Source organism: Cryobacterium sp. TMT2-15-1 (assembly GCF_004402345.1).
GTDB classification, from domain to species: domain Bacteria; phylum Actinomycetota; class Actinomycetes; order Actinomycetales; family Microbacteriaceae; genus Cryobacterium; species Cryobacterium sandaracinum.
This window is the reverse complement of the sequence record NZ_SOGD01000007.1, coordinates 1-57,671: the sequence shown is the minus strand read 5'-3', so window position 1 is coordinate 57,671 and position 57,671 is coordinate 1. Positions and strand designations below refer to the sequence as shown.

Here is a 57,671-nt window from a genome sequence, read left to right as displayed (position 1 = left end):
CTCAGCAACACCGAAGACACCGACGGTCTCGGCGTTGCCAACGACTTCTCGCCCATCGGTTTTGTGCTGGCCGGCGGCGACCCCGTGCACCTGATGCAGGACAGCGGCGGACGCCTCCGCGTGCAGGACGAGGGATCCCAGTTGGCGGCCCTCACGCTCAGTCGCGCCCGCCCGGTCGCGCCGGGGGAGCGTTGGCTCGACCTGTGCGCGGGCCCCGGCGGCAAGGCCTCCCTGCTTGCCGCCGAGGCGCTGGCCGGCGGGGCCAGCCTCGTCGCCAACGAGCTCGTCCCGGCCCGGGCCACCCTCGTGCGTAAGGCGCTGGCCGCCGTGCCCGGCGAGGTGCCCGTCTGGGAGGAGGACGGCACCCGGTTCGGAGACGAACATCCGAAGGAATTCGACCGGATCCTGCTGGATGCTCCCTGCACCGGGCTCGGCGCGCTACGTCGGCGCCCGGAGGCCCGTTGGCGCAAGCAGCCCAAGGACGTTGCCGAACTCTCCGACCTGCAGTCCGGGCTGATCCACGCGGCCCTCGGCGCGCTCAAGCCGGGTGGGGTGCTGGCCTACGTCACCTGCTCACCGCACATCGCGGAGACTCGCGGGATCGTGGCCACCGCGCTCAAGAAATGGGAGGGCCATGTGCGCACTCTCGACACGGCATCCGTGCTGCAGGGGCTGAGCAGCTCCGAGCTCGACCTGCCCGGCGACGGGGGCAGTGTGCAACTGTGGCCGCATCGGCACGGCACCGACGCTATGTTCATCACCCTGCTCGAGCGCACGGAGTAGTCCGCGACCCGGGCCCGCGCTTTCGTGTCCCTGCGCATTCGGGTCCCTGCCTTCGGGCCCGCGTATTCGGGCCCCTGCCTCGACCCGATCTGACGGAGATTCTGGCTCCCCCGGGTTTTTCCGGGGGCATGGCCCGGCCGAGCCCGCGCGTCGCGCGGCCAACTCAGGACATCCGTCGGCCGGGCTGCCCAGCCGCCGCGAATCAGAGCGGAACCGGGATAGATATCCGACCCGGCCGGCGGGATCTCCTGAGTTGACCACGACACTCGCGAATGCGCAGCGTGACTTGTGCGGGCGGGGCGGCGTCGCGTGGCCAACTCAGGACATCCGTCGGCCGGGCTGCCCAGCCGCCGCGCACCAGTCCGGGACCACTGCGGATGCCGCTGCAGCCGGCCGGATCTCCTGAGTAAGCCACAACGCGCACCCGATCCGCGGCAGGGCTTGCGAGCTCCAGGCACCCAAGTCCCTTTCCGTCGCAGCCCGAATGAAGTCGACGGAAATTCTGGTTGAAAACAACTTTTTGTGAAAGGTCTAGACCCATTTCGGCGAAATCTCCGTCGCCTTCGTTCGGGACGGCATCGCTCCAGGGCCGTGGACTCGACCGGCATGGGACTTTCGAGCCGCCGGGGCTCGCCGCAGTAGGGTGAAGGCATGGTCACCCGGATTAACCCCAGCATCCTCGCCGCCGACTTCGCCAATCTCGAACGGGACCTGGGGCGCATCCGCACCGCCGACCTGGTGCACGTCGACATCATGGACAACCATTTCGTACCGAATCTGACGTTCGGACCGCCCGTCGTCGACCGCCTCGCCCAGGTCTCCCCGTTGCCCTTCGACCTGCACCTGATGATCGAGAATCCGGAGCGTTGGGCGCTCGGCTACGCCGAAGCCGGCGCGTTCTCGGTCACCTTCCACGCGGAGGCCACGACCAACCCGGTCGGCCTGGCCCGCAAGCTGCGCTCGATCGGCGCCCGGGCCGGCATCGCGCTCAAGCCCGGCACGGCCATCGAGCCCTACCTCGAGCTACTGCCCGAATTCGACCAGGTGCTCGTGATGACCGTTGAACCCGGCTTCGGGGGGCAGAGCTTCATGCCCTCCACCATGCGCAAACTTCGCACCCTGTCGGAGGCCGTGAAGAAGTCCGGCCTGGACGTCTGGCTGCAGGTCGACGGCGGCATCACCGAGGACACCATCGTCATCGCCGCCGAGGCCGGGGCGAACACGTTCGTCGCCGGCTCCAGCGTGTTCAACGCTGCGGACCCGGCGAAGCAGATCGCCCTGTTGCGCGCCGCAGCGACCGAACACCAGCATGCGCACTAGTACCCTAGTCAGGTGAAGACTTTTGACAACCTGTTCGCTGAACTGAGCGACAAGGCACGGACCCGCCCCGACGGCTCGGGAACCGTGCGCGAACTCGACGCCGGCGTACATGCCATCGGCAAGAAGATCGTCGAAGAGGCCGCCGAGGTCTGGATGGCCGCCGAGTTCCAGAGCGACGACGAAACCGCCGCCGAGATGAGCCAGCTGCTGTACCACGTGCAGGTGATGATGCTGGCGAAGGGGCTGACCCCCGCCGATCTGTATCGCCATCTGTGACGCGCCATCAGAGAGACTCCACCCGGTTGACCCCGTGAGACCTGTTCGCCAGAACGTGAAGACGCAGAGAGTGCCCAAATGCTGAGAATTGCCGTGCCCAATAAGGGCTCCTTGTCCGAAACCGCCGCGCAGATGCTGTTCGAGGCCGGCTACACGGGCCGCCGCGACCCGCGCGACCTCGTCGTGGCCGACCCCCGCAACGACGTGGAGTTCTTCTACTTGCGTCCCCGCGACATCGCCACCTATGTGGGCTCCGGAGCCCTCGACGTGGGAATCACCGGGCGCGACCTGCTGCTCGACTCGGGCTCCACCGCCCAGGAGATCGCCAGCCTCGACTTCGGCGACTCCACCTTCCGCTTCGCCGGCCCCGCAGGCCGCTTCACCGACCTGGCCGACCTATCCGGCCTTCGCGTCGCCACCAGCTACCCCGGACTGGTCGAGGCCTTCCTCGCCGAGCACGACGTCAGCGTGACTCTGGTCACCCTCGACGGCGCGGTCGAGTCCGCCGTCCAGCTCGGCGTGGCGGATGCCGTCGCCGACGTCGTCTCCACCGGCTCCACTCTGCGCAAGGCCGGCCTCGAGATCTTCGGCCCGGTCATCCTGCAGTCCACAGCCGTGCTGATCAGCTCCGAAAACGACAAGCCCGGCATCGCGACCCTCCTGCGCCGCTTGCAGGGCGTGCTCGTGGCCCGCCAGTACGTGCTGATGGACTACGACATCCCGCAGACGCTCCTCGACGACGCCTGCCTGCTGGCGCCCGGCATCGAGTCGCCCACCGTATCGTCCCTGCACGACCCGGAATGGGTTGCCGTGCGTGTGATGATCCCGCGCCTGAACACGAACCACGTCATGGACGCCCTCTACGAGCTCGGGGCGCGCGCCATCCTGATCAGCTCTATTCACAACGCCCGCTTGTAACGGGCTGACCGGCGGTACCCAGATGCGGCGACACACAATGGAGGCACAATCGTGAGTCTTTCGGTGCGGGTCATACCCTGCCTCGACGTGGCCGACGGCCGCGTGGTCAAGGGAGTGAACTTCCAGAATCTGCGAGACGCGGGCGATCCGGTCGAACTCGCCCGCCGGTACTACGAGCAGGGAGCCGACGAACTCACCTTCCTCGATGTGACCGCCACGGTGGACAACCGTGCCACCACCTATGACGTCGTGCGCGCCACCGCAGAGCAGGTCTTCATCCCGCTTACGGTGGGCGGCGGCATCCGCACGGTCGAGGACGTGTCCCGGCTGCAGGCCAGTGGTGCCGACAAGGTCGGAGTCAACAGCGCCGCCATCACGCGGCCCGCCCTGATCGGCGAGATCGCCGACCGGTTCGGCTCCCAGGTTCTCGTGCTTTCTCTTGACGTGAAGCGCAGCGGGCGCACCGAGTCTGGCTTCGTCGTCACTACCCACGGTGGCCGCACCGAAACCGACCTGGACGCTCTCGCCTGGGCGCAGACGGCCATCGGGCTGGGGGTCGGCGAGCTGCTCGTCAACTCCATCGACGCCGACGGAACGAAGGCGGGCTTCGACGTCGAACTCATCACGCTGATGCGCGCCCTGAGTACCGTTCCGGTGATCGCCTCCGGCGGCGCCGGCCGGGTCGAGGATTTTCCCCCGGCCATCGCCGCGGGGGCGGATGCCGTGCTTGCGGCATCCGTGTTCCACAGCGGCCAGCTGACCGTCGGCGACGTCAAGGCGGAGCTCAGGCGCGCCGGAATGCCCGTGCGCTGATGATGCTGTGCCTTACCCGACCCGAAACGGCTCCGTAAATGACCGATGTGCTCTCCACCCTCGACGACGCCCTGGCCAGGGCCGTCTTCAACTCCGACGGCCTGTTACCGGCGGTGATCCAGCAGTGGGACACCGGTGAGGTGCTCATGCTCGGCTGGATGAACCGGGAAGCGCTGCGCCGCACGCTCACCGAGGGGCGCGTGACGTTTTGGTCGCGCAGTCGCCAGGAATTCTGGCGCAAGGGCGACACCTCCGGCCACGGCCAGTATGTGAAGTCCGCCGCGCTCGACTGTGACGCGGACACCCTCCTGGTGCAGGCGGACCAGATCGGAGCAGCCTGCCACACCGGCTCCCGCACCTGCTTCGACGGGCGCGGCATCGAGGTCGTGACCGGCGCCCGCCCCGCGGCACCCGACGTGGCAGCAGACCGGGCAACCACCCAAAAACCGAGGGACTGACCATGGCACCGAACAGCTCCGGCACAGCCCCGTCGACCACCGCCGGGCAGTTCGCGCGTCAGATCGACGACCACCGGGTGTTCCCCGTGGTGCGCGAACTCTTCGCCGACGGCGAAACCCCGGTGGGCATCTACCGCAAGCTCGCTGCCGGCCAGCCCGGTAGCTTCCTGCTCGAGTCCGCCGAGCAGGGCGGCATTTGGTCGCGGTTCTCGTTCGTGGGCGTGTCCTCGTTCGGCGTGTTGACCCAGCAGGGCGACGAGACCCGCTGGCTCGACTACGGCCTCTCGGCCGAGCGCGCCCTCGGCGACGCCGCCGGCCTAGGCCCGCTGGCGGCTCTCGCGGCCCTCCACGAACGCTGGGAAACCCCGCGCATGCCCGGCCACCCACCCCTGACCGGCGGCCTCGTCGGATTCATCGGCTGGGAGGCGATCCGCCAGATCGAGCGCCTGCCGAATCGCCCGCCGGCGGACTACGACGTGCCGGGCCAGGCCTTCAGCTTCGTGGCCGACCTCGTCGTGATTGACCACAAATACGGCACCGTGCAGCTCATCGCCAACGTTCTCAACGACGGCCACGACGAACCGGGCGCCCTCTGGGAGGCCGCCCAGGACCGGCTCGACGCCCTGCAGGCTCGCCTGGCCGAGCCGTCCGAGACCTGGCTCGCCGAGGTCGACCTCGCCACGCCCGCCTCCCCGACGAACCGCACCCGGCGTGAGGACTTCCTCGCCGCGGTCGACATCGCCAAGGAGCACATCGTCGACGGCGACGTTTTCCAGGTGGTCGTCTCCCAGCGGTTCGACCAGGAGTGCACGGCGGACCCCATCGACGTCTACCGGGTGCTGCGCAGCCTCAACCCGTCGCCCTACATGTACCTGCTGAGCCTGGAATCGCCGGAGAAGGAGACCTACTGGATCGTGGGCTCCTCCCCGGAGGCCTTGGTGAAGGTGCAGAACGACCGCGTGTTCACGCATCCGATCGCGGGCTCGAAGCCGCGCGGCACGACCCCGGAGGCCGACGCCGACTTCGAAGCCGAGCTCGCGGGCGACGCCAAGGAACGCGCCGAGCATCTGATGCTCGTGGACCTGGCCCGCAACGACCTGCTCAAGGTGTGTGCACCCGGCTCGGTCGAGGTGACCGAGTTCATGCGCATCGAGCGGTTCAGCCACATCATGCACCTCGTCTCGTCGGTGGAGGGGAACCTGCTGCCGGGCCGGTCCGCTATCGACGTCTTCCGCGCCACGTTCCCGGCCGGCACTCTCTCCGGGGCCCCGAAACCGCGCGCCCTCGAGATAATCGACGCGCTCGAGCCCGCGCAGCGCGGCGTGTACGGGGGAGTGGTCGGCTACTTCGGGTTCGCCGGGGACGCGGACCTGGCCATCGCCATCCGGACCGCCACGATTATGAATGGCGTCGCCCGCGTGCAAGCAGGCGGCGGCCTCGTCGCGGACTCCGACCCGGCGTCGGAATACCTGGAGTCACAGAACAAGGCCGCGGCGCCCCTCCGCGCGGTCGCGGTCGCGAACGCCATGAAACGGGTGCGCTAGGTGGCATCCGCACGGCGCCTCAAGCTCGGGCACATCCTCGTGGTGCTGGCGGCCAGCGGTCTGGCCCTGCTGGCCTGGATCCAGGTCTGGGTGAACGTCATCGTGGGGCAGTCCGGCTCGGCCGTGCACAGACTCGAGGTGGCCGGCTCCACGGCCGCCCCCGGGGTGACAGCCCTCGCCCTCGCCGGACTGGCCCTCGCCGGTGCCCTGAGCATCGCCGGTCCCGTCATCCGGGTGGTCCTCGGCCTGCTGGAGGTTCTGCTCGGCTTCTCCGTATGCCTCTCGGCTTTTTTGGCCGTCACCGATCCGGCGGCAGCCAGTGCCGGCGCGGTCACCGATGCCACCGGGATCTCTGGCGCAGGCTCGGTCGTCGACGCCGTCGCCTCGGCGGCCGTGACGCCATGGCCGTTCATCGCGCTGTTCGCCGGCGTGGTCATGGGCGGCGCCGGGGTCGGGGTGCTCGTCACCTCCAGGCGTTGGCCCGGACCGACGTCCCGCTACCAGGCCGTGCGATTCGAAGCGGCCGAGTCGGCCGAGGCGACGGATGCCGACGGTCCCGACGCCGCGGACGTTTCCGCACCCGAACGTGACGCCGTCGACGACTGGGACGGGCTGAGCCGCGGCGAAGACCCCACCACCCCGCACTGAATCGAGACCAGATTCCCGGTTGCACCTGGTGCGCTGGGGAGGCCGGGGAACCGTGGGGCCGCTAGACTTGGCTAGTCCGTCAACGCACAAAAGGAGAACCATGAGCTTCGAATCGGTAGACCCAGGTGAAGGCCATTCGATCGCGGCCTGGACCGCCGTCACCATCATGCTTCTCGCCGTCGCGATCGGCACCGTCGCCTTCTTTCTGGTGATCCCATGGCTCGTCTGGGCATCCGTCGGCCTGCTGGTGGTTGGCCTGCTGGTCGGCTGGATCCTCGCCAAAATCGGCTACGGCGTAGCCGATACGGCTCACCTGGACCACTAGTCGAGTGCTGTCTGATCTTCTAGCCGGGGCCGTCGCTGACGCTGAACTTCGTCGGGCCGCCCGTCCGTTCTCCATCGTCGAGGCAACCGCTCTCGATCAAACTCCGGCGATCGATGCCCTGGCGGTGCTCGCACCCGCGGATCAGGTCAAGATCATCGCGGAGGTCAAGCGCGCCAGCCCGTCTCGGGGCACCCTGGCCGAGATCTCGGACCCTGCCGCCCTCGCCGTCTCCTACGAGTTCGGCGGCGCCAGCGCGATCAGCGTGCTCACCGAAGGCCGCAAGTTCCTCGGCTCCCTGTCAGACCTCGAGCAGGTTCGATCCGCCGTGCGCATCCCGGTGCTGCGTAAAGACTTTATCGGTCTGCCGTACCAGGTCTTCGAGGCCAGGGCGGCAGGTGCCGACATGGTTCTGCTCATCGTCGCCGCACTTGACCAGACCACCCTGGTCTCCCTGCACGACCTCGTGCGCCAGCTCGGCATGACCGCGCTGGTCGAGACCCACAGCGCCGAGGAGGTCGACCGTGCCCTGGCCATCGGCGCAAGCCTCGTCGGGGTGAACGCCCGCGACCTGTCCACGTTTCAACTCGATCAGGACCTGTTCGGCCGGCTCGCGGACCGGATCCCCTCGGGTGTCGTCCGCGTCGCCGAGTCGGCGGTCAAGACCGCCGCCGACGTGGCGCACTACCGCGCCGCCGGCGCCGACATCGTGCTCGTCGGCGAGGCCCTCGTCACAAGCGATCCCATCCGAACCCTCTCCGAATTCCTGGCGGTTTAAATGTCAACGTCCCTCAGAACAGAAGCAGGCCCGTACTTCGGCGACTTCGGCGGGAGGTTCGTGCCGGAGTCCCTCGTTGCTGCCCTCGACGAGCTGACCGACGAGTACGCGCTGGCACGGCAGGACCCCGCCTTCGCGGCCGAGTTGATGGAATTGCACCGGAGTTACACCGGGCGCCCGTCCATCATTACCGAGGTGCCCCGGTTCGCCGCGCACGCCGGCGGTGCCCGCATCATCCTCAAGCGGGAAGACCTCAACCACACCGGCTCGCACAAAATCAACAATGTGCTCGGCCAGGCACTTCTCACCAAGCGCATCGGCAAGTCTCGCGTCATCGCCGAGACGGGCGCCGGGCAGCACGGCGTGGCGGCCGCGACGGCGGCCGCCCTGTTCGGGCTCGACTGCGTCGTCTACATGGGCGAGGTCGACACGGAGCGCCAGGCCCTGAACGTGGCCCGGATGCGACTGCTCGGCGCCGAGGTCGTGCCGGTCAAGACCGGCTCCCGCACCCTGAAAGACGCCATCAACGACGCCATGCGTGACTGGGTCACCAACGTCGAGACCACCAACTACATCTTCGGTACCGTCGCCGGGCCGCATCCGTTTCCGGCCATGGTGCGCGACTTCCAGAAAATAATCGGCGAGGAGGCCCGCCAGCAGGTTCTGGACCTCACCGGCCGCCTCCCCGACGCGGTCACCGCCTGCGTCGGCGGTGGTTCGAACGCCATGGGTATCTTCCACGCGTTCCTCGACGACCCGGAGGTGGCTCTGGTCGGCTACGAGGCCGGCGGTGACGGCGCGGAGACCCTGCGCCATGCGGCGACGATCACCAAGGGGCGCCCCGGCATCCTGCACGGCGCCCGCAGCTTCCTGCTGCAGGACGAAGACGGTCAGACCGTGGAGTCGCACTCCATCTCTGCGGGTCTGGACTACCCGGGGGTGGGCCCGGAACATGCGTGGCTCGCCAGTATCGGCCGGGCCACCTACCTGCCGGTCACCGATGACGAGGCGATGAGCGCCCTCCGGCTGCTCAGTCGCACGGAGGGCATCATCCCCGCCATCGAGTCGGCGCACGCCCTCGCCGGCACCTTGGACCTCGGCAAGAAGCTCGGACGCGACGCCACCATCCTGGTAAACCTCAGCGGACGCGGCGACAAGGACATGGAAACCGCGGGTCGGTACTTCGACCTGCTCGACAAGGGTGCGGAACAGTCATGAGCACGGAAACAGGTACGGGCCCCAGGACCGGAACGACGAGCACGGTCGAGGCGACAATCGCCCGGCGCCGCTCCGAGGGCGGCGGGGCTCTGATCGGCTACCTGCCCGTCGGGTTCCCCACCCTGACCGAGAGCATCGACGCGGCCGTGGCACTCGCGCAGAACGGTGTCGACGTCATCGAGCTGGGCCTGCCGTACACCGATCCCGTCATGGACGGGCCAGTGATCCAGGCGGCCACCCAGCAGGCTCTGGCCAACGGCTTCCGGCTGCGGCACGGGATCGAGGCCGTCGCGGCGATCACCGCCCAGGTGAACTTGCCCGTTCTGGTCATGACCTACTGGAACCCGATCATGCAGTACGGCGTGGACCGGTTCGCCGACGACCTGCTCGCGGCGGGAGGCGCCGGTCTGATCACGCCCGACCTCATCCCCGACGACGCGGCCGCCTGGGTGGGAGCCAGCACGCGAACCGGACTCGACCGTGTCTTCCTCGCCGCCCCGTCGTCGTCCGACGCCCGGCTGCGTCAGGCAGTGGACGCCAGCCGCGGTTTCGTCTACGCGGTCTCCACCATGGGAATCACCGGCGCCCGCGCCGACGTGGACTCCGCCGCGCGGGTGCTCATCGACCGCCTCCGCGCCGTCGGGTCCACCAGCGCGTGCGTCGGACTCGGCATCTCCACCCCGGAGCAGGTGCGGGAGATCCTCGCCTACGCCGATGGTGCCATCGTCGGTTCCGCCCTGGTCAAGGCACTGTCCGACGGGGGAGTGCCGGCCCTGGCCGCCCTCACCCGTGACCTCGCGGCCGGTGCCCGGGATCTGCGCCCCGCCGTCTGATACCCGCCATCGCAGCACCCAAAAGCTAAGGTAAGTTGTCCGAGGCGGTCACGGGGCCTCCCCGGCGCCACGATGAAAGGTAGTCCCCAGGTGTCTTTTCTTCTGAGCATCCCGAGCCCGAGCCCCGAATGGAGCTCCTTCACCCTCGGCCCGTTCACCATCCACGCCTACGCCCTCTGCATTCTGGCAGGGATCATCGCCGCCACCGTCATGACGAGCCGCCGACTGTCTGCGCGCGGAGGCGAGCCGGGCGTGGTGCTGGACATCATCCTGTGGGCCGTTCCGCTCGGCATCGTCGGCGCGCGCTTCTACCATGTGTTCACTCACCCGTCCGACTACTTCTTCGAGGGTGCCAACCCTCTCGAGGTGTTCGCCATTTGGAACGGCGGCAACGCCATCTTCGGAGCACTTCTGGGCGGGGCCGTCGGCGCGTACATCGGCTGCCGCATCTCGGGCATCCGGTTCTGGGCCTTCGCGGACGCCCTGGCACCGGGAATGCTGGTGGCGCAGGCCATGGGCCGTCTCGGCAACTGGTTCAACGAGGAGCTCTTCGGTCTGCCGACCGACCTGCCCTGGGGCCTCGAGGTTTCCGCGGCGAACCCGGCCCTCCCGATCGGACTTCCCCCCGAAACACTGTTTCACCCCACCTTCCTCTACGAGATGATCTGGAACGTGGTCGGCGTCGTCCTGATCCTCGCGATCGAACGCAAGGTTGCGCTCCGCTGGGGCAAGGCCTTCGGCGTCTACCTGATCTGGTATGGCCTCGGCCGCAGCTTCTTCGAGTCGATCCGGGTCGACCCGAGCGAGATGTTCTTCGGCCTCCGCACCAATGTGTGGGCCGCCTTCGCCGCCATCCTGCTGGGCATCATCCTGATCGTCGTGCAGAGCAAGCGCCACACGGGCCTGCCCGCGAGCGTGTACGTTCCCGGCCGCGAGTGGAAGGGGCCCGACGCTGAGGTAGAATCTGATGAGTTTGATTCGGACCCCGAGGATCACGGTGATGAGGCCGTCGGTCCCGCCGGATCAGTCGACGTTGCAGCCACAAGCACCAGCAACTCGCGCCTCTAGGCTCAGGTTGACATCAACCTGTTCCACGGCTTGTGACCCGGTATGACGGGCCGCCGCGCACATGTCTACCTGAGCGGGCCAGCGTCGTCCCCACTCGCCAGTTACTTTCGTGAGGACGGTCCAATGCCGCAAACACCCCTCTTCTCGCGCTTCAGCGCAGTGCCGAAGCCGCAGGGCCTGTACAACCCGGCCGATGAGCGCGATGCCTGCGGCCTCGCCATGGTCGCCACGCTTCGGGGCACCGCCGGGCACGACATCATCACCCTCGCCCTCGACGCGCTCCGCAACCTCGAGCACCGCGGTGCGGTCGGATCGGATGCCGGAACCGGAGACGGCGCGGGCATCATCACTCAGGTTCCCGACGAGTTCCTGCGGGCGGTCGCCGATTTCGCCCTGCCCGCGGCGGGGCGCTACGCCGTCGGCAATGTGTTCCTGCCGGTCGATCCCACCAAGCGCAGCGGCATCAAGCGCCAAATCAACCGGATCGCCCTCGAAGAGGGACTGGTGATCCTCGGCTGGCGCGAAGTTCCCGTGCGCCCCGACGAGGTCGGCACCCTGGCGCGCGCAGCCATGCCCGCCATCCAACAACTGTTCGTGCAGAGCGTCCGCACGACTGAGGCCGGCGACACGCTCGGCGACATCGCGCTGGACCGCCAGGCCGTCAGGCTGCGGAAGCGCGCCGAACGCGAGCTGGAGATCTACTTCGCCTCACTGTCCTGTCGCACCGTGGTCTACAAGGGAATGGTCACGACGCTTCAGCTGGAGCCGTTCTACCCGGACCTGTCCGATCCGCGCTTCGTCTCCAAGCTCGCCCTTGTGCACTCCCGCTACTCCACCAACACGTTCCCGTCCTGGCCGCTCGCGCAGCCGTTCCGCATGATCGCGCACAACGGCGAGATCAACACGGTTCAGGGCAACCGCAACTGGATGCAGGCGCGCCAGTCCCAGCTCGAATCCGACCTGCTCGGCGATCTGGCGCCGCTGCTCCCGATCGTCACCCCCGGTGGCAGCGATTCGGCCTCGTTCGATGAGGTCGTTGAGCTGCTCAGCCTGTCGGGGCGTTCGCTCCCGCACGCCGTCATGATGATGGTGCCGGAGGCCTGGGAAAACCAGACCGACCTCGACGCCGAACGCCGCGCGTTCTACGAGTACCATTCAATGCTGATGGAGCCGTGGGACGGCCCGGCCGCAATCGTGTTCACCGACGGATCCCTCGTCGGCGCCACCCTCGACCGCAACGGGCTGCGCCCCGGCCGCTACCTCATCACCGACGACGGCCTCGTCGTGCTCGCCAGCGAGATCGGAGTGCTCGACATCGACCCCAACCGGGTGGTGCGCAAGGGCCGCCTGCGTCCCGGCAAGATGTTTCTGGTCGACACGGTCGCCGGACGCCTGATCGAAGACGACGAGATCAAGGCCGACCTCGCGGCGAGCGAGCCGTGGGGAACCTGGCTGGACGCCGGGCGCATCAACCTCAAGGATCTGCCCGAGCGGGAGCACATCGTGCACCCGCCGGCATCCGTCGTGCGCCGCCAGCGCACCTTCGGCTACACCGAGGAGGAGGTGCGCATCCTGCTCGCGCCGATGGCTCGCCTCGGCGGGGAACCGCTCGGCGCGATGGGCTCCGACACCCCTATCGCCGTGCTCAGCGACCGACCCCGGCTGCTCTTCGACTACTTCACGCAGCAGTTCGCCCAGGTGACCAACCCACCGCTCGACTCGATCCGCGAGGAAGTTGTCACTTCCCTCAAACTCGGGCTCGGTCCGGAACGCAACCTCCTCTCGGTGGGCCCCGAGCACGCCCGGCAGGTCGTGCTCGACTTCCCCGTGATCGACAACGACGAGTTGGCGAAGATCCAGCACATCGACACCGCGCCGGGCAGCCGCACCACCAGGACCATTCGCGGGCTCTACCGGTTCGAAGACGGGCCGGACGCCCTCGAGGCCCGCATCAAGGAGATGTGCGCCGAGGCCGACGCCGCCATCGACGACGGCGCGATGTTCCTCGTTCTCTCCGACCGGGATTCCAACAAGGACCTGGCACCGATCCCGTCGCTGCTGATGATTGCCGCGGTTCACCACCACCTGATCCGCACCGAGAACCGCATGAAGGTCGGCATCGTGGTCGAGACCGGCGATGTGCGCGAGGTGCACCACGTCGCCCTCCTGATCGGCTACGGCGCATCCGCCGTGAACCCGTACCTTGCGATGGAAACGTGCGAGGATTTGGTGCGCAGCGGCTACATCACGACCGGCACGCCCGAACAGGCCGTGCGCAACGTGATCAAGGCCCTCGGCAAGGGCGTGCTCAAGATCATGTCCAAGATGGGGATCTCGACCGTCTCCTCCTACGCCGGTGCGCAGACCTTCGAGGCCGTGGGACTGAGCCAGGAATTCATCGACCAGTACTTCACCGGCACCACGAGCAAGCTCGGCGGCATCGGCATCGAGGTGGTTGCGGCCGAGAATGAGGCCCGGCACCGGGCCGCCTACCCCGAGGATGCCGCCGTCACCGCGCACGAACGCCTCGCGACCGGAGGTGAGTACCAGTGGCGCCGCGACGGGTCTCCGCACCTGTTCAACCCGGACACCATTTTCCGGCTCCAGCACTCCACCCGCACGCGCAGCTACGACATCTTCCGCGAGTACACGAAACTCGTCGACGACCAGGCGTCGAGCCTGATGACGCTGCGCGGCATGTTCACCTTCACCACCGGCAAGCGCCACCCCGTACCGCTGGACGAGGTGGAACCGATCTCCTCGATCGTGAAGCGCTTCGCGACGGGGGCGATGAGCTACGGCTCGATCTCCGCCGAGGCGCACGAGACCCTCGCCATCGCAATGAACCGCCTCGGCGGCAAGTCGAACACCGGTGAGGGTGGAGAAGACCTTGACCGTCTGCTCGACCCGGAGCGACGCAGCGCCGTCAAGCAGGTGGCTTCCGGCCGGTTCGGTGTGACCAGCATGTACTTGTCCCACGCCGACGACATCCAGATCAAGCTGGCGCAGGGAGCCAAGCCCGGCGAGGGCGGCCAGCTGCCGCCCACGAAGGTCTACCCGTGGATCGCCCGCACCCGGCACGCGACCGCCGGCGTCGGCCTGATCTCGCCGCCCCCGCACCACGATATCTACTCGATCGAAGACCTCAAACAGTTGATCTTCGACCTGAAGCGGGCGAATCCGACCGCGCGCATCCACACCAAGCTGGTCAGCCAGTCCGGTATCGGTGCGGTCGCCGCCGGAGTGGCCAAGGCACTGTCCGACGTCATTCTCATCTCCGGTCACGACGGCGGAACCGGCGCGAGCCCGCTCAACTCCCTCAAGCACGCGGGGACTCCCTGGGAACTCGGCCTGGCCGAAACGCAGCAGACCCTGATGCTCAACGGGATGCGCGACCGGGTCGTGCTGCAGGTCGACGGCCAGTTGAAGACCGGCCGTGACGTCATCATCGGAGCGTTGCTCGGCGCCGAGGAGTTCGGCTTCGCGACCGCCCCGCTGATCGTGGAGGGCTGCGTCATGATGCGTGTCTGCCACCTGGACACCTGCCCCGTCGGGGTGGCCACCCAGAATCCCGAGCTGCGCAAACGTTTCACCGGCAAGGCCGAGCACGTGATCAACTTCTTTGAGTTCATCGCTCAGGAGGTGCGCGAGTACCTCGCCGAGCTCGGATTCCGCAGCCTCGACGAGGCCATCGGCCACCGGGAGATGCTCGACGTCAACGGGGCGCTGACGCACTGGAAGGCCTCCGGACTCGATCTGTCGCCCGTCCTCGTCGGTCCGGACTTCTCCGCGGGGGAGCCCCGGCAGTCCGGTCGCCCTCAGGAGCACGAGCTCGAGCTCCACTTCGACAACGAACTGATCCGGCAGAGCGCCAGTGTGCTTGAACACGGTGGGCAGGTCTCGATCTCCCTGCCCATCCGCAACACCGAGCGGGCCGTGGGCACCATGCTCGGTCACGAGGTCACCGTGCGTCACGGCGAGAACGGGCTGCCGTCCGGTTCCATCGACGTCACCCTCACCGGCAGCGCCGGACAGTCCTTCGGCGCGTTCCTGCCGAGCGGCATCATCCTGCGGCTCGAGGGTGACTCCAACGACTACGTCGGCAAGGGTCTCTCCGGTGGGCAGATCACCGTGCGACCCGACCGGGGCAGCCTGTTCCCGGCCGAGCAGAACGTGATCGCCGGTAACGTCATCGGCTACGGCGCGACCCAGGGCAGCATGTTCATCCGCGGCATCGTGGGCGAACGTTTCCTGGTGCGCAACTCCGGCGCCACCGCCGTCGTCGAGGGCGTCGGTGATCACGCCCTCGAGTACATGACCGGGGGACTGGCGGTCATCCTGGGCGAAACGGGGCGCAACCTGGGTGCCGGCATGTCTGGCGGAACCGCCTACGTCTACGGTCTCCGTACCGAGGATGTCAACCGGCAGGCCCTCGACTCCGGCGAACTCACACTTCTGCCGCTCGGCGGCGCGGACCGCGAGATCGTGCGTGACTTGCTCGAACAGCATCATGACCAAACCGAATCCGCCCTGGCGGCCCGGCTGCTGGCCGATTTCGAGACCACCATGTCCACATTCGTCAAGGTGCTACCGCGCGACTACGCGGCCGTCCTGGCAACCAGGCAGACCGCCGTCACCGAGGGCCTCGACCCCGATGGCGTCGTCGTTTGGAACCGCATTCTGGAGGCAACCAATGGCTGATCCGAAGGGATTCCTGAAGACCACGGACCGGGAGCTTCCGGCCCGCCGTCCCGTATCCGTTCGTCTGATGGACTGGAAAGAGGTCTACGAGCAGGGCGACGCGACGCAACTGAAACGCCAAGCCGGCCGCTGTATGGACTGCGGTGTGCCGTTCTGCCAGCAGGGCTGCCCGCTCGGCAACATCATCCCGGAGTGGAACGACCTCACCTGGCGGGACGAGGGCCGTCAGGCCATCGAACGTCTCCATGTCACCAACAACTTCCCGGAGTTCACCGGGCGTCTCTGCCCGGCACCCTGTGAGTCGGCCTGCGTTCTCGGAATCAGTCAGCCGCCGGTCACGATCAAGCAGGTTGAGGTCTCCATCATCGACCAGGCCTTCGCCAACGGATGGGTTCAGCCCCAGCCGCCCGGACGCCTCACCGGCAAGACGGTCGCGGTCGTCGGCTCGGGCCCGGCCGGCCTCGCGGCCGCGCAGCAGCTCACGCGGGCCGGTCACACGGTGGCGGTCTTCGAGCGCGACGACCGGATCGGTGGGCTTCTGCGTTACGGCATCCCGGACTTCAAGATGGAGAAGAAGCACCTCGAGACCCGACTCGGCCAGATGACGGCCGAGGGCACCCGCTTCCGCGCAGGCGTCACCATCGGCGTCGACATCACCTGGGATGACCTCCGGGCCCGCTATGACGCTGTGGTGGTCGCCACGGGTGCCCTGGTACCCCGCGACCTGCCGATCCCCGGGCGCGACCTGCCCGGAGTGCACTTCGCCATGGAATACCTTGTGCAGCAGAACAGGGTCGGCGCCGGCGACACGATCGACCAGCAGATCACCGCCGAGGGCAAGCACGTGGTTGTACTCGGCGGCGGCGACACCGGCGCCGACTGCATCGGTACCGCTCACCGCCAGGCCGCGGCATCCGTCACGAATCTCGCCATCGGCCGCCAACCGGGCACGGAACGGGCGGAACACCAGCCGTGGCCGCTGTCTCCGACGCTGTTCGAGGTGTCGAGCGCCCACGAAGAGGGCGGCAACCGCGAGTACCTGGTGTCGACGGTGGAGTTCCTGGCCAACGAGGTGGGCGAGGTGCGCGCCATCCGCGTGGCCGAGACCGAATTCCGGGGCGGACGCCGGGTGCCCAAGGCCGGAACGGAGCGCGAGATCCCTGCGGATCTGGTTCTCCTGGCCATGGGCTTCACCGGACCTGAATCGCGCGAGCTGACGGACCAGCTGCACGTGCCGGTCGATGGGCGGAGTAATGTCGAGCGTGACGTTAATTACCAGACCAGCCATGAAGGCGTGTTCGTTGCTGGTGATGCCGGCCGTGGCCAGTCGCTCATCGTCTGGGCGATCGCCGAAGGTCGGGCTGCTGCGGCAGCCGTCGACAAATTCCTCGAAGGCGAGACGCAACTGCCTGCACCGGTCAAACCGACCGATCATGCCTTCGCAATCTGATTGGTCACTGATCCAGTGATTCGATTCCAAGAGATCCACCACCCCGTGGTCTCCCGACCATCAACAGAGAATATGCGCCGAAACAGCGCGGAAACCGGAGTTTTTTCAGTATGAGACGCGCCAAAATTGTCGCCACACTCGGGCCGGCAGCAGCCAGCTACGATCAAATTCGTGCCCTTATCGATGCCGGTGTCGACGTCTGCCGGATGAACCTGAGCCACGGGGACTACCAGGTCCACGAGGGTGTTTATGCGAATGTACGCAAAGCAGCGAACGACTCCGGCCGTGCCGTCGCCGTCATGGTCGACCTGCAGGGACCGAAGATCCGTCTCGGAAAATTCGAAGGTGGCCCTTACGAACTGGCCTTCGGAGACATTTTTAAGATCACCACAGAAGAAATCCTGGGTACCAAGGAACTCTCCGGCACCACCTACAAAGGTCTGCCTCAGGACGTCAAGCCCGGCGACTTCCTGCTGATCGACGACGGCAAGGTCAAGGTCGAGGTGGTGGCCACGAACGACACCGTCGTGACGACCAAGGTGATCGTCGCCGGCCCCGTGTCGAACAACAAGGGCATCAACCTGCCCGGTGTCGCCGTGAACGTGCCGGCCCTGTCCGAAAAGGACGAGGCCGACCTGCGCTGGGGTCTCCGCCTCGGCACGGACCTGATCGCGCTGTCGTTCGTTCGGGATGCCGCCGACATCACCCGCGTGCACGAGATCATGGCCGAAGAAGGACGCCGCGTTCCCGTGATCGCGAAGATCGAGAAGCCGCAGGCCGTGGAGAACCTCGAGGGCATCGTCGACGCGTTCGACGCCATCATGGTGGCCCGTGGCGACCTGGGCGTGGAGCTGCCGCTCGAGGCCGTTCCGATCGTGCAGAAGCATGCGGTCGAGCTCGCTCGTCGCATGGCCAAGCCGGTCATCGTGGCGACCCAGATGCTCGAGTCCATGATCCACAGCCCTGTGCCGACCCGCGCGGAGACGTCTGACGTCGCCAACGCCGTGCTCGACGGCGCGGATGCGGTCATGCTCAGTGGCGAGACCAGCGTCGGCGAGTACCCCGTCGTCACGGTCCAGACGATGGCGCGGATTGTCGCGTCGACCGAGGACCACGGCCTGGAGCGTATCGTTCCGCTGACGAACAAGCCGCGTACCCAGGGCGGTGCCATCACCCTGGCCGCCATCGAGGTCGCCGAGTTCGTCGAAGCGAAGTTCCTGTGCATCTTCACGGAGTCAGGTGACTCGGCCCGACGGATGTCCCGGCTGCGGTCGAAGATCCCCATGCTGGCCTTCACCCCGGAGCCCGGTATCCGTCGCCGACTGGCCCTCACCTGGGGAATCCAGACCTACCTGGTCGACCGGGTCACCCACACGGACGCCATGTTCGGACAGGTGGATGACATCCTGCTGGGCCAGGGTCTGGCCCAGCTCGGAGACAAGGTCGTCGTTATCAGCGGTTCCCCTCCCGGAATCGCGGGTTCCACGAACGACATCCGTGTGCACCGCGTCGGCGACGCCCACAATGAAGTTCACCCGGCGTACGCGAAGAAGTAGCGCCGCGACGAAGAAAGCCCCGCCGCCCGGCTTCGGGTGGCGGGGCTTTCTCGAGCTGTCCAGATCTGCGCGGCACAGCCCAGCACCGGGAATCTGTGACCCACCGCCTCCGGGCGACACCCTGTTCCCCTTCAGTGTCGCCCATGAGGCTGCGCGCGTGAACACTCCGAGCCGGAGCACGACTGGACGGTCCGTGGCGTGCGCGGGTCCCCCGACCCGGTAGCGTGGACATGTCCAACCATATTTCAGGCTAGCACCTGTTGGACATGTCTAATGTCACGGTCCGGCACCTCGGGGCAGCGGCGCACAGGGGGGAGCGGGACGTGAACTACGGAGCACGCACGGAGCGGGCGCGCGAACTGGTGGCCACCCTCAACCTCCCGCGTCCGCTGACCTCCGCGACGCTGCACCGGTACATGGAAGGTCTGCGCGGCAAGGCGATCCTGATTCGTACGGCGAGTCCGCGGCTCGTGGAATTCGGAGTCTGCGGGCTGTGGATCGAGGTCGCCGGAGAGAATTTCGAGCGCATCCACCATGCACCGACGACCTCCGCCGTGCACCGCCAGCAGTTCATCAACCATGAGTTTGGCCACATGATCCTGCGGCATGAGAAGCAGCTGATTCCGGCCGAGCGGGTCGCGTTGCTCGCACCCCTGATCCCGCTCGACTCGATCGCGTACGCGCTGTCCCGCAGCAACTTCACCGACGAGCAGGAAGCCCTCGCCGAGGCGATCGGCGACCGGCTGGCCCTGATCATGCTCGGAGACAGCGCCGACACGGCCAACGGCCCCCGAACCGGTTTCGGCCGGGTGCTGTAGTGCAGATCATCCTGCTATCGGTGTCGGCGTTGATCTGGATCGCCACAATATTGTGCGTGCCGTCAGTCCTTCGCGGTCGTCGTCGCCGTCTCTTCTGGGTTCTCGTTGCGTTCGGGACGACAATGAGCCTGCAGCCTTACGTCGTGTACAACGCCGTCGACGGACTGCTGGGTGGGGACAACGTCGCCTACTTCAGCTTTCATGCAACGGCGATCGTTACCATTGGTCTCCTGGACGGCATCGTGCAGGAGGCCGTGTCCGTGGGCGGTCTCACGCGGCGTAGGAATCAGGTGACCGCACTCGTCACGGGCGCAATTGTCACCGCCCAAGCTGTCCTATTCTTCGGCGGCGACTGGCGTTTTCGAGACCAGATCCACGAGGCTTTTCCGAATCGTTGGGATTTCGCCGCCTACTCGTCAACCACGTGGATTGCGATGGCCCTCTTCTCCGTGTCGGTCGGTGCGGCATGCGTGTCCGATCTGCGCCATCAGCATCGGTTGATCACTCGGGCGTCTCTCGCTCTCGTTGTGCTCGGTTGCCTCGGGGCGCTGGTCTACACGATCGTCAGCTTCGCGAGCGTGACCGCAGCCCTTCTCAGTCCGGACTTCTCCTTCGACGGGTGGCCCTACACCGCTTACCACATCGCCCTCGCCACCGCTCCCGTCTGCCTCGGCCTGGGTTTGGGTCTGACTGCCATGGAAGCGGGTATCCAGGCCCTGGCGAAGACCAGCCGCGACCGGGTGCTGCTGTGGCGGATCACTCCGTTGTGGGAGCGCCTGCTGGCCGGGTCTCCGGAGCTCAGCATCGAGCGCGACCTCTCGCGCGCCGGGCTACTCCTCGTGCGGGCTCCCGGCGCTCACCTGTACCGGCGTTACGTCGAGGTGCGGGATAGCCTGTTCCTCGACCCAGACCAGAGCCTGACGGTATCCGAACGGGTACTGATCGACGCCACCGAGGACCACGTGCGGGCCATCCCCGCCGCAGCTTCGATCGTCACCACCCTTGCCCGCCCCGTGACACCCCGACAGGACCACACATCGTGATTGACCCGCGAGCAGCCGACGACAGGCGCAGCATCCCCGGCGAACCGATCAGTCCGCAGCGGGAACTGGCACGCAAGCTCAATCTCCTGCTTGACGTGGTCGTCGCCGAGGGCAACACGCCGCATACTTACAAGCAGATCGCCGCTGGACTGCAGGCGCGGGGCCTGTCGCTGTCCCGAGCACGGTGGGCCTACATGATCACCGGGGACGGACCTCTCGTGACAGATGTCGACCTGCTCACGGGCATCGGCGAGTTCTTCCGTATCCCGTCGGAGTACCTGCTGGGCTCTGACGGCGACCTACCGGACCGCGTCGACTCCCAGCTCGCGTTCGTGAAAAGCCTGCGCGCTCAGCGCGTGGTGAACTTCGCGGCACGCACGCTCGGGGATGTGTCCCCGGAGACGCTGCGGTCGATCACCGCGCTCCTTGAAGAGGACATGCAGCGCGGCGAAGCCGCGCGACCCGCTGAGGGCTGACGGACTGACGGGCTGGCCGACGCGCCGACGGGCGCTGACGCCCCGGCAGAGCCGAAGCGGCCCGTCGCGGCGGGAATTTCTGCCTGGGGGTGTTGGTACCGGTGGTGGGACTCGAACCCACACGTCCTTGCGAACAAAGCATTTTGAGTGCTCCGCGTCTGCCATTCCGCCACACCGGCTCACAACACCTGCATCAGAATACCGTAGGCTTTCCCCCGTGACCGACCAAGACTCCACCCCAGTACCTCCTCGCCGCGTTGTCGTTGCCGAGGATGAGTCCCTCATCCGCCTCGACATCGTCGAAATCCTTCGTGACGCCGGATTCGAGGTGGTCGGTGAAGCCGGCGACGGAGAAACCGCTGTCGCCCTGGCCACCGAGCTGCGGCCCGACCTGGTCATCATGGACGTGAAGATGCCACACCTCGACGGAATTTCCGCGGCCGAGCGCATCACCAAGGCGCACATCGCCCCCGTCGTTCTGCTGACCGCGTTCAGCCAGAAAGAACTCGTCGAGCGCGCCACGGAAGCCGGCGCGCTGGCCTACGTGGTCAAGCCGTTCACCCCGAACGACCTGCTGCCCGCGATCGAGATCGCCCTCTCGCGCTACAGCCAGATCATCACCCTCGAAGCCGAGGTGGCCGACCTCGTCGAGCGCTTCGAGACCCGCAAACTCGTCGACCGCGCCAAGGGCCTGCTCAACGAGAAGATGGGCCTCACCGAGCCGGAGGCGTTCCGTTGGATCCAGAAAGCGTCCATGGACCGCCGGCTCACCATGCACGACGTCGCCCAGGCGATCATCGAGCAACTCAGCGCCAAAAAATAACCGTCGGCGGCCGGGCAGATCACCCTTCGGGGTTGATGCCCGGCCGTTTTTCGCGCTGGGGTCTTACGCCTCGGGCCGGTTCGGCAGTTCCTTGATCAGATTGGTGATCCGGATCGTCGAGCAGCGACGACCCTGATCATCCGTGACCGCGATCTCGTGCGTCGTGAGCGTACGACCCAGGTGCACCGGCGTGCAGACGCCCGTGACGAAGCCCGACGTCGCCGACCGGGTATGCGTGGCATTGATCTCGATCCCCACCGCCAGGCGGCCGGGACCGGCATGCAGATTGGCGGCCATCGAGCCCAGCGACTCGCCGAGGACCACGTAGGCCCCGCCGTGCAGGAGCATCGCGGGCTGCGTGTTGCCCTCGACCGGCATCCGAGCTACGGCCCGCTCAATCGTGAACTCCACGAACTCGATGCCCATCTTTTCGGCCAGGGAGCCGGCTCCGCGCTGCTGGACCCACTCGAGGGCATCCGTGGTCTGCTGGATCATAGTCACCTTCGGTCGCTGCACCTGCCCGCGCCGGATGACGCTTGTAGGCTGTCTCTGTGTCAGATTCCGAAAAGCCTACCCTGATGATCATCGACGGCCATTCCCTCGCCTACCGGGCGTTCCACGCCCTCCCCGTGGACAGTTTCCAGACCCACGACGGGCAGCACACCAACGCCATCCACGGGTTCCTGTCCATGCTGCTCAGTCTGCTGCGCAACGAGAAGCCCACGCACATCGCCGTGGCGTTCGACATCTCGCGGTTCTCCTTTCGCACTCGCGAATACGCCGACTACAAGGGCACGCGGGCCAGCACGCCGAGCGAATTCATCGGGCAGGTGCCGTTGCTGCAGGAGGCCCTGGCCGCGATGAACATCACGACGCTGACCAAGGAAGACTTCGAGGCCGACGACATCCTCGCCACCCTGTCCGTGCGCGGCAACCAGGAAGGCTTCCATGTCCTGGTGGTCTCGGGGGACCGGGACACGATCCAACTCGTCAACGAAAACGTCACCCTGCTCTACCCAGCCAGCCAGGGCGTCTCGGCGCTCACCCGCTACGACCCGGCCCGGGTGCGCGAGAAATACGGCATCGAGCCGGCACAATACCCGGATGTCGCGGCCCTGGTCGGCGAGACCAGCGACAACCTGATCGGGATCTCCAAGGTGGGGGAGAAGACCGCCGTGAAGTGGCTCGGCCTCTACGGCAGCCTCGCCGGCATCCTGGATCACGCCGAGGAGATCAAGGGCGTCGTCGGCAACAACCTGCGCGAGCAGAAAGAGAACGCGATCCGCAATCGGCGGCTCAACCACCTCGTCACCGACCTCGACCTCCCGGTGGAGCTCCCCGACCTCGTGCGGTGCCCCATCGACGAACCGGCCGTGCGCGCCGTGTTCGGCCGGCTCGAGTTCCGCACCCTGCTTGACCGCGTGATCAAGCTTGAGGGCGCCGGCGCGACCGAAGGCGTCGCCGTGGTCGTGCCGGAGGAAGTGCTGGTCGCCGCGCCTCAGGCCCCCGCCGCCCAGGACCTGCTCGACGAGGAGCTGGCCGCGTGGATCGCCCGGGCCGCGGTCGCCTCCCCGCAGGGCCTCGCTCTCTCCGTAGAAGTACACGAGGGCAAGGCCATTGGCTTCGGAGTGTCCGGGCCGACCGAGTCGGTCAACCTGCCCTGGCAGCCCGGACGCGCGGACTACCTCGCATTCGAGGCCTGGCTGGCCAGCGACTCGCCCAAGATCATGCACGACGCCAAGAGCCAGATCAAGGCGCTCCGCCGCAGCAACCTGGACTTTTCGGGGCTGGTGTTCGACAGCCTGATCGCGGGCTGGCTACTGCGCCCCGGGGTACCGGACAAAACCCTCGCCACCCTCGTCTTGCGATACCTGGGCGAAACCCTGCCGCTGACCGACCCCAACCAGCTGATCCCGGCCGAGAACGAGGCCGGGGGCGTGCCGGTGGAGTCCTGGTACACGTTCCGGGTGGCCGCGGCCATCGACGCACTGCTCGACGACGGGTCCCGCGAAGTGCTCACCACCATCGAGATGCCCACCCTGCTGGCCCTCTCCGACATGGAACTGGCCGGCGTGGCCGTCTCCCATGACCAGTTGTCGGCACTGTCCGGCCAGCTGGGCGAGCGCGCCGCCGGGTTGGCCGCCGGCGCCTACGCCGAGATCGGCCGCGAGGTGAACCTCGGTTCACCCAAGCAGTTGCAGGAGGTACTGTTCGATCAACTCGGCATGCCTAAGACCCGGGCGAACAAGACCGGGTTCTCCACGGATGCCGGGGCTCTGGCTGACCTGCAGACCAGCAACCCACATCCGTTCCTTGACATGCTGTTGCAGCACCGCGACGCCACCAAGCTGCGCCAGATCGTGGAGACCCTGGACAAGGCCATCGACGAGACGGGCCGCATCCACACCACGTACGTGCAGATCGGCACGGCCACCGGTCGGATCTCCTCCACCGACCCCAACCTGCAGAACATCCCGGTGCGCACCGAAGAGGGCCGCCGCATCCGGGCCGCATTCCACGCGGCCAACGGGGCCGAATGCCTACTCACCGCCGACTACTCGCAGATCGAGATGCGCATCATGGCGCACCTGTCCGGCGACGCGGGACTGATCGAGGCCTTCAACGCCGGCGAGGACCTGCACCGGTTCGTCGGCGCCAGCGTGTTCGGCGTGGCGCCGGAAGACGTCACGAACGAGATGCGCTCCAAGGTCAAGGCCATGTCCTACGGCCTGGCCTACGGGCTGAGCGCCTTCGGGCTGTCCCGGCAGCTGCGCATCGAGACGAAGGAGGCCAAGCAGCTCATCACAGACTACTTCGCCCGGTTCGGCGCGGTGCGGGACTACCTGCGCAATGTCGTCGAGCAGGCCAAAATGGATGGCTACACGGCCACCATATTCGGCCGCCGCCGCCCGTTCCCCGAGCTGCACAGCGCCAACCGGGTCGTGCGCGAGAACGCGGAGCGCGCGGCCCTCAACGCACCGATCCAGGGGTCGGCCGCCGACATCATGAAGATCGCGATGAACGGGATCGCCGTGGACCTGGTCGACGGCAATTTGGAGTCGCGCATGCTGCTTCAGGTACACGACGAACTGATCTTTGAGGTCGCCCCGGCGGAGTGGGATGCGCTCCGCCAGATCGTGACGCACCGGATGGAGACCGCAGCGGACCTGTTGGTGCCGCTTGACGTGCAGGTCGGCCGCGGCGACAACTGGGATGCCGCCGCCCACTAGGCAGCGACTGCCAGCCGCCCGAATGCGAGGTCCGGCGCTCCGCCCACGGTCGAGCGCGTGTTCTAGGCTCGGGTCATGACATCCGACAAGCAGCGCACCCCCACGGCGATCGACCGGATCGCCGAGGACTGGGTGGACACCCTCGTCGACATCGACCCGACCGTGGGCACGTACATCGGCCGCACCGAGGTTGACGGCCGCTTCGGCGACTACTCCCCGGACGGCCTGGACCGCAGGGTCGACGCGGCCCGATCCTTCATCACCCGCCTCGACGCGGCCACGGCCGTCGACGACGTCGACGTCGTCACCCGCACCGACCTGCGCAGCTCGCTCGCCCTCGACGTCGAGAGCGCCGAAGCCGGACTGCCGCTGCGCGACCTGAACGTGATCGCGTCGCCGGCCCAGGGCATCCGGGAGGTCTTCGACCTGATGCCCACCGCCACCGTCGGCGACTGGGACACCGTTTCCGCCCGCCTGCGCGCCCTGCCCGGGGCCATCGACGGCTACATCCAGACCCTGCGTCTCGGCATCGAGCACGGCAGTATGCCTGCCCGGCGTCAGGTGCAGGAAGTCATCCTGCAGGCGCGGCGCCACGCGGCGAAGGACGGCTTCTTCGCCGAGTTCGCCGCCAACGCCGGCCATGGCACGGGATCCCTCCCGGCCTCGCTGGCCAAGGATCTCGACATCCGGGCGCGCGCCGCGGCCGCGGCCTACGGAACGCTGGCGGATTTCCTCGGCACCGAGCTCGAGGGCAGGGCCCCCACCCGCGACGCCATCGGTCGCGACCTCTACCTCCTGCAGTCCCGCCGTTTCCTCGGCGCGACCATCGACCTCGACGAAACCTATGAGTGGGGCGTGGAGGAGCTGGCTCGGATGGTCGCCGAGCAGGAGAGCATCGCCGACCTGATCAAGCCGGGCGCGAGCGTGCCCGAGGCCATTGCGTTCCTCGACACCGAACCCAGCCGCAAGCTGCACGGAACCGACGCCTTGCAGAAATGGATGCAGGAGACCAGCGACCGAGCCGTCGCCGAGCTTTCCGAGACCCAGTTCGACATCCCCGACGAGATCAAACGCCTCGAGTGCCTGATCGCCCCCACCCAGGAAGGCGGCATCTACTACACCGGGCCTACGGACGATTTCTCCCGCCCGGGCCGGATGTGGTGGTCGGTGCCGGCCGGGATCACCGAATTCGACACCTGGCGCGAATTGACCACCGTCTACCACGAGGGCGTGCCCGGCCACCATCTGCAGATCGGCCAGGCCGTCTACAACCGGGCCAAGCTGAACACCTGGCGCCGCCAGCTGGCCGGCACCTCGGGTCACGCCGAGGGCTGGGCGCTCTACGCGGAACGTCTGATGGAGCAGCTGGGCTACCTCGACGACCCGGCCGACCGTCTCGGAATGCTGGACGGGCAGCGGATGCGCGCCGCCCGCGTCGTCCTCGACATCGGCGTGCACCTCGAGAAGCAGCTGCCCGACGGTTCGGGCCCCTGGACCGCCGACTACGCCCTGGAGTTCCTGGGTCGGAACGTGAACATGAACGCGAGCTTCGTCAAGTTCGAGGTGAACCGGTACCTCGGCTGGCCGGGGCAGGCCCCGTCCTACAAGGTCGGCCAGCGCATTTGGGAGCAGCTGCGGGACAGGTACAGGGAGCGCGAGGGCGACGCCTTCTCGATCAAGGAGTTTCACCGCAAGGCCCTCGATCTCGGCGGGGTCGGCCTGGACACCCTCCAGGCGGCGATGCTCGGCTAACGTTCGGGGTCGATCGGGGTAGTTTCGGTGGGGGGACGGGCAAGTTGCCGGCCTCTCCCGCAAACAGCTAAGCTTAGCTGTCACGTTTGTGACGAACTGTCCACCGCCATACATGGTGCACGAGAACGAGTTTTTTCCCGTGTGTGGCCCGAACTATGTCCATCCTGGAGCAACTACTACATGACAAACGCAACGACCGAACGGGCACCCAAGCAGGTCGCCATCAACGACATTGGATCTGCTGAAGACTTTCTTGCCGCGGTCGAAAAGACTCTGAAATTCTTCAACGACGGAGATCTCATCGAGGGCACCGTGGTGAAGATCGACCGCGACGAGGTTCTCCTCGACGTGGGTTACAAGACCGAGGGCGTCATTCCCTCCCGCGAACTTTCCATCAAGCACGACGTCGACCCCTCTGAGGTCGTCAAGGTCGGCGACCTGGTTGAGGCCCTCGTTCTTCAGAAGGAAGACAAAGAAGGCCGTCTCATCCTGTCCAAGAAGCGCGCTCAGTATGAGCGTGCATGGGGCGACGTTGAGAAGATCAAGGAGTCGGATGGCGTTGTCACCGGTTCGGTCATCGAGGTTGTCAAGGGTGGCCTCATCGTGGACATCGGACTCCGCGGGTTCCTCCCGGCCTCGCTCATCGAGTTGCGACGTGTTCGCGACCTGACCCCGTACCTGGGCCAGGAGATCGAGGCCAAGATCCTCGAACTCGACAAGAACCGCAACAACGTCGTGCTGTCCCGTCGTGCGCTGCTCGAGCAGACCCAGTCCGAGAGCCGCACCACGTTCCTCAACAACCTTCAGAAGGGACAGGTCCGCAAGGGCGTTGTCTCGTCGATCGTCAACTTCGGTGCGTTCGTCGACCTGGGTGGCGTTGACGGTCTGGTTCACGTCTCCGAGCTCAGCTGGAAGCACATCGAACACGCCAGCGAGGTCGTCGAGGTTGGCCAGGAAGTCACCGTCGAGATCCTCGAGGTCGACCTCGAGCGCGAGCGCGTGTCGCTTTCCCTCAAGGCCACGCAGGAAGACCCGTGGCAGGTCTTTGCTCGCACCCACGCCATCGGCCAGGTTGCACCGGGTAAGGTCACCAAGCTCGTTCCGTTCGGCGCGTTCGTTCGCGTTGCCGAGGGCATCGAGGGACTCGTTCACATCTCCGAGCTCTCCGGCAAGCACGTCGAGCTCGCCGAGCAGGTCGTGTCGGTCGGCGACGAGGTCTTCGTCAAGGTCATCGACATCGACCTCGAGCGTCGCCGCATCTCGCTGAGCCTCAAGCAGGCCAACGACGGTGTCGACCCCGAGGGCACCGAGTTCGACCCGGCGCTCTACGGAATGCTCACCGAGTACGACGACCAGGGCAACTACAAGTACCCCGAAGGCTTCGACCCGGAGACCAACGAGTGGCGCGAAGGCTTCGAAACCCAGCGCGAGAAGTGGGAGCAGGACTACGCTGCAGCCCAGGCTCGTTGGGAAGCCCACAAGAAGCAGGTTGCCTCCGCGAACGACGAGATCACCGCCGTCGGCGATGTCCCGTCCGCCGCAGGCAACACCTTCTCGAGCGAGACGGCCGGCGCCGGCACGCTCGCGGACGACGAGGCCCTCGCAGCACTGCGCGAGAAGCTCTCCAGCTCCAACTAGCAACGAGCTGACTGAAGGCCGCACCCTCCGGGGTGCGGCCTTTTTTCGCTTCGCCGGCGGATCCGGTTCGCCCATCGAGGGCCGTTAGCATGGCACGTGTGTACTTGATTGGACTGACCGGCGGGATCGCATCCGGAAAAAGCACCGTCGCGCGGCGGCTCGTGCAGCACGGGGCCGTGCACATCGACGCCGACCAACTCGCGCGGGTCGTGGTCGCGCCCGCCACCCCGGGGTTGGCCAAGATCGCGGATGCTTTCGGTGACGGGATGCTGCTGCCCGACGGCAGCCTGAACCGGATGGCGCTCGGCGCAGTCGTGTTCCGCGATCCGGAGGCATTGGACCGCCTCAACGCGATCGTGCACCCCGAGGTGCGTGCGCGCTCGAACGCACTGATCCGCGAGGCGGAAGATGCCGACCGCGACGCGATCGTCGTGTACGACGTGCCCCTGCTGGTGGAGGCCCGCGTCGACCATCCTTTCGACCTCGTGGTCGTCACCCAGGCCGACGAGCCGACCCGGGTGCGCCGCATGGTGGAGCTGCGGGCGATGGATGCCGGCGAAGCGGAGCGCCGGATCCGCGCCCAGGCGAGTGACGCCGACCGTCACAGGATCGCCGACGTCGTCATCGACACGGGCGGCACTCTTGAGCAGACCCTGGAGCAGGTCGACGTGCTGTGGGACCAGGTGCGGGGTCAAGGCCAGCAGCGCATTGTCAGAGGCGCTCCGTAGACTGACGAGCATGGAACCCACGCGCTCTGTAAATCCGTTCGAGGTGGTGAGCGAGTACACGCCGAGCGGCGACCAACCCACAGCGATCGCCGAGCTGACCGGCCGCATCAACGCCGGAGAGACCGATATCGTGCTGCTCGGCGCCACCGGTACGGGCAAATCGGCGACCACGGCCTGGCTGATCGAACAGGTGCAGCGGCCGACCCTGGTGCTCGCCCATAACAAGACCCTCGCCGCGCAGCTCGTGAACGAATTCCGTGAGCTGATGCCCAACAATGCCGTCGAGTACTTCGTGTCATATTACGACTACTACCAGCCCGAGGCCTATGTGCCCCAGACCGACACCTTCATCGAGAAGGACTCCTCGATCAACGCGGAGGTCGAGCGCCTACGGCACTCCACCACGAACTCCCTGCTCAGCCGGCGCGACGTCATCGTGGTCTCCACGGTCTCCTGCATTTACGGCCTCGGCACGCCAGAAGGCTACCTCGAGGCCATGGTCGCTCTACAGGTCGGTCAACAGGTCAACCGGGACTGGCTGATCCGGAAGTTCGTTGCCATGCAGTACCAGCGCAACGACATCGACTTCTCCCGCGGCCACTTTCGGGTGCGCGGCGACACCATCGAGATCATCCCGATGTACGAAGAACTCGCCATCCGCATCGAGATGTTCGGAGACGAGATCGAGGCGCTCTACAGCCTGCATCCGCTCACTGGCGACATTGTGAGGAAGCTCGACTCCGTCGCCGTCTTCCCCGGCTCGCACTACGTGGCCAGCACGGACGTGATGCAGCGCGCCATCGGCACCATTCAGGAGGAGCTCGCCGAACGGCTTGAGCAGCTGGAGCGCGAGGGCAAACTGCTCGAGGCCCAGCGCCTGCGCATGCGCACGCAGTTTGACCTGGAGATGATGGAGCAGATCGGTTTCTGCTCCGGCATCGAGAACTATTCCCGGCACATCGACCAGCGTCAACCGGGTGAGGCGCCGCATTGCCTGCTCGACTATTTTCCCGACGACTTCCTGATGGTCATCGACGAGTCCCACGTCACGGTGCCGCAGATCGGCGCCATGTATGAGGGCGATTCCTCGCGCAAGCGCACACTCGTCGACCACGGCTTCCGGCTCCCGAGCGCCCTCGACAACCGACCGCTCAAATTCGGAGAGTTCAAGGGGCGCGTCGGCCAGACCGTCTACCTCTCCGCCACCCCCGGCAAATACGAGTTGGGCATCGCCGACGGCATCGTTGAACAGATCATCCGTCCCACCGGGCTGATCGACCCGCAAATCATCGTCAAGCCCAGTAAGGGCCAGATCGACGACCTTCTCGAGGAGATCCACAAGCGCGTCGACCGCAACGAGCGCGTCCTGGTCACCACGCTCACCAAGAAGATGGCCGAGGAACTCACTGACTTCCTCACCGAGGCCGGCGTGCGGGTGCGCTACCTGCACTCGGATGTCGACACGCTGCGTCGCGTCGAACTCCTCACTGAGTTGCGGGCCGGCGTTTACGACGTACTCGTGGGCATCAACCTGCTCCGCGAGGGGCTTGACCTGCCCGAGGTGTCGCTCGTCGCCATCCTCGACGCCGACAAGGAGGGCTTTCTCCGTTCGGCGACCTCGCTGATCCAGACCATCGGCCGCGCGGCCCGCAACGTCTCCGGCGAGGTGCATATGTACGCCGACCGGCTCACGGCCTCGATGGAGCGCGCGATCGACGAGACCGACCGCCGCCGCGAGAAGCAGGTGGCCTACAACACCCTTCACGGCATCGATCCCACCCCGCTGCGCAAACGAATCGCTGACATCACCGAGGTTCTCGCCCGGGAAGAGGCGGACACCGCCGAGCTCCTGGCCGGCCGCGACACCCGCCGCAAGGGCGTCGCGGCGACTCCGCGCCGCCAGGGACTGGCCGCGAACGGCGCGAACGACCTCGAGTCGATCATCGCCGACCTCAACGGCCAGATGCTCGAGGCGGCAGGGGAGCTCAAGTTCGAGCTCGCGGCCCGGCTCCGCGACGAGGTGTCCGAGCTGAAGCGGGAGCTGCGCCAGATGGAGAAGGCCGGCCACATCTGATCGGATGATCGGACGCGGCTGGGTAAACTTCGAACATTTGTTCGCTTAGGGCGTGCTGATTCGCAGGCTTGAGCGCGTGGCGCTGCATAGAATCAGATGGTGTCAATTTCCAAGGTAGAGACCGGATCAAAACTCAACGTTCGTGGCGCCCGTGTGCACAACCTGCACAACGTGGACCTCGAGATCCCGCGCGATTCACTCGTCGTCTTCACGGGACTGTCCGGCTCGGGCAAATCGTCGCTCGCGTTCGACACCATCTTCGCGGAGGGCCAGCGGCGCTACGTAGAATCGCTGTCCGCGTACGCGAGGCAGTTTCTGGGCCAGGTCGACCGACCCGACGTCGACTTCATCGAGGGCCTGAGCCCTGCCGTCTCCATCGACCAGAGGTCGACCAACCGCAACCCGCGGTCGACCGTGGGCACCATCACCGAGGTCTACGACTACATGCGGCTGCTCTGGGCGCGCATCGGTGTGCCGCACTGCGCCGTCTGCGGCGAAGTCATCCAGGCACAGACCGTGCAGCAGATCGCCGACCAGCTGATGGGACTCGATGAGGGCGTCCGCTACCAAGTGCTCAGCCCGGTCGTATCCCAGAAAAAGGGCGAGTTCGTCGACCTGTTCAAGGAACTGGCAGCCGGCGGCTATTCCCGCGCCATCGTCGACGGCACCCCGATCCAGCTCAACGAGCCGCCCGTTCTGAAGAAGCAGCTCAAGCACGACATCTCCGTGGTCATCGACCGTCTGGTCGCCGGCCCCGACCTGCTGAGCCGGCTCACCGACTCCCTTGAGACGGCGCTCAAGCTGACCGACGGCATCGTGCAGATCAACTACGTCGACCGGGAGGGCGACGAGGCCTGGCAAAGCTACTCGGAGAAGCTCTCCTGTCCCAACAACCACCCCGTGCAGCTCACCGAGATCGAGCCGCGCACGTTCTCCTTCAACGCGCCCTTCGGCTCCTGCCCTGAGTGCTCCGGGCTCGGCACGCGCATGTCGGTCGACGCAGACCTGCTGCTCGGCGACCCCGAGCTCAGCATCGCGGACGGCGTCGTGCTGCCCTGGACCACGCAGGGCAAGGGACTATTCCAGTACTACGAGAAGCTCCTCGACGGGCTCGCCCGCGACCTGGACTTCTCCCTCGACACCCCGTGGGGCGAACTGCCCGCCGAGGTGCAGGACGCCGTTCTGCGCGGCGACAACTTCGAGGTCAAGGTGAAGTGGAAAAACCGCTACGGCCGGGAGATGAGCTACACCTCCGGTTTCGAGGGCGTCGTGCCCTACATTGAACGTCAGTACCTGCAGGCGGAGTCCGACACCCAGCGCGCCCGCTGGGGAGAATACCTGCGCGAAGTGGACTGCCCCGTCTGCTCCGGAACCCGGCTCAAGCCCGAGGTCCTCGCCGTGCTCGTGCACGGGGCCAGCATCGCGGATGTCTGCACCCTCAGTCTCACCGACGCCCGCGATTTCATGAACAAGCTCGAGCTGACCGACCGGGAGGCCGTCATCGCCGCGCAGGTGCTGCGAGAGATCAAGGCGCGCCTGGACTTCCTGATCCGCGTCGGCCTGAACTACCTCAACCTGGCCCGGGCCGCGGCGACCCTGTCCGGCGGCGAGGCGCAGCGCATCCGTCTGGCCACCCAGATCGGGTCCGGCCTGACCGGGGTACTGTATGTGCTCGACGAACCGAGCATCGGCCTGCACCAGCGCGACAACCGGCGACTGATCGAGACCCTGGTTACCCTGCGCGACCTCGGGAACACCCTGATCGTGGTCGAGCACGACGAAGACACCATCAAGACGGCCGACTGGGTCGTCGACATCGGCCCGGGCGCCGGCGTCAACGGCGGCCATGTCGTGCACTCCGGCTCCTACGCCGACCTGCTCACCAACACGGAGTCGCTGACCGGGGACTACCTCGCCGGCCGCAGGTCCATCCCGACCCCGGCCACTCGGCGCGAAATCGACCCGGCGCGCGAAATCTCGGTTATCGGCGCGGAGGCCAACAATCTCAAGAAGGTGTCGGTCAGTTTCCCGCTCGGCACGTTCACGGCCGTGACCGGCGTCAGCGGATCGGGCAAGTCGTCTCTCGTCAACGACATCCTGTACCGGGTACTGGCCAACCGGCTCAACGGCGCCCGCAAACTCCCCGGCCGGCACACCCGCGTCACCGGGCTCGAGCAGCTCGACAAGGTCATCCACGTCGACCAGGCCCCGATCGGGCGCACGCCGCGCTCCAACCCTGCCACCTACACCGGCGTCTTCGACAAGATCCGCACCCTTTTCTCCGAGACGATCGAGGCTAAGGCGCGCGGCTACCTGCCCGGTCGGTTCAGCTTCAACGTCAAGGGCGGCCGCTGCGAAGCCTGCTCCGGCGACGGCACGATCAAAATCGAGATGAACTTCCTGCCCGACGTCTACGTTGCCTGCGAGGTCTGCGGGGGAGCGCGCTACAACCGCGACACCCTGACCGTGCACTACAAGGGCAAAAGCATCGCCGAGGTGCTGGACATGCCGATCAGCGAGGCCGCCGATTTCTTCGAGGCGATCTCGTCCATCCACCGGTTCCTGAACACCCTCGTCGAGGTCGGCCTCGGCTACGTGCGCCTCGGCCAGAGCGCCACGACGCTGTCCGGCGGCGAGGCCCAGCGCGTCAAACTGGCCACCGAGCTGCAGCGCCGGTCCAATGGCCGCAGCGTGTACGTGCTCGACGAGCCCACGACCGGCCTGCACTTCGAAGACGTGCGCAAACTGCTGCTCGTGCTGAACAGCCTGGTCGACAAGGGCAACACCGTGATCGTGATCGAGCACAACCTCGACGTGATAAAGTCCGCCGACTGGGTGATCGACCTCGGTCCCGAGGGCGGTTCCGGCGGGGGCCGCGTGCTTGCCACCGGAACCCCGGAGCACGTCGCCACCGTGAAGAAGAGCCACACGGGCATGTTCCTGAAGGAGATCCTGGCGGCACACTGACCGCCTCAGGAACCATCATGTCCGATGCGCTGAGCTACCGTCCCAAGACGGGCGAGATCCCCACGAGTCCCGGGGTGTACCGATTTCGTGACGAGACCGGGCGGGTACTCTATGTCGGCAAGGCCAAGAACCTGCGGGCGCGGCTCGCGAACTACTTCGCCCCGCTGAGCAGCCTGCATGAGCGCACCCGGCGCATGGTCACCACGGCCAGTTCGGTTGAGTGGACGGTCGTCGGCACCGAGGTCGAGGCCCTTCAGCTGGAGTGGACCTGGATCAACGAGTTCGATCCGCCCTTCAACGTACGGTTCAAGGACGACAAGTCCTACCCGTACCTCGCGGTGACCCTCGCCGACGAGGCGCCGCGGGCTCTCGTCACCCGCACCACCGGCATCCGCGGCGCCCGGTACTTCGGACCGTACCCGAAGGTCTGGGCCGTGCACGAGACAATCGAGTTGATGCTCAAGGCCTTTCCCATCCGCACCTGCAACAACGCCAACTACAAACGTGCCATTCAGTCCGGCAAGCCCTGCTTCGGCGGGCAGATCGGGCGGTGCTTCGGCCCCTGCTCCGGCCTGGTCTCCATCGAGGAGCACCGGGTGATCGTGAATGAGTTCGTCAGCTTCATGGGCAGCCAGGATCGCAAGCTGATCAACCAGCTGACCGCGGAGATGAAGGATGCCGCGGTGGGCCAGAACTACGAGGTCGCCGCCAAACGGCGCGACCAGGTGCGGGCGCTGAACGCCGTTCTGGAGAAGAGCGCCGTCGTGCTTCGCGACAGCGTCGACATCGACCTGTTCGCCATCGACCAGGATGAACTCGCCGCGGCGGTGCAGCTGTTCATCGTGCGGGGCGGCCGCATCCGCGGTGTGCGCGGCTGGATGGTCGACAAGGAACTCGACCTCACGACGAGCGACCTGATCGACTCGATCATGCTGACGGCCTACGGCTCCGGAGCCGTGCCTCCGCGGGAGATCGTTGTGCCGGAGTTGCCCGACGACGCCGCGGCGCTGGAAACCTGGCTGGCCGGCGTCGGCAAACGCAAGGTCCGGCTTGTCGCTGCCCAGCGGGGCGAGAAGGCCGCCCTACTCGCCACGGCGACCCAGAACGCCAAGCATGCCTTGATGCTCTACAAGACCCGGCGGAGCTCCGACTTCGTCGCCCGGTCTAAGGCCCTCGAAGACATCCAGGAGGCGCTGGAGATGCCCTCCGCGCCGCTCAGGATGGAATGCTACGACGTCTCGCACCTGAGCGGCACCAACATCGTCGCCTCCATGGTGGTGTTCGAAGACGGGTTGCCGCGAACCGACGAGTACCGCCGGTTCAGCATCCCCGAGTCCACGGATGACACGGACTCCATCTACCGCACGCTTACCCGCCGCCTGGCCTACCTGATCCCCGACGAGGAAGCGGCGCCGGAGGGCGAGGCCGATGCCACGGTGAAGCGCAAGAAGTTCCGATACCAGCCGAACCTGCTCATCGTCGACGGCGGCCAGCCTCAGGTGGCCGCGGCGGCGCGGGCGCTGCGCGAATCCGGCGTCACCGGTATCCAGCTGTGCGGAATCGCGAAGCGGCTCGAGGAAATCTGGTTGCCGGACTCCGACTACCCGGTGATCCTGCCGCGCAACAGCGACGCCCTGTTCCTGATCCAGCGCATCCGCGACGAGGCACACCGGTTCGCGATCATGCACCAGCGCTCGAGAAGAAAGCGGGACATCACGTCGGTGCTGGGCGAGGTCCCCGGTCTCGGCCCGGCCAGAGTCAAGGTGCTCCTGCAGCATTTCGGCTCCGTCACCCGGCTCAAGGAGGCGCCGGCGGAGGCGATTGCCGACGTTCGCGGCATCGGTCCGGTGCTGGCCGAGGCGATTCATCGCCACTTGCGCGCCTGAACGGTCCGCCTGATCGGTAGGCTGGACACTTAGGTTCCACCCGATCGAAGGCGCAGTCCAGAATGACAACGGAGAACGACAGGCAGGAAATGCTTATCGTGACGGGGATGTCCGGCGCAGGCCGCTCCACCGTGGCCAACGCGCTGGAAGACCTGGGCTGGTACGTCGTCGACAACCTTCCGCCGCAGATGCTGCGCCCACTGGCCGAACTCGTCGGCCGGGCCGGCACCAGCCTGCCCAAGATCGCCTCCGTGGTCGATATCCGCGGCCGGGACTTCTTCACCGATTTCCAGGAAATCCTGCACTCGCTGCGGAAGACGTCCCAAGTGCGGGTCATTTTCCTCGAAGCCCGCGACGACGTGCTCGTGAGGCGGTTCGAATCCGTGCGACGACCGCATCCGCTGCAGGGCGACGGCACGATTCTTGACGGCATCGCGGCCGAGCGCGTCAAGCTCAGCGCCGTGCGCGAGTCCTGCGACCTCGTCATCGACACCTCCGATCTCAACATCCACCAGTTGGCCACGTCAATCTCGGACCGCTTCGCCGCCGAGGATGCCGCCGGGGTGCACGTCACGCTGATGAGTTTCGGCTTCAAATACGGCCTTCCCACCGACGTCGACATGGTCGCCGATGTGCGTTTCCTTCCCAACCCGTTCTGGGTTCCCGAGCTGCGCAGCCACAACGGCCAAGACTCCGAGGTGCGGGATTTTGTTCTCGCCCAGACCGGGGCGCGGGAGTTCATCTCGCACTACGCGGCGGCCCTGGAACCGGTCCTCGCGGGGTACCAGCGGGAGAACAAACGCCACGCGACCATCGCGGTCGGGTGCACGGGCGGCAAGCACCGCTCGGTCGCCATGGCCGCGGAAATAGCGGCCCTGGTCAAGGACTTCCCCGGTGTCGCGGTCAGCGTCAAGAATCGCGACCTCGGACGGGAATAACCCGGCCACGGGCGACTGCATCCAGCAGACGCCCACTCCGGCCAGAACGACTACAACTCGGCCCCACTTCAGGCCAGGACGACAGAATGGACAAGCGATTGGCACTCACCGCCGACGTCAAAGACGAGCTTGCTCGCGTCGAAATTTCAAAGACCACGGTGCGTGCAGCGGAACTGGCCACCATTCTCCGATTCTCCGGCGGACTGCACATGATTTCCGGCCGGATCGCCATCGAGTCGGAGCTCGACACCCCCCTCCTTGCCAGGAGGGTGCGCAAAGACCTCGCCGAGCTCTACGGTGTGCGCAGCGACGTGACCGTGATCCCCGCCGCCGGCCTGCGGCGCGCCAGCCACTACCTGGTGCGAGTGCTTGACGGCGGCGAGACCCTCGCGCGCCAGACCGGGCTGCTCGACGCGAGACGGCGCCCGATTCGCGGTCTGCCGAACCGGCTCACCACGGGCTCGAAGGAAGAGATCGCCGCCGTTTGGCGTGGAGCCTTCCTCGCCCACGGCTCTCTGACCGACCCGGGTCGTTCGGCGGCGCTGGAGGTCACCTGCCCCGGGAATGAATCTGCCATGGCCCTTGTGGGAGCCGCCGGACGCCTCGGAGTCGTCGCCAAGGCGCGTGAGGTTCGGGGCGTGCACCGTGTCGTCATCCGTGACGGCGACGCCATCGGCGCCATGCTCGTGCAGATGGGGGCGCAGGAGACCGTGCTCAACTGGGAGGCCCTCCGCCAGCGTCGCGAGGTGCGCGCGACTGCGAACCGACTGGTCAACTTCGACGACGCGAACCTGCGCCGCTCCGCTCAGGCCGCGGTGGCCGCGTGCGCGCGCGTGCAGCGCGCCATGGAAATCCTTGACGAGGAGATCCCGGAGCACCTCCGCTATGCGGGTGAGCTGCGCCTCGCCTTCCGCGACTCCAGCCTCGACGAGCTCGGTCACCACGCGGATCCGCCCATGACGAAGGATGCCGTCGCCGGCCGCATCCGTCGCCTGCTGGCCATGGCCGACAAGAAGGCCGCCGACCTGGGCATCCCGGGCACGGACTCGAACCTCCCGGCCGACCTCGATGACGTCTGATCTGCCCGGCGTTCAGCGTTCATCCACGTTCGTCACAGCCACAGCGCATCCTGAGTAGACTGGAATGGTTGCTCACGAACGGGTGGCGGAGCGTTTCGCGCCGACAACTACAGAGGAGATGCACCTTGGCTGAATACACACTTCCGGCTCTGGCCTACGACTACTCGGCCCTTGCGCCGAGTATCAGCGGCACCATCATGGAACTTCATCACGGCAAGCACCACCAGGCCTACGTCACCGGGGCCAACACCGCCCTGGCCCAGCTGGCCGAGGCTCGCGACAGCGGCAACCTCACCTACGTGAACAAGCTCGAGAAGGACCTCGCGTTCAACCTCGGCGGCCACGTCAACCACTCGATCTTCTGGACCAACCTGTCGCCCGATGGCGGAGACAAGCCTACCGGTGACCTGGCTAGCGCGATCGAGGACAACTTCGGTTCCTTCGACAAGTTCCAGGCCCACTTCGCGGCCGTGGCCCTTGGCGTACAGGGCTCCGGCTGGGCGGTGCTCGCCTGGGACTCGATCGGCCAGCGCCTGATCATTCAGCAGTTCTTCGACCAGCAGGCCAACTTTGCGGCCGGCACGATTCCGGTGCTGATGCTCGACGTCTGGGAGCACGCGTACTACCTCGACTACCGCAACGTCCGTGCGGACTATGTGAAGGCGTTCTGGAACATCGTCAACTGGGCCAACGTCCAGGAGCGCTTTACCATCGCACGCGAAAAGACCACCGGACTGCTGCTCCTCTCCTGAGAGGAGTCGGCCCCTACGGGGGCCCGCAGCCCGTCCGATTCACCCACCACAACGCGCTTCGGCGCACAAGAATAGGAGACATTCGTGTCTGTAAAGATTGGTATTAACGGATTTGGCCGCATTGGCCGTAATTATCTTCGCGCCGTCCTGGCCCAGGGCAGCGACATCGAGATCGTCGCCGTGAACGACCTCACCGAGGCGAAGACGCTGGCTCACCTTCTTAAATATGACTCCATCACCGGTCGCCTTCCCGCCACGGTCGAGGTCGATGGAGACACCATCCTCGTCAACGGCAAGCCGATTAAGGTCCTTGCCGAGCGCGACCCCGCCAACCTGCCCTGGGCAGCCCTGGGCGTCGACATCGTGATCGAATCCACCGGACGCTTCACCAAGGCCGAGGATGCGCGCAAGCACATCACCGCCGGTGCCAAGAAGGTCATCGTTTCCGCTCCGGCCTCCGGCGATGCGGCAACCATTGTCATGGGCGTCAATGAGGCGGACTACGACCCGGCCAAGTTCGACATCATCTCCAACGCGTCGTGCACCACGAACTGCCTCGCGCCCCTCGCGAAGGTGTTCAACGACAACTTCGGCATCAAGCACGGTCTGATGACCACGATCCACGCGTACACGGCCGACCAGAACCTGCAGGACGGCCCGCACTCTGACCTGCGTCGTGCCCGCGCGGCCGCTCTGAACATCATTCCGACCTCGACCGGTGCCGCCAAGGCCCTCGGCCTGGTTCTGCCCGAGCTCAAGGGCAAGCTGGACGGCTTCGCGCTGCGCGTTCCGGTTCCCACCGGCTCCATCACCGACCTCACCGTCGTTGCTGAGCGTCCCGTCACCGTCGAGGCCATCAAGGCCGCGTACAAGGCTGCCGCTGAGGGTCCCCTCAAGGGCATCCTCATGTACACGGAAGACGAGATCGTCTCCAGTGACATCGTCACCGACCCGCACTCCTCGATCTTCGACGCCGGCCTGCTTCGCGTCATCGGCGACCAGGTCAAACTGTCCGCATGGTACGACAACGAATGGGGCTACTCCAACCGCATGGTTGACCTCACCGCGCTCGTCGCCAAGAGCCTCTAACGGGGTCCGCAGTGACGCTGCGTACTATTGATTCACTGGGGCAGCTCGGCGGAAAGCGCGTCATCGTCCGTTGTGACCTGAATGTGCCGTTGCAAGACGGTCAGATCACCGACGATGGGCGCGTCCGGGCATCCTTGCCCACCATCAAGGCCCTCATCGAGCAAGGCGCGCGAGTTGTGATCGTGTCGCACCTCGGTCGCCCGAAGGGCGCACCGGAAACCAAATACAGCCTGGCTCCCGTTGCCGATCGTCTCGGCGAGCTCCTGGGCGCGGACGTGGCATTCGCCACGGACACGGTCGGCGCGTCGGCTCAGGCTGCCGTTGCCGCCCTCACTGACGGTGAGGTGGTTGTTCTCGAGAACCTCCGCTTCAACGCGGGGGAGACCGCCAAGGATGACGCCGAGCGCGGCGCCTTCGCCACGGAGCTCTCCGCTCTGGGCGATGTGCTCGTCTCGGACGGCTTTGGCGTCGTGCACCGCAAGCAGGCCAGTGTGTACGACCTCGCCGGGATCCTTCCCAGCGCGGCCGGCCTTCTGATCGCCGCTGAGCTCGAAGTCCTGGACCGCCTCACCGAGAAGCCCGAAGCGCCGTACGCGGTCGTTCTGGGTGGCTCGAAGGTGTCCGACAAGCTCGGCGTCATCGGGCACCTGCTGCCCCGCGTCAACTCGCTGCTCATCGGCGGCGGCATGGCGTACACGTTCCTCGCTGCTCAGGGACACACGGTGGGCGCAAGCCTGCTGGAGGTCGACCAGATTGAAACCGTTCGCGGTTACCTTCAGGAAGCGGAGCGCCTGGGCGTGCGGATCGTGCTGCCGACGGATATCGTTGTCGCCTCCAAATTCGGGGCAGACGCCGAGGTAGCGGTCACCCCGGCCGACGCGATCGAGAGCACCACGTTCGGCGCCTCCGGTCTCGGCCTGGACATCGGACCGGAAACCGGTGCGGCGTTCGCCGACATCATCCGGTCGTCGAAGACGGTCTTCTGGAACGGTCCGATGGGCGTGTTCGAGTTGGCGCCGTTCGCGGAGGGCACCCGTGCGGTGGCCGGCGCGCTGACCGAGGTCGACGGCCTGAGTGTCGTCGGTGGTGGAGATTCGGCCGCGGCCGTGCGCATTCTCGGTTTCACCGATGACCAGTTCGGTCACATTTCTACCGGCGGCGGCGCGAGCCTCGAGTTCCTCGAAGGTAAGCGCCTGCCAGGACTGGAGGTCCTCGGATGGCAGTAAACGAACACCCACGGCGCACTCCGCTGATTGCCGGCAACTGGAAGATGAACCTGGACCACCTCCAGGCCATCGCGTTCGTCCAGAAGCTCGCCTGGAATCTCAAGGATGCGAAGCATGATGTCGCAGCGGTCGAGGTCGCGGTGTTCCCACCGTTTACCGACCTCCGCTCCGTGCAGACGCTCGTCTCCGCTGACAAGCTCCCGATCGCCTTCGGCGGGCAGGACCTGTCGGCCCAGGATTCGGGCGCGTACACCGGTGAAATCTCCGGCTCGTTCCTCGCGCAGCTTGAGTGCAAGTATGTGTTGATCGGTCACTCCGAGCGCCGCACACTGCACGCCGAGACTGACGAGATCGTCGCGGCGAAGGTCACGGCAGCGCTCAAGCACAACCTGGTTCCGATCATCTGCGTCGGCGAGTCTGCCGCGGACCTGGAACTGCACGGCCCGAGCGCCGTACCGGTCGCCCAGCTGCGCGCGGCCCTGGCCGGCGTGACTAACGCGGCCGACTTCGTCGTCGCCTACGAGCCCGTCTGGGCGATCGGTTCCGGTAAGGCGGCAACGCCGGAGCAGGCCGAGCAGGTGGCGGCGCAACTGCGTCTCGTGCTCACGGAGACGCTGGGCCAGGATGTGGCCGACAAGACCCGCATCCTGTACGGCGGTTCCGTGAAGGGTTCGAATATCGCGGGCTTCATGCGCGAGCCGAACGTGGACGGCGCCCTGGTGGGCGGCGCCAGCCTGGATATCGACGAATTCTCGAGCATCGTCCGGTTCCAGCAGCACGTCGGTCTGTAACAAGACAACTGCACCACATCTGCTGTCTCAACTCGGCAGCAGGCCTCGATCCAGCCCACCGGCCCCCAACAGGGGGTCGGTGGGCTGGTTCGTGAGTCAGGCTATGATTATCACTGATCTTGATGGGTTTTTTTAGGCTCATCGCACTGTGAAAGGTTTCGCGTGGAGATTCTCCAGGTTGTGCTGCAGGTGTTGCTCGGAATTACGAGTCTCCTGTTGACCATGCTCATTTTGCTACACAAGGGGCGTGGTGGCGGTCTGTCCGACATGTTCGGCGGAGGTGTCACCTCCAACCTCGGTGCGTCCGGTGTGGCGGAACGCAACCTCAACCGCATCACCGTCATCCTGGGGTTGCTCTGGATTACCTGCATCGTAATCCTGGGACTCATCACCAAGTTCGACACGGGGCTTTAGCCTCCCGTTTCACAGTTTCGACGAGCTCTCGCTCAACCGGTCAATCGGCTACAACGCCCTTTTCAAGCGGAGGAACATAATGGCATCTGGTGGCAGCGCAATCAGAGGATCCCGGGTCGGTGCCGGCCCCATGGGCGAGCAGGACCGCGGTTTTCACGCGGACCGCATCAGGGTGTCCTACTGGGACGCCCTAGGCAACGAGACCGTGCGTTACTTCGCGGCGAACCTCCCCGATGAGGAGATCCCGGTGACCATCGACTGCCCCTCGTCGGGGCTCCCGGCCGGGCGCGACAAAGAGAACCCACCGTCGGTGGTCAAGCTCGAACCGTACAAGACGCACCTGGCTTATGTGAAGGAACGCCGCACCGAGGAAGAGGCAGAATCGCTTCTCGAAGAAGCGTTGCAGCAGTTGCGCGTGCGCCGGGGCAAGCTGTCCGCAACGAACTGACGTTTGGACCCGCGCGCCTGTCGTGCACTGAGAAAGGCCCCGACCGGAGTCGGGGCCTTTCTCAGTGCACGGGTCTGCCCGAGCGGGTGACTGTTCTAGAACGTCGACGCGGTGAGGTTCTCGGGAACCTCCGCAGCGGCCTCCCGGTCGACGAAGAAGTTCGTGTACCGGCGGCCCTTGATGCCCGCCACGGGCACCTCGTCGCGGCTGGCGCCGGCCAGGGCGAGACCGAGCGCCGATGCCTTGTCCGGCCCGGCCAGCACCATCCACACGCATCGTGAGGAGTTGAGGGCCGGTCGGCTGAGGCTGAGCCGCTCCGCGGGGGGCTTGGGAGAGTTGCGCACGGCGAGCACGCTCTTGCTGTGTTCGCGGATGCCGGCCTGGTGCGGGAACAGGGAGGCGACGTGGCCGTCCGGCCCCACGCCGAGGAAGGTGATGTCGAAGCGCGGCAGGTCGGTTCCCTCGATCGAGGCGGACTCGAGCAGCGCGGCGTAGCTCTCGACTGCGGTGTCGAGGTCGACTCCCTCGTCCGAGGCGGCGAAGGGGTGGATGTTCGCTTCCGGGATCTGGATGTGGTCGAGTAGGGCGGTGCGCGCCTGGCGCTCGTTGCGGTCGGGGTGCGCCTTGGGTACCCAGCGCTCGTCACCCCACCAGAACGTGACCAGGCCCCAGTCGATGGTGTCGCGGGCCGCGGAGGCGTTGACAGCTTCCAAGACCTCGATCGCGACGCTGCCGCCGGCCAGGACCACGTTGACTTCTCCCTGTTCGTGCAGGAGATCCACGGTCGTTGTGATGAATCGGGCCGCCACCGAGGCGGCCAGGGCCGCGCGATCGGTGTGCACGAGTACGCGTCGTTCGTTGGTCACGGTCGTCCTTCGTTGTGTTCTGCGACCACATTGTCAAGGTGCGGTAGGCCGCGCGTGATGACCTCACCATACAGCTCATCGGGGTCGAGGCGGCGCAGCTCGTCGCTGAGGCAGTCCCGCAGGCTCCGGCGCTTGAGGGTGAGGTCCTGAACGGGTTGGCCGGGCTGGGTGAGTCTGGCGACGTCGGGCACGTCTCGTTCGAGCGAGATGAGCCCGGCCGAGCGCGTCAGGTGCACACTCCGGATGCCGTGGGACAGCGGCCCCGTCGTGAACTCGTAGTCCACCGAGACCTGCAGTTGCAGGGCGAGCCAGGCGGCGAGCAGGGTCGTGGACGGCGAGTCCGCGGCACCGGCCACCTGCACGGCGGTCACGGGCAGGTAGGGCGGCTGGTCGAGGACCGCCGCCAGCTGGGCGCGCCAGAGGGTGAGGCGGGTCCAGGCGAAGTCCGTGTCGCCGGGACGGTATGAACTGCAGAGGTGATGAAGCGCGGCCTGCGGGTCGGGCTGCGCGGAAGCATCCGTGATACGCCGTTGGGCGATGCGTCCGAGGGGCGAATCCGCTGGCACAGTGGGCGCCACACCGGGCCACCAGGCCACGACGGGGGCGTCGGGCAGGAGCAGGCCGGTGACCAGGCTTTCCGGGTCGCTGGCGGCCTCACCGAAGGCGCGCAGCACGATGACCTCGCTGGCGCCCGCGTCCCCGCCGACACGGATTTCCGCGTCGACGCGGGGGGCGAATGGGGAGGCCGTGTCATCCTGGTCCATGGTCGACAGCACGATCACGCGCATGGGGTGTTCTCTGGACGCGTCGTTCGCGGCCTCGATGGCCTCTTCCTCGCGGCCCATGGTGGACGCGATGATGAGCGTAAGTACGCGGCCGAGGGCCACCGCGCCGCCTTCTTCGCGGATGCGCACCAGGGCCTTGGAGATCTTGGAGGTGGTCGTGTTGGGCAGATCGACGATCATGGGCGTCTCCAGTGTCGGCCGTCGCGGGACAGCAGTTCGTCGGCCGAGACCGGACCCCAGGTTCCCGGCCGGTATTGCTCGGGTTGGCCCTGCTTCGCCCAGAACTCCTCGATCGGGTCGAGAATCTTCCACGAGAGCTCGACCTCCTCGTGCCGGGGAAAGAGCGGCGGGTCGCCCAGGAGCACGTCGAGGATGAGCCGCTCATAGGCCTCGGGGCTGGCCTCGGTGAAGGCGTGGCCGTAGCCGAAGTCCATCGTCACGTCGCGCACCTGCATGCCGGCACCGGGCACCTTGGAGCCGAAACGGATGGTGACGCCTTCGTCGGGCTGCACCCGGATGACCAGGGCATTCTCGCCCAACGGTGCGGAGTTCCCCTTGCCGAAGAGGTGCTGGGGGGCTCGTTTGAACACCACGGCGATCTCGGTCACCCGGCGGCCCAGGCGCTTGCCCGCACGCAGGTAGAAAGGCACCCCCGACCACCGGCGGTTCTCAATGGTCAGCCGCAGCGCGGCATACGTTTCGGTGCGGGATTCGGGGTCCATCCCGTCCTCGTCCAGAAACCCCACGACCTTCTCGCCGCCCTGCCAACCGCCGGCATACTGGCCGCGGGCCGTGCCACGGGCGAGGTCGTCGGGAAGCCGGACGGAGGCGAGAACCTTCTCTTTCTCCGTGCGCAGGTCGGCAGCGTCGAAGGAGATGGGTTCCTCCATGGCGGTTAGCGCCAGAAGCTGCAGCAGGTGGTTCTGGATGACGTCCCGGGCTGCGCCGATGCCGTCGTAGTAGCCGGCCCGACCGCCCACGCCGATGTCCTCGGCCATGGTGATCTGCACGTGGTCGACGTAGTTGGCGTTCCAGATCGGTTCGTACAACTGGTTCGCGAAGCGGAGGGCCAGAATGTTCTGCACCGTCTCCTTGCCCAGGTAATGGTCGATGCGGAAGACCGAGTCGGGCGGAAAGACCGACTCGACCACGGCGTTCAGTTCGCGCGCCGTCTGCAGGTCACTGCCGAACGGCTTTTCGATTACGACCCGCCGCCACTGCCCGTCCGTCTGCTCGGCCAGGCCGGAGCGGCGCAGCTGCTCCGTGACCTGCGGGAATGCCTTCGGCGGGATCGACAGGTAGAACGCATGGTTGCCCATCGTCCCGCGCTCCCGATCGAGTTGCGCGATGGTGTCTTTGAGCAGTTGGAACGACGCGGCGTCGTCGAACGACCCCGGCACGAAACGGATGCCCTCTGCCAGCTGGGTCCAGACGTCCTCGTTGAACTCGGTGCGCGCGTACTCCTTGACCGAGTCGTGCACGACTTTCATGAAGTCCTCGTTGGTCCAGTCGCGGCGTGCGAATCCGACGAGCGCGAAACCCGGCGGGAGGAGGCCGCGGTTGGCGAGGTCATAGACGGCCGGCATGAGTTTCTTCCGCGACAGGTCACCGGTGACGCCGAAGATCACCAAGCTGCTGGGCCCGGCGATGCGATTCAGACGGTAGTCGTTCGGTGAACGCAGTGGATTGAACTCCGGGGTGATTTCCACCGGGGACATGCAACTCCTTCGAGGTGTGGCGTTCGAGCACGTTGTTCGGCGCCGGCCCGCGGACCGGCGCCGAACGGGTTAGCGCAGTGCGTCGAACAGGGTGGCGATGTTCATGGCCGGGTCGGTCAGCGTCAACGTCAGTACGGGGCGACCGTGGTCCGCCAGTACGCTGGCGTCACCGCTAGCCTGGGCCTGGATGAGTTCCCCGAACGTGAAGGGGCGCTCCGGGATGTCGAGGTCGACGTCCGGGGTGGTGAGGATCTGCAGGAACACCCCGGTGGCCGGTCCGCCCTTGTGCAGCTGGCCGGTGGAGTGCAGGAACCGCGGTCCCCAGCCGAACGTGACCGGGCGCTTGGCCAGTGCGGCTAACAGATCACGGATTTCGGCGAGCTGGGGCAGTTCCAGCCGGTTGACGTAGGCCTGCACGGAGATGTAGCCGTCCGTGCCCAGCTCCTCGATCAGGGCATCGATAGCGGAGGGCAGGTCGCTGGCGGCGCCGATCACGTGCGCGGTGCCGCGGATCTCGATTCCGTCCGTGATGAACGCGGCGGGGACCGGTTCGGGACGGGCGTCGAGGAGACCGCGGGTCGCGTTCTTGGCGGCCTCGACATCCGGCTGGTCGAACGGGTTGATGCCCAGCAGGCGGCCGGCGACGGCGGTGGCATACTCCCAGACGAGGAACTGCGCGCCGAGGGTGCCGCTGACCCGGATCTCGTCGTGTCCGCCGTTGTCGGAGAACACGTCGAGGCCGGCGTCGGAGACCAGGCGAACAACCTGCAGGTCAGGCAGGTCCAGGGTCAGCTCGGGGGCGTCCAGGTCGAGCACGACGGGAAGGATGCCGATGCCCTGTTTGCCGGTGGATTCGGCGATCAGCTGTTCGGCCCAGTCGGCGAAACCGACGATGTGGGTGCCATCTTCGACGATTGCGAGCTTGTCGCGGCGCGGGGTGGTCGCGGCGATGGCCGCACCCAGGATGAGCCCCGGGTTCTCGGCGGTGTCCACGGCGAGGGAAAGCGAAATGGCCTCGGCCTCGTCAAGCAGCCCGGCGATGTCCACGCCGGCAAGGCCGGACGGAACGAGTCCGAACGCGGTCAACACCGAGAAACGTCCACCGACCGTGGGGTCCGCGTTGAAGACGCGGTAGCCCACCGAGCGGGCATCCGCGTCGAGGGGGGAGCCAGGGTCGGTCACGATGATGATGCGCTCGACCGGGTCGATGCCGGCCTCGTGGAAAGCGCGCTCGAAGACACGGCGCTGGCTGTCGGTCTCGGCCGTTGAGCCGGACTTCGACGACACCACGAGCGCGGTGGCGGCCAGGTTCTCGCCGAGGGCCGCGAGGACCTGACCGGGGTCGGTGGAGTCGAGCACGGTGAGGTTCACGCCCGCGGTGCGGGTGATGACCTCGGGGGCCAGCGACGAGCCACCCATGCCGGCGAGGGCGATACGGGTGACTCCGCCGGCCCGCAGGGAGTCGCGCAGGGCAAGGATCTCCGCGACCAGTGGACGGGAATCCGTGACGGACTCGGTCCAACCGAGTCGTTTCGCGGCTTCGGCTTCGGCTTCGGGGCCCCAGAGGGCCGGGTCGAGGGCGGTGATCCCGGATGCGACGAGGTCGGCCACCAGGGTCGGGACGGTGGTGCGAACGGCCTCGGCCGCCGCGCCGCTCACGGAGATGTGGAAGCTCACAGTGCCGCCCCGGTCTTGGTCGTCGTGGCGGTCTCGAGGGCAGTGGTCACGGTCTCGAGGAGTTCATTCCACGAAACGATGAACTTGGCCACGCCTTCGGCCTCGAGAACCTGGGTGACGTCGTTGTACGAGATACCCTCGTTCGCGAGTGCGTCGAGAACCAGGTTGGCTTCGTCGTACGCGCCGGTGATGGAGTTCGCGGGGATGACGCCGTGGTCGAGTGTGGCCTCGAGGGTCTTCTCCGGCATGGTGTTGACGACCCCGGGCGCGACCAGGTTGGTCACATACAGGGTGTCGGGGAGGCTGGGGTCCTTGACGCCGGTGGAGGCCCAGAGCGGGCGTTGCTTGTTGGCTCCGGCGCTGATCAGGCCGAGGGCGCGCTCGGTGGAGAAGGCTTCCTCGTAGACCTGATAGGCGAGCTGGGCGTTCGCGACGCCGGCCTTGCTCTTGAGCGCAAGCGCGGCTGTCGTCCCGATGACCTCGAGGCGGGAGTTGATCTCGGTGTCGACCCGCGAGACGAAGAACGACGCAACGGAGTGGATCACGCTGAGGTCGAGGCCGGCCGCCTTGGCCTTCTCCAAACCGGACAGGTACGCGTTGATGACCTGGCGGTGACGTTCGAGGCTGAAGATCAGGGTGACGTTGACGCTGATGCCGAGGGCGATCGTCGCGGTGATCGCCTCGAGACCTTCCACCGTTGCGGGGATCTTGATCATGGCGTTGGGTCGATTGACCTTCGCCCACAGTTCCTGGGCCTGCGTGACCGTGCCGGCCGCGTCGTGGGCAAGCCCGGGCTCGACCTCGATCGACACGCGCCCGTCGACGCCGCGGGTGCGATCGTAAACCGGGCGGAAGATATCGCTGGCCGCGGTCACATCGTCGGTGGTGATCTCGAACACGGCGTCGTGCACGCTGGTGCCGGCGGCGGCAAGCGCGGCCACCTGCTCCGCGTACGCCTCGCCCTTGCTGAGGGCGCCGGCGAAGATCGTCGGGTTGGTGGTCACGCCGACGATGTTCTTCGTGTCGATCAGGTTCGCCAGGCCGCCGGAAGTGATGCGTTCCCGGGACAGGTCGTCCAGCCAAATGCTGACGCCGGCCAATGACAGCTCGGCGAGGGGAGTGTTCTCAGTCATAATTCGTATCTCCTTGGAATGCAGGGTATTCAGGTGTGTGGTGTCGCGGCGTGGCGGGTTCAGTGCGCGGCGAGGGATTCCTTGGCGGCGGCGACGACGGCATCCGTCGTGATGCCGAATTCACGGAACAGGGTCTTGTAGTCGGCCGACGCGCCGAAGTGCTCGATCGAGACGCTGCGGCCGCGGTCGCCGACGTACTTGTCCCAGGTCAACGCGATGCCCGCCTCGACGGATACCCGGGCGGTGATCGATGCGGGCAGGACAGCCTCGCGGTACTCGGCGCTCTGCTCCCGGAACCATTCGAGGCTGGGGGCCGACACGACGCGCGCGCTGATGCCTTCGGTCTGGAGCTGCTCGCGGGCCGCCAGGGCCAGCTGCACCTCGGAGCCGGTGCCGATCAGGATCACCTCAGGGGTGCCGCCCGCAGCCTCAGCGAGCACGTAGGCGCCCTTCGCCACGTTCCGGGCGGATGCGAGCACGTCGCCGGTGGCGTCGCCCTCGCCGCGCTCGAACACGGGAATGTTCTGGCGGGTCAGCACGATACCGGCCGGTCCCTGGCGGCGCTCGAGAATCGTCTTCCACGCCCAGGACACCTCGTTGGCGTCGCCGGGGCGCACCACGTCGAGTCCGGGGATGGCGCGCAGGGTCGCGAGCTGCTCGATCGGCTGGTGGGTGGGGCCGTCCTCGCCGAGGGCGACGGAGTCGTGGGTCCAGACGAAGACCGAGGGGGCCTGCATCAGCGCGGCCAGGCGGATGGCCGGGCGCATGTAGTCGCTGAAGATCAGGAAGGTGCCGCCGAAGGGGCGGGTGTTCCCATGCAGCACAATACCGTTCAGGATGGCGGCCATGGCGTGTTCGCGGATGCCGAAGTGCAGCACGCGGCCGTAGGGGTTGCCGGTCCATTCGCCGGTGGAGTGCTCGCTCGGAATGAAGGAGGCAGCGCCACCAATGGTGGTGTTGTTCGATTCTGCGAGGTCGGCGGAGCCACCCCACAGCTCGGGGACGACCGTGCCGAGCGCGGTGAGGACCTTGCCGGACGCGGCACGGGTCGATACCTCCGTGCCGGCGGGGAAGACGGGCAGGGCGGCCTCGACGCCGTCGGGCAGGTCGCCGGAGAGCACCCGATCGAGCAGGATCTTGCGCTCGGGGTTGGCGGTCGCCCAGGCGTCGAACTCGACGTTCCAGGCGGAGTGGGCGGCGGCCCCGCGGTCCACGGCCTGACGGGTGTGCGCGATGACCTCGTCGGCGACCTCGAAGGCCTGTGCGGGGTCGAAACCGAGGACCGTTTTGACGGCGGCCAGCTCCTCGGCGCCGAGCGCCGAACCGTGGATCTTGCCGGTGTTCTGCTTCTTCGGGCTGGGCCAGCCGATGATGGTCTTCAGGATGATCAGCGACGGCTTATCGGTGACGGCCTGGGCCGCCTCGATCGCGTCGTTGAGCGCGGCGACGTCTTCGACGTAGGCGCCGGTCTTCTTCCAGTCGACCGTCTGCACATGCCAGTCATAGGCCGAGTAGCGGGCCGCGACATCCTCGGTGAAGGCGATGTTGGTGTCGTCCTCGATGGAGATCTGGTTGCTGTCGTAGATCGCGATCAGGTTGCCGAGCTGCTGGTGGCCGGCCAGGGAGGAGGCCTCGCTCGTGATGCCTTCCTGCAGGTCGCCGTCGCCGGCGACCACGTACACGAAGTGATCGAACGGGCTCGTGCCGACCGACGCCTCCGGGTCGAACAGTCCGCGCTCGAAGCGGGAGGCGTAGGCGAAGCCGACGGCGGAGGCCAGACCCTGGCCCAGAGGACCGGTCGTGATCTCGACCCCATCGGTGTGGCCGTACTCCGGGTGCCCGGGCGTCTTGGAACCCCAGGTGCGCAGAGCCTTCAGGTCGTCGAGCTCGAGTCCGTAGCCACCGAGGTACAACTGCACGTACTGGGTGAGCGAGCTGTGGCCGACCGAAAGGATGAAACGGTCCCGACCGATCCACTCGTTGTCGGACGGGTCACGCCGCATCACCTTCTGGAACAGGAGGTAGGCCGCGGGAGCGAGGCTCATCGCGGTACCGGGATGCCCGTTCCCGACCTTCTCCACGGCATCGGCCGCGAGGAGGCGTGCGGTGTCGACCGCCGTGCTGTCAATCGAATCCCACTGCAGTGCTGCCACTTGATATTGACCCTTCTGAAGACGAGGGAGAAGGTTGCTGAGAACCCGCACCCGCTATTGTGCGCGCCCGAGGACATCAGCGTCATCACGGTGTCGCAGCAGATGCCCGGTTCCGGTGGATCAGCATGCATGCACCGAGATTGGCGAGCACCCCCAGTATAGGCAACGCCGGTTCGGACCCGTGATGTGTCGTCTCGTGACGCATCCCCGGCGGCCCGGCGACGGTTTCGGATCCGACAGTTCGCCTAGAATCACAGTCACTGTCACCAGCGTTGGAGGAGCCTTGCCCGGAGCCGCCGAAACCCACACCCTGAGCACCCCACGCACGCTCCGGCGCACGGCAAGGGCCTACCTCTCGCTGACCAAGCCGCGGGTCGTGGAACTGCTCCTGGTGGTCACCGCTCCCACGATGATCCTGGCCGAACAGGGCATCCCGAGCCTGTGGCTGGTCGTGGCAACCCTGATCGGTGGTTCGCTTAGCGCCGGCTCTGCCGGGGCGTTCAACTGCTACATCGACCGGGACATCGACCGGCTGATGAAGCGTACCCAAAATCGCCCGCTCGTCACGGGGGAACTCACCGACCGGCAGGCCCTGGTGTTCGCGTGGCTGGTCGGTCTGGCATCGATTCTCTGGCTGCTGGCCTTCACGAACTGGCTCGCCGCGGCCCTGTCGCTGGGTGCCATCCTGCTCTATGTCGTCCTCTACACGATGGTTCTGAAACGCCGCACGGCCCAGAACATCGTCTGGGGCGGCATCGCGGGCTGCATGCCCGTGCTCATCGGCTGGGCCGCCGTGACCGGCGACCTGTCATGGCCGCCCGTCATCCTGTTCCTGATCATCTTCCTGTGGACGCCGCCGCACTACTGGCCGCTGTCCATGAAATACCGTGACGACTATCAGGCCGCCGGCGTGCCGATGCTGGCCGTCGTGCGCGGCCGCAGCCAGGTGGGCCTACAGGTCATCCTGTACGCCTGGGCGACCGTCGCCTGCTCGCTCCTGCTCGTGCCGATCGCCGGCATGGGCCTGCTGTACCTCTTCGTAGCCCTGGTGACCGGCGCCTGGTTCATCTCCGAGACGCACCGGCTGTACGGCCTGGCGATCCGCTACGCGGAGGTGTCGCCGATGCGCGTCTTCCACGGTTCGATCGCCTATCTCACCCTGTTGTTCCTGGCCGTCGGAGTTGATCCGCTGCTCCCGTTCTAGCCCGCAGCTGCCATTCGACACCGGGCACGGCGTTCGGGCTGTGATGACCACACCCAAACGACGAGGACTGACGTCGCTACCGGCGACCGACCAGGTCGGGGGTGGTCGCACTGGGGGACACCCGCATGTCCATCGGTGTGCTGAGGTTCAGGACGAGCGCGGTCAGGATGGCCACGAGCACGCAGGAGAGCACCATGTGGATGCCGACCAACCCGGCAGGCAGCCCCGTGTTGGACTGGATCAGGCCGACGCCGACCTGCATGGCCTCGACGAGCAGAAGGAGAAGTGCCCAGCCCTGCGTCGGCAGAGCGCGAGAGAAGGCCGCGACCAGGAGAACCACGGTGAGGGCAACGGTGACGTAGGCCGGCCAGCTGTGCACGTGCTGCAGGATTTCGGGGTCAAGGCCCGTGCGGGGAGCATCCGCATCCCCGGCGTGCGGGCCCGAGCCGGTGGTGAGGATGCCGACGAGGATCGTGACGAACACGACCGCGCTCGTCACATATGCCAGCGTCCGATACCAGACCGGAACCGCGAGGGTGCGCGGCACCCGGCCGGTGTAGACCCGGTGCACGAAGACGGTGCACAACACGACCAGGATTACGGAGATCACGAAGTGGATGCCGACCACATAGGGGTTCAGCCGGGCAAGAACGCTGATGCCGCCGATAACGGCCTGCGCGGGGATGCCCAACCCCGCGAGCAGGGCGACCCAGAACAGGTCGGGGCGTTCCTTACGGAGGCGCACCACGGCGAGGAAGGCCGCGATCGCGACCAGGCCGAGGGCAACTCCGAGCAGGCGATTGCCGAATTCGATGTAACCGTGGATGCCCATCTCGGGCGTGTTGACGACTGAGTCCGCGGTGCACTTGGGCCAGGTGGGGCAACCGAGGCCCGAGCTGGTCAGGCGCACCAGACCACCCGTCCCGACCAACAGAATCTGGGCGGTGAGGTAGATCCACGCGATCACACGCACACGCCTGTCAATCCTGGTCGGCAACCACGCCGTAATTCGATTCACCGGTTCTGCTCCCTCTTCGATGACCACATGTGAAAACGCCGGATCGCACCGCTGAACCCGTCGCCAGCCTGTAGAATTAGGTGTTTCATGGGCGGGAACGTAGCGGTTGACACAACCGCGGCGCTCCACCCCGTCGTCCTTAAACATCTTAGGTACGCAACGTAGCCGCCCACACAACCGATCCCAGACCGGGTCTCCGCTGGAGGCCATTCTGGGAACGACCGGACTAATATCCGGGTTGCCGTGGATGGGAGAAGAGGTAAATATGTCTGACGTCCTGCTTGACCGCCCCGAACTTGCGGGGCTTGGTGTCTACGAATTCGGGTGGTCCGACTCCGATGCTGCTGGTGCCTCCGCCCGCCGTGGGATCTCGCCGGAGGTGGTGACTGATATCTCCAATCTCAAGGGCGAGCCTGAGTGGATGCTGCAGCGTCGCCTCAAGGCCCTTGAGTTGTTCGAGCGCAAGCCGATGCCGACCTGGGGTGCTGACCTGTCGGGCATCGATTTCGACAACATCAAGTATTTCGTGCGTTCCACGGAGAAGCAGGCCCAGACGTGGGATGACCTGCCCGAGGACATCAAGAGCACCTATGAGAAGCTCGGCATTCCCGAGGCTGAGCGTCAGCGTCTTGTCTCCGGTGTCGCGGCCCAGTATGAGTCTGAGGTGGTTTATCACCAGATCAACGAGGAATTGGCTGCGCAGGGTGTCATCTTCATGGATACCGACACGGCGTTGAGGGAGCATCCGGAGTTCTTCGAGGAGTACTTCGGCACGATCATTCCCTCCGGCGATAACAAGTTCGCGGCGTTGAACACCTCGGTGTGGTCGGGCGGCTCTTTCGTGTATGTGCCGCCGGGCGTGCACGTGGAGATCCCGTTGCAGGCCTACTTCCGCATCAATACGGAGAATATGGGGCAGTTTGAGCGCACCCTGATCATCGCGGACGAGGGCAGCTACGTGCACTACATCGAGGGGTGCACGGCCCCGATCTACTCGTCTGATTCTCTGCACTCCGCGGTGGTCGAGATTGTGGTGAAGAAGAATGCCCGCGTTCGCTACACGACTATTCAGAACTGGTCCACGAACGTCTACAACCTGGTCACGAAGCGTGCGACGGCGGCGGAGGGTGCCACGATGGAGTGGATCGACGGCAACATCGGTTCCAAGGTCACGATGAAGTACCCGTCGATTTATTTGATGGGTGAGCACGCTAAGGGGGAGACCCTGTCGGTGGCGTTCGCGGGTCCCGGTCAGCATCAGGATGCGGGCGCGAAGATGATCCACATGGCGCCGTATACGCAGTCTTCGATCGTGTCGAAGTCGATTGCCCGGGGTGGTGGCCGGTCCGGTTACCGCGGTGAGGTGCGGGTGGATGCCACGGCGCACCACTCCGCGAACACGGTGCGCTGTGACGCGCTGCTGGTGGACACGAAGTCGCGTTCGGACACGTATCCGTCGATCGATATCCGGGTCGATGATGTGCAGTTGGGCCATGAGGCCACGGTGTCGCGGGTCAGCGAGGAGCAGCTGTTCTACCTGATGAGCCGGGGGATGCCCGAAGACGAGGCGATGGCCATGATCGTGCGCGGCTTCATCGAGCCGATTGCCCGGGAGCTGCCGATGGAGTACGCCCTTGAACTCAACAAGCTCATTGAAATGGGCATGGAAGGATCCGTCGGCTAAATGTCCGCCGCCTCTGCACAACTCAATTCCCCCCCAACCACCCCGGCATCCGCAACGGATGCCCTGCCTACTGCGCAGCAGCACGGCATCAAGGAGCACTCGGACGGCCGTTTCGGTTATGTGCCGGTACAGACCCGGTCGGACCGGTTCGCGAGCGTGAACGTGGCCGACTTCGGTCCCGTCACGGGTCGTGAAGCGGTCTGGAAGCTATCGCCGGTGAAGAAGTTCACCGACCTGACCGCGGGTGTGCTCGACGGGTCGGAGTACCCGGTCGAGTCTTCACGCGTCACCGGGGTCAGCGTCGCCTGGGTCGATCGCACCGACTCGCGGATCGGTTCGGCCGGAGCGCCCGAGGAGCGCGCGTCGGCGAACGCGTGGTCGAGTTTCGAGAAGGCTCTCGCGATCACGATCAGCGGCGAGGAGGCCAAGGAGGTCACGGTCACCCGTGCCGGCCTGGGTTCCGGCCCGCGCGGCGCGCACACCATCATCGAGGCCAAACCATTCAGTCAGGCCATCCTGATCCTGGAGAACACGGGTGAGGCCCGGCTGAGCGAGAACGTCGAGATCATCCTGGGCGAGTCCGCGAACCTGACCGTGGTCAGTCTGCAGGAATGGGGCGACACGGCCGTGCATCTGACGAACCACTTCGCCACCATCGGCCGCGACGCACGGTTGAAGCACATCGTGGTGAGCCTGGGCGGCAGCATCGTGCGGGTGAACCCGTCGGTGCGTCTGGCCGGGATCGGTTCGGACACGGAGCTGCTCGGCCTGTACTTCGCCGACGCCGGCCAGCACCTCGAGCAGCAGGTGTTCGTGAACCATGTCGCGCCGAACAGTCGCAGCCGCGTCACCTACAAGGGTGCGTTGCAGGGTCAGGGTGCCCGCACCGTGTGGATCGGCGACGTCCTGATCGGGCGGGACGCGGCCGGGACCGACAGCTACGAACAGAACCGTAACCTCGTGCTCACCGAAGGCACCCGAGCGGACTCGATCCCGAACCTCGAGATCGAGACCGGCGACATCACGGGAGCCGGGCACGCGAGCGCGACCGGCCGCTTCGACGACGAGCAACTGTTCTACCTGCAGTCCCGCGGCATCAGCGAAGACGAAGCCCGGCGCCTCGTCGTGCGCGGCTTCCTCAGCGAGATCGTGCAACACATCGGCTCCCCCCTGCTCGAAGAACGCCTCCAGGCGGCCATCGAAGCAGAACTCACCGTGAGCGACCCGAGCTAAGCATCCGAAGCCGGATACCCGGCCCCCAGGTCGACCGATCGGCCACCCAACTTGTCGGCGTACGCGCCGGAGAACGAGNCGCCTCGTCGTGCGCGGCTTCCTCAGCGAGATCGTGCAACACATCGGCTCCCCCCTGCTCGAAGAACGCCTCCAGGCGGCCATCGAAGCAGAACTCACCGCAACAAAGGACAACTGACATGGCATCCACCAAGATCTGTGGCTTCGACGAACTCGGCGTCAACGAGGCAGTCAAAGTCGAAATCGATGGCGTCCCCATCGTTGTCGTCCGCGACGCCGCCGGAGACGTCTTCGCCATCGGCGACACCTGTACCCACGGCGACATCTCCCTGTCCGAAGGTTTCGTCGAGGGCGACACCGTCGAATGCTGGGCCCACGGCTCCAAGTTCTCCCTGAAGACCGGCAAGCCGCTCAACCTCCCGGCCTATGAGCCGGTCCCGGTCTACAAGGTCGACCTGGTCGACGGTGTGGTCTACATCGACCCAGCCGTCACCGTAGCCGTCTGACGCGGGCCCAGTCCCGCACCGGCCGATCGGCCACCCAACTTGTCGGCGTACGCGCCGGAGAACGAAAGAGAATTCCATGTCAGTTCTACAGATCATCGACCTGCACGTCAGCGTCGAGACCGACCAGGGCACCAAGCAGATCCTGCACGGGGTGAACCTGACCATCAACGAGGGCGAGATCCACGCCATCATGGGCCCCAACGGCTCCGGCAAATCGACCCTCGCCTATACGATCGCCGGGCACCCGAAATACACCGTCGACAGTGGCTCGATCCTGCTCGACGGCGAAGAGGTCACCACGATGACCGTGGACCAGCGCGCCCGCGCGGGCCTGTTCCTGGCCATGCAGTACCCGGTGGAGATTCCCGGCGTGACCGTGACGAACTTCCTCCGCACGGCGAAGACCGCCATCGACGGCACCGCGCCGCCCATCCGCACCTGGATCAAGGATGTACGCGAGTCGATGAAGCAGCTCCGCATGGACAAGTCCTTCGCCGAACGCAACGTGAACGAGGGCTTCTCCGGCGGTGAGAAGAAGCGCAACGAAATCCTGCAGCTCGAACTGTTGAGGCCCCGCTTCGCGGTGCTCGACGAGACCGACTCCGGACTCGACGTCGACGCGCTCAAAATCGTGTCGGAGGGTGTGAACCGGGCCAAGGAGAACACCGGCCTGGGTCTGCTCCTGATCACGCACTACACCCGCATCCTGCGCTACATCAAGCCGGACTTCGTGCACGTCTTCGTCGACGGCCGCATCGCCGAACAGGGCGGCCCCGAACTCGCCGACCGCCTCGAAGACGAGGGCTACGATCGCTTCC

The 57,671-nt window shown here is 66.4% G+C and carries 48 protein-coding genes and 1 tRNA gene (1 of these 49 running past the window's edge); 40 read left to right on the top strand and 9 right to left on the bottom strand.

The window, feature by feature from the left end; all coding sequences use genetic code 11:
* From E3O62_RS01240 to E3O62_RS01150, 19 genes are all read left to right on the top strand, one after another.
* Nucleotides 1–783: the 3' portion of an RsmB/NOP family class I SAM-dependent RNA methyltransferase gene (locus tag E3O62_RS01240; protein WP_134396112.1), read on the top strand. The gene continues 666 nt to the left of window position 1, outside the view; the window shows 783 of its 1,449 coding nt (coding positions 667–1,449); its start codon lies off the left edge, out of view; the stop codon is at nt 781–783.
* Between the two features lie 651 nt (nt 784–1,434).
* Nucleotides 1,435–2,103 (top strand): ribulose-phosphate 3-epimerase, encoded by a 669-nt coding sequence (gene rpe, locus E3O62_RS01235; RefSeq protein ID WP_134342455.1) that lies wholly within the window; start codon nt 1,435–1,437, stop codon nt 2,101–2,103.
* 12 nt (nt 2,104–2,115) lie between these two features.
* Entirely contained in the window at nt 2,116–2,379 is a 264-nt protein-coding gene (locus E3O62_RS01230) for a phosphoribosyl-ATP diphosphatase (RefSeq protein ID WP_134396111.1), read from the top strand.
* A gap of 78 nt (nt 2,380–2,457) precedes the next feature.
* Nucleotides 2,458–3,297, top strand: a complete 840-nt coding sequence (gene hisG, locus E3O62_RS01225; RefSeq protein WP_134396110.1) for an ATP phosphoribosyltransferase — start codon at nt 2,458–2,460, stop codon at nt 3,295–3,297.
* A gap of 51 nt (nt 3,298–3,348) precedes the next feature.
* Entirely contained in the window at nt 3,349–4,110 is a 762-nt protein-coding gene (hisF, locus tag E3O62_RS01220) for an imidazole glycerol phosphate synthase subunit HisF (RefSeq protein ID WP_134396109.1), read from the top strand.
* A gap of 38 nt (nt 4,111–4,148) precedes the next feature.
* Nucleotides 4,149–4,568, top strand: coding sequence for a phosphoribosyl-AMP cyclohydrolase (gene hisI, locus E3O62_RS01215; protein WP_134396108.1), 420 nt, complete (start codon nt 4,149–4,151; stop codon nt 4,566–4,568).
* Between the two features lie 2 nt (nt 4,569–4,570).
* A complete protein-coding gene (locus tag E3O62_RS01210) occupies nt 4,571–6,112 on the top strand; it encodes an anthranilate synthase component I (RefSeq protein ID WP_134397283.1) in 1,542 nt (513 codons plus the stop codon).
* Entirely contained in the window at nt 6,113–6,760 is a 648-nt protein-coding gene (locus E3O62_RS01205; protein WP_134397282.1) for a Trp biosynthesis-associated membrane protein, read from the top strand.
* A 100-nt stretch (nt 6,761–6,860) separates the two neighbouring features.
* On the top strand, nt 6,861–7,085 hold the full coding sequence (locus E3O62_RS01200) for a DUF6704 family protein (RefSeq protein WP_134396105.1): 225 nt from the start codon (nt 6,861–6,863) through the stop codon (nt 7,083–7,085).
* 4 nt (nt 7,086–7,089) lie between these two features.
* Nucleotides 7,090–7,860: an indole-3-glycerol phosphate synthase TrpC gene (gene trpC, locus E3O62_RS01195; protein ID WP_134396104.1), complete on the top strand. Its 771-nt coding sequence runs from the start codon at nt 7,090–7,092 to the stop codon at nt 7,858–7,860.
* On the top strand, nt 7,861–9,078 hold the full coding sequence (gene trpB, locus E3O62_RS01190; RefSeq protein WP_134396103.1) for a tryptophan synthase subunit beta: 1,218 nt from the start codon (nt 7,861–7,863) through the stop codon (nt 9,076–9,078).
* Nucleotides 9,075–9,911 (top strand): tryptophan synthase subunit alpha, encoded by an 837-nt coding sequence (gene trpA / locus E3O62_RS01185; RefSeq protein WP_134397281.1) that lies wholly within the window; start codon nt 9,075–9,077, stop codon nt 9,909–9,911. Before trpB ends, trpA begins: the two co-directional genes overlap by 4 nt.
* 72 nt (nt 9,912–9,983) lie before the next feature.
* On the top strand, nt 9,984–10,979 hold the full coding sequence (lgt, locus tag E3O62_RS01180) for a prolipoprotein diacylglyceryl transferase (RefSeq protein ID WP_134396101.1): 996 nt from the start codon (nt 9,984–9,986) through the stop codon (nt 10,977–10,979).
* A 123-nt stretch (nt 10,980–11,102) separates the two neighbouring features.
* Complete coding sequence (gene gltB, locus E3O62_RS01175; RefSeq protein WP_134397280.1) at nt 11,103–15,680, top strand: glutamate synthase large subunit; 4,578 nt, start codon at nt 11,103–11,105, stop codon at nt 15,678–15,680.
* On the top strand, nt 15,673–17,130 hold the full coding sequence (locus tag E3O62_RS01170) for a glutamate synthase subunit beta (protein ID WP_134397279.1): 1,458 nt from the start codon (nt 15,673–15,675) through the stop codon (nt 17,128–17,130). Before gltB ends, E3O62_RS01170 begins: the two co-directional genes overlap by 8 nt.
* A 110-nt stretch (nt 17,131–17,240) precedes the next feature.
* On the top strand, nt 17,241–18,686 hold the full coding sequence (gene pyk, locus E3O62_RS01165) for a pyruvate kinase (RefSeq protein ID WP_134397278.1): 1,446 nt from the start codon (nt 17,241–17,243) through the stop codon (nt 18,684–18,686).
* A gap of 323 nt (nt 18,687–19,009) precedes the next feature.
* Nucleotides 19,010–19,504, top strand: coding sequence for a hypothetical protein (locus E3O62_RS01160; protein ID WP_134397277.1), 495 nt, complete (start codon nt 19,010–19,012; stop codon nt 19,502–19,504).
* A gap of 122 nt (nt 19,505–19,626) precedes the next feature.
* Nucleotides 19,627–20,547: a DUF6545 domain-containing protein gene (locus tag E3O62_RS01155; protein ID WP_134397276.1), complete on the top strand. Its 921-nt coding sequence runs from the start codon at nt 19,627–19,629 to the stop codon at nt 20,545–20,547.
* Nucleotides 20,544–21,023 carry a hypothetical protein gene (locus E3O62_RS01150; RefSeq protein WP_241973244.1) on the top strand — a complete coding sequence of 160 codons (480 nt, stop codon included), beginning with the start codon at nt 20,544–20,546 and terminating at the stop codon, nt 21,021–21,023. The genes E3O62_RS01155 and E3O62_RS01150 overlap by 4 nt, the downstream gene beginning before the upstream one ends.
* A 93-nt stretch (nt 21,024–21,116) precedes the next feature.
* Here E3O62_RS01150 and E3O62_RS01145 read toward each other — a convergent pair.
* Nucleotides 21,117–21,202: transfer RNA gene (locus tag E3O62_RS01145), tRNA-Leu, on the bottom strand.
* Nucleotides 21,203–21,240: 38 nt separating this feature from the next.
* Between E3O62_RS01145 and E3O62_RS01140 the strand changes: the two genes are divergently transcribed.
* Nucleotides 21,241–21,846: an ANTAR domain-containing response regulator gene (locus tag E3O62_RS01140; protein ID WP_104100541.1), complete on the top strand. Its 606-nt coding sequence runs from the start codon at nt 21,241–21,243 to the stop codon at nt 21,844–21,846.
* A gap of 63 nt (nt 21,847–21,909) precedes the next feature.
* On the opposite strand, the gene E3O62_RS01135 is transcribed toward E3O62_RS01140, so the two are convergent.
* Nucleotides 21,910–22,341 (bottom strand): hotdog fold thioesterase, encoded by a 432-nt coding sequence (locus E3O62_RS01135; RefSeq protein ID WP_134396095.1) that lies wholly within the window; start codon nt 22,339–22,341, stop codon nt 21,910–21,912.
* A 56-nt stretch (nt 22,342–22,397) separates the two neighbouring features.
* Here E3O62_RS01135 and polA point away from each other — a divergent pair, with 56 nt between their 5' ends.
* The 15 genes from polA (at nt 22,398) to E3O62_RS01060 (ending at nt 42,858) form a co-directional block, all read left to right on the top strand.
* Nucleotides 22,398–25,076 carry a DNA polymerase I gene (polA, locus tag E3O62_RS01130; protein WP_134397275.1) on the top strand — a complete coding sequence of 893 codons (2,679 nt, stop codon included), beginning with the start codon at nt 22,398–22,400 and terminating at the stop codon, nt 25,074–25,076.
* Nucleotides 25,077–25,151: 75 nt separating this feature from the next.
* Nucleotides 25,152–26,828, top strand: coding sequence for a DUF885 domain-containing protein (locus E3O62_RS01125; protein WP_134397274.1), 1,677 nt, complete (start codon nt 25,152–25,154; stop codon nt 26,826–26,828).
* Between the two features lie 180 nt (nt 26,829–27,008).
* Nucleotides 27,009–28,466 carry a 30S ribosomal protein S1 gene (gene rpsA / locus E3O62_RS01120; protein ID WP_134396092.1) on the top strand — a complete coding sequence of 486 codons (1,458 nt, stop codon included), beginning with the start codon at nt 27,009–27,011 and terminating at the stop codon, nt 28,464–28,466.
* A 98-nt stretch (nt 28,467–28,564) separates the two neighbouring features.
* Nucleotides 28,565–29,194: a dephospho-CoA kinase gene (gene coaE, locus E3O62_RS01115; protein ID WP_134396091.1), complete on the top strand. Its 630-nt coding sequence runs from the start codon at nt 28,565–28,567 to the stop codon at nt 29,192–29,194.
* A 10-nt stretch (nt 29,195–29,204) separates the two neighbouring features.
* A complete protein-coding gene (uvrB, locus tag E3O62_RS01110) occupies nt 29,205–31,268 on the top strand; it encodes an excinuclease ABC subunit UvrB (RefSeq protein WP_134397273.1) in 2,064 nt (687 codons plus the stop codon).
* A gap of 99 nt (nt 31,269–31,367) precedes the next feature.
* Complete coding sequence (gene uvrA, locus E3O62_RS01105; protein ID WP_241973243.1) at nt 31,368–34,235, top strand: excinuclease ABC subunit UvrA; 2,868 nt, start codon at nt 31,368–31,370, stop codon at nt 34,233–34,235.
* A gap of 17 nt (nt 34,236–34,252) precedes the next feature.
* Nucleotides 34,253–36,121, top strand: coding sequence for an excinuclease ABC subunit UvrC (gene uvrC, locus E3O62_RS01100; protein WP_134396088.1), 1,869 nt, complete (start codon nt 34,253–34,255; stop codon nt 36,119–36,121).
* 62 nt (nt 36,122–36,183) lie between these two features.
* Nucleotides 36,184–37,059, top strand: coding sequence for an RNase adapter RapZ (gene rapZ / locus E3O62_RS01095; RefSeq protein WP_134397272.1), 876 nt, complete (start codon nt 36,184–36,186; stop codon nt 37,057–37,059).
* A gap of 98 nt (nt 37,060–37,157) precedes the next feature.
* Nucleotides 37,158–38,138, top strand: a complete 981-nt coding sequence (gene whiA / locus E3O62_RS01090) for a DNA-binding protein WhiA (protein ID WP_134396160.1) — start codon at nt 37,158–37,160, stop codon at nt 38,136–38,138.
* A gap of 125 nt (nt 38,139–38,263) precedes the next feature.
* A complete protein-coding gene (locus E3O62_RS01085) occupies nt 38,264–38,890 on the top strand; it encodes a superoxide dismutase (protein WP_134397271.1) in 627 nt (208 codons plus the stop codon).
* Between the two features lie 84 nt (nt 38,891–38,974).
* Nucleotides 38,975–39,979, top strand: a complete 1,005-nt coding sequence (gene gap, locus E3O62_RS01080; protein ID WP_134396085.1) for a type I glyceraldehyde-3-phosphate dehydrogenase — start codon at nt 38,975–38,977, stop codon at nt 39,977–39,979.
* 11 nt (nt 39,980–39,990) lie between these two features.
* On the top strand, nt 39,991–41,205 hold the full coding sequence (gene pgk / locus E3O62_RS01075) for a phosphoglycerate kinase (RefSeq protein WP_134397270.1): 1,215 nt from the start codon (nt 39,991–39,993) through the stop codon (nt 41,203–41,205).
* Nucleotides 41,196–41,996, top strand: a complete 801-nt coding sequence (tpiA, locus tag E3O62_RS01070) for a triose-phosphate isomerase (protein ID WP_134397269.1) — start codon at nt 41,196–41,198, stop codon at nt 41,994–41,996. The genes pgk and tpiA overlap by 10 nt, the downstream gene beginning before the upstream one ends.
* 162 nt (nt 41,997–42,158) lie before the next feature.
* Nucleotides 42,159–42,410 (top strand): preprotein translocase subunit SecG, encoded by a 252-nt coding sequence (gene secG, locus E3O62_RS01065; RefSeq protein WP_104170978.1) that lies wholly within the window; start codon nt 42,159–42,161, stop codon nt 42,408–42,410.
* A gap of 79 nt (nt 42,411–42,489) precedes the next feature.
* A complete protein-coding gene (locus E3O62_RS01060; protein WP_134396082.1) occupies nt 42,490–42,858 on the top strand; it encodes an RNA polymerase-binding protein RbpA in 369 nt (122 codons plus the stop codon).
* 95 nt (nt 42,859–42,953) lie between these two features.
* Here the strand turns inward: E3O62_RS01060 and pgl are convergent, their stop codons facing one another.
* The 6 genes from pgl to tkt all read right to left on the bottom strand — a co-directional run bounded on the left by pgl (nt 42,954) and on the right by tkt (nt 51,190).
* A complete protein-coding gene (gene pgl / locus E3O62_RS01055) occupies nt 42,954–43,724 on the bottom strand; it encodes a 6-phosphogluconolactonase (protein ID WP_134397268.1) in 771 nt (256 codons plus the stop codon).
* Nucleotides 43,721–44,689, bottom strand: coding sequence for a glucose-6-phosphate dehydrogenase assembly protein OpcA (locus tag E3O62_RS01050; RefSeq protein ID WP_134397267.1), 969 nt, complete (start codon nt 44,687–44,689; stop codon nt 43,721–43,723). The genes pgl and E3O62_RS01050 overlap by 4 nt, the downstream gene beginning before the upstream one ends.
* Entirely contained in the window at nt 44,686–46,227 is a 1,542-nt protein-coding gene (gene zwf / locus E3O62_RS01045; protein ID WP_134396079.1) for a glucose-6-phosphate dehydrogenase, read from the bottom strand. Before zwf ends, E3O62_RS01050 begins: the two co-directional genes overlap by 4 nt.
* A 69-nt stretch (nt 46,228–46,296) precedes the next feature.
* The gene (locus E3O62_RS01040; protein WP_134396078.1) at nt 46,297–47,904 is read right to left on the bottom strand and encodes a glucose-6-phosphate isomerase; all 1,608 of its coding nucleotides are present in this window, start codon (nt 47,902–47,904) and stop codon (nt 46,297–46,299) included.
* On the bottom strand, nt 47,901–49,037 hold the full coding sequence (tal, locus tag E3O62_RS01035) for a transaldolase (RefSeq protein ID WP_134396077.1): 1,137 nt from the start codon (nt 49,035–49,037) through the stop codon (nt 47,901–47,903). Before tal ends, E3O62_RS01040 begins: the two co-directional genes overlap by 4 nt.
* A gap of 59 nt (nt 49,038–49,096) precedes the next feature.
* A complete protein-coding gene (tkt, locus tag E3O62_RS01030; protein WP_134397266.1) occupies nt 49,097–51,190 on the bottom strand; it encodes a transketolase in 2,094 nt (697 codons plus the stop codon).
* A gap of 283 nt (nt 51,191–51,473) precedes the next feature.
* Here tkt and E3O62_RS01025 point away from each other — a divergent pair, with 283 nt between their 5' ends.
* Complete coding sequence (locus tag E3O62_RS01025) at nt 51,474–52,394, top strand: heme o synthase (RefSeq protein WP_241973242.1); 921 nt, start codon at nt 51,474–51,476, stop codon at nt 52,392–52,394.
* Nucleotides 52,395–52,470: 76 nt separating this feature from the next.
* On the opposite strand, the gene E3O62_RS01020 is transcribed toward E3O62_RS01025, so the two are convergent.
* Complete coding sequence (locus E3O62_RS01020; protein ID WP_134397264.1) at nt 52,471–53,412, bottom strand: heme A synthase; 942 nt, start codon at nt 53,410–53,412, stop codon at nt 52,471–52,473.
* Nucleotides 53,413–53,677: 265 nt separating this feature from the next.
* Here E3O62_RS01020 and sufB point away from each other — a divergent pair, with 265 nt between their 5' ends.
* From sufB to sufC, 4 genes are all read left to right on the top strand, one after another.
* The gene (sufB, locus tag E3O62_RS01015) at nt 53,678–55,096 is read left to right on the top strand and encodes a Fe-S cluster assembly protein SufB (protein WP_104099133.1); all 1,419 of its coding nucleotides are present in this window, start codon (nt 53,678–53,680) and stop codon (nt 55,094–55,096) included.
* Nucleotides 55,097–56,329 carry a Fe-S cluster assembly protein SufD gene (sufD, locus tag E3O62_RS01010; protein ID WP_134397263.1) on the top strand — a complete coding sequence of 411 codons (1,233 nt, stop codon included), beginning with the start codon at nt 55,097–55,099 and terminating at the stop codon, nt 56,327–56,329. It begins immediately after the preceding gene.
* 197 nt (nt 56,330–56,526) lie between these two features.
* On the top strand, nt 56,527–56,853 hold the full coding sequence (locus E3O62_RS01005) for a non-heme iron oxygenase ferredoxin subunit (protein ID WP_134397262.1): 327 nt from the start codon (nt 56,527–56,529) through the stop codon (nt 56,851–56,853).
* Nucleotides 56,854–56,929: 76 nt separating this feature from the next.
* Nucleotides 56,930–57,671 (top strand): Fe-S cluster assembly ATPase SufC (sufC, locus tag E3O62_RS01000; RefSeq protein ID WP_134397261.1); only part of this gene is annotated, 742 nt, incomplete at its 3' end.

Coding starts and splice junctions, on each gene's coding strand:
- tal (WP_134396077.1), bottom strand. CDS start 49,037: ATGACTGAGAACACTCCCCTCGCCGAGCTGTCATTGGCCGGCGTCAGC.
- E3O62_RS01005 (WP_134397262.1), top strand. CDS start 56,527: ATGGCATCCACCAAGATCTGTGGCTTCGACGAACTCGGCGTCAACGAG.
- hisI (WP_134396108.1), top strand. CDS start 4,149: ATGACCGATGTGCTCTCCACCCTCGACGACGCCCTGGCCAGGGCCGTC.
- E3O62_RS01200 (WP_134396105.1), top strand. CDS start 6,861: ATGAGCTTCGAATCGGTAGACCCAGGTGAAGGCCATTCGATCGCGGCC.
- E3O62_RS01125 (WP_134397274.1), top strand. CDS start 25,152: ATGACATCCGACAAGCAGCGCACCCCCACGGCGATCGACCGGATCGCC.
- sufB (WP_104099133.1), top strand. CDS start 53,678: ATGTCTGACGTCCTGCTTGACCGCCCCGAACTTGCGGGGCTTGGTGTC.
- rapZ (WP_134397272.1), top strand. CDS start 36,184: ATGACAACGGAGAACGACAGGCAGGAAATGCTTATCGTGACGGGGATG.
- gltB (WP_134397280.1), top strand. CDS start 11,103: ATGCCGCAAACACCCCTCTTCTCGCGCTTCAGCGCAGTGCCGAAGCCG.
- hisG (WP_134396110.1), top strand. CDS start 2,458: ATGCTGAGAATTGCCGTGCCCAATAAGGGCTCCTTGTCCGAAACCGCC.
- tpiA (WP_134397269.1), top strand. CDS start 41,196: ATGGCAGTAAACGAACACCCACGGCGCACTCCGCTGATTGCCGGCAAC.
- trpA (WP_134397281.1), top strand. CDS start 9,075: ATGAGCACGGAAACAGGTACGGGCCCCAGGACCGGAACGACGAGCACG.
- rpsA (WP_134396092.1), top strand. CDS start 27,009: ATGACAAACGCAACGACCGAACGGGCACCCAAGCAGGTCGCCATCAAC.
- uvrB (WP_134397273.1), top strand. CDS start 29,205: ATGGAACCCACGCGCTCTGTAAATCCGTTCGAGGTGGTGAGCGAGTAC.
- uvrC (WP_134396088.1), top strand. CDS start 34,253: ATGTCCGATGCGCTGAGCTACCGTCCCAAGACGGGCGAGATCCCCACG.
- E3O62_RS01135 (WP_134396095.1), bottom strand. CDS start 22,341: ATGATCCAGCAGACCACGGATGCCCTCGAGTGGGTCCAGCAGCGCGGA.
- pyk (WP_134397278.1), top strand. CDS start 17,241: ATGAGACGCGCCAAAATTGTCGCCACACTCGGGCCGGCAGCAGCCAGC.
- E3O62_RS01155 (WP_134397276.1), top strand. CDS start 19,627: ATGAGCCTGCAGCCTTACGTCGTGTACAACGCCGTCGACGGACTGCTG.
- E3O62_RS01060 (WP_134396082.1), top strand. CDS start 42,490: ATGGCATCTGGTGGCAGCGCAATCAGAGGATCCCGGGTCGGTGCCGGC.
- E3O62_RS01050 (WP_134397267.1), bottom strand. CDS start 44,689: ATGATCGTCGATCTGCCCAACACGACCACCTCCAAGATCTCCAAGGCC.
- E3O62_RS01170 (WP_134397279.1), top strand. CDS start 15,673: ATGGCTGATCCGAAGGGATTCCTGAAGACCACGGACCGGGAGCTTCCG.
- lgt (WP_134396101.1), top strand. CDS start 9,984: ATGAAAGGTAGTCCCCAGGTGTCTTTTCTTCTGAGCATCCCGAGCCCG.
- rpe (WP_134342455.1), top strand. CDS start 1,435: ATGGTCACCCGGATTAACCCCAGCATCCTCGCCGCCGACTTCGCCAAT.
- sufD (WP_134397263.1), top strand. CDS start 55,097: ATGTCCGCCGCCTCTGCACAACTCAATTCCCCCCCAACCACCCCGGCA.
- E3O62_RS01210 (WP_134397283.1), top strand. CDS start 4,571: ATGGCACCGAACAGCTCCGGCACAGCCCCGTCGACCACCGCCGGGCAG.
- trpB (WP_134396103.1), top strand. CDS start 7,861: ATGTCAACGTCCCTCAGAACAGAAGCAGGCCCGTACTTCGGCGACTTC.
- zwf (WP_134396079.1), bottom strand. CDS start 46,227: ATGTCCCCGGTGGAAATCACCCCGGAGTTCAATCCACTGCGTTCACCG.